We start from the raw sequence: 57,671 nt of genomic DNA, 5'->3' as shown, positions 1-57,671 counted from the left end.
TATACTTTCACAGTGGGAGTCTACGTCGCGGCCACCGCGACGCCGGACTCCATTTCCAACGCGGCGCTGGCGATCGTCGACGAAGATAATTCGCAGCTTTCGCAGCGCATTGCCGACGCTTTTTTCCCGCCGCGTTTTCTGCGGCCGATTCCGATTTCACGCCCTGAAATCGACCCGGGCATGGACCGCGGCGACTACACGTTCGTACTGGTGATCCCATACGATTTCCAGAAGGACGTGCTGGCCGGAAACCGTCCGGAACTTCAGTTGAACGTCGATGCGACGCGCATGTCGCAGGCGTTCACCGGGAGCGGCTATATCCAGCAGATCGTGACGGATGAAATCAACACGTTTGTAAACCGCGGCGAGGGTTCTTCCTCACTGCCCGCCGAAATCGTAACCCGGAACCGGTTCAACCCGAATCTGACCCAGGCCTGGTTCGGTTCGGTGATGGAGCTGATCAACAATATCACGATGCTCGCGATCATCCTGACCGGCGCGGCGCTGATCCGGGAGCGCGAACACGGCACGCTGGAACATCTGCTGGTGATGCCGGTGACCTCGTTTGAAATCATGGCCTCCAAGGTTTGGTCGATGGCGCTGGTGGTGATGGCGGCGGCGGGGCTGTCGCTGCTGTTCGTGATCCGGGGGATGCTCGGAGTTCCGGCGGAAGGGTCGTTTGCGCTGTTCATGCTGGGAATGGCGCTGCATTTGTTTGCGGTCACTTCGCTGGGGATTTTCCTGGCCTGTACCGCGCAGAATATGCCCCAGCTCGGAATGCTGCTGATTCTGGTATTGATGCCGATGCAGATGCTGTCGGGCGGCATGACGCCGCAGGAGAGCATGCCGGAAGGTGTCCGTCTGGTGATGCAGCTGGCGCCCACCACCCATTTCGTGGAATTCAGCCAGGCGATCCTGTACCGCGGAGCGGGGCTGGATGTGGTCTGGAAACCGTTCCTGTGGCTGACGGTGATCGGTACGGTGCTGTTCGTGATCTCCTGGATCCGTTTCCGCCGCACGATGACCTGATGTCAGGAACCGTTTTCAGGAAGATAGCCGGCGTACTTCTGAAGAATCGGCCCAAGCTGCCGGATCAGGGCCGCGATCGTTTCACGGAGCGAGGCGCTGGCGATGTTCCGCTTCGGATCGGCGCCGTGGATGGCGAAAAATACCCGGTCCTTTCCCGGTATTTCAACAAAACCGACATACCATGACTCCAGAAAATTGGTGTTGTGGTTGCGCCCGGTCCCGGTTTTGCCGTACATCTTGAAATCACCGACGGTTCCGGCGTCCATGCAGTCCCGGAGAATCGCGACGTGCTCCGGCCTGAACCCGGCGCCGCCGGAAAAGATGTCGGCCAAGACCGCTACCTGTTCCTCCGGGGAGATCAGCAGGCTCGACTCGATCCAGAACACATTGTGCCCGTTGCGGTTCCAGACGCTGATGTCGGCGTTGCCGTAATGAAGGCGGTCGAGGGTGCGCTGCACATAGGATTTGTCGAGTTTTCCAACCAGCTTTTTATAATACCAGACACAGGAGGCCTGAAAGGCTTCCTGCAGGGTGACGTCCCTGTTCCACGCTTCATATTCATGTTTTTGTCCGTCATAGCCGAGCCGGGCGGATTTGCCGGAAACCGCGCCGGAATCCAACCCCATCAGGGTTGATACGATTTTGAAAGTGGAACACGGGATAAAGCGTTCCCGAGCCAACGCGCAATCGCCGAACACCAGCAACTCCGAAGCTCCCGGAGTGTAGAACACCGCCACCGTTTCCGGCGGCGTCTCAATTGATTCCGGAAATTGATCGCATCTGTATTCCGGCACCGACCGGCATCCGGCAACGGCGAAGACCAGCACCAGACATGCCGCCAATACAACTACTTTTCGTAAAACTAAGTTCATGTCGTTCGACTGGAGACGTAAACACTTCTAAAATAAAACCGGTTTCAGTCATACATCCCTGCTTTCCTCCTGCAAGAAAGAGTCGAGTGGAATCCCGGAACGGTAAAGAGAGCGAAGGAAACGCTCCACAATCTGCTATTCAGAATCGACCAATCGCGGTGCACAACCGAATACATATTTATTTGGTCGGGAGTATTTCAAGCCAGTAGTCGTCGGGATCCTGAATGAAGTAGATGCCCATCTCCTTATTCTCAAAGGCGACGCAGCCCATGGCCTTGTGTTTGGCGAGGGCTCCGGCGTAGTCGTCGGTCTCGAAGGCGAGGTGGAACTCCTCATCGCCGAGGTCGTACGGCTCGGTACGGTCGCGCATCCAGGTCAGCTCCAGCAGGTGTTTGCTGCTGCCGTCGGAGAGGTAGACGATGATGAATTCACCACTCGCCGGAGCGATCCGCCGCACCTCCTTAAGTTTCAGCGCCTCCGCGTAAAACTTCAGGCTTCTTTCGAGATCAAGAACGTTGAAATTGTTGTGAACGAATTTGAATTCCATGATCCCTCCGTTATTTTTGAGCAGCTTCGATGAACGGCACGATGCACTGCTGCCAGAATCCCTTCGGGGCGATTTTCTGCAGGTCGGGAGTATATTCCCGGCTCATCATCCGGAAATAGAATTCCGAATTGCTGATTTTCAGCCAACGGTCAAGGCGGCTGAAAAGCATCTGGCGAATCCGGGCGTCCTTCAGGTCAAGGTTGTGGATGGTGCCGTTGGACAGCCGGTACTGCACCACTCCCGGAGCGACTTTCACAATGTCGAGGATATTGTTGCCCGGCTGGATGCTGAAGAAGTTCTTCGTAGTGATCTTTCCGAAATCAGCGATGATCCTGCGCAGTTTTTCCGCCTCCTTCGGCAGCTCCCGGCGGAAACTTTCCATCTGGGCGATCAGCCGTTTCTCTTCCGCGGAATCCGATACCGAAGGAATCAGCGCCTCACGGCTGACCTGAATCGCCCGCTTCAGCGCTTCCGGGTCGTTGTCGAACACCTGACGGTTGAAGCCGGCCACCATCGCCGGGTAGTAACCGGCCAGATTCGCCTTCAGCCTCGCGGTGCGTTCCTGCACCATGCGCCGATTCTCTTCGGCTTGTTGCCGGAGTCGGGCTTCCTGCTCGCGGGCGGCTCTTTCCGCTTCTTCGCGCTGCCTTCTGGCTTCCGCTTCCGCTTCCGCGCTGGCGTTGCGCGCTTCCGCATCGGCCTGGCGGCGCGCTTCGATCTGCGCCTCGTGTTTTGCCCGGGCGGCGTCACGGGCGGGCTGGACGCGGCAGACCTCGTCAAAACGCCCGTACATCGGCAACAGGGTATCGTAAGCCTTGCGTTCCGCATCATTGCGGGGAGCCGGATAGCGGTCGAACAACTCCTCCGCCAGTTTTACGAAGTTTTCCGGCTGATCCGGATTGCTGCGCAATGCGGAGAAGGCCGCCTCCACGCCGTCCAGATAAGCCTGCCGGGGCTTGGCGGCTTCGGCCGCCGCGAGCCGTTCTTTTTCCGCCGCTTCCTCCTGCTCCTTCTTTCTGGCGTTTTCCGCCATTTCCTCTTTGGCGGCATCCACCTTGCCGTCGATGAACGCCCGGAATTTCTCCCCGGTCGGCTTCAGCGATTCCGGCAGTTTGCCCGCGCCCGCCATCCAGTAAAGGGTGATGCTCAGAGCGATCGCCAGAATCAGCAGAACTCCGACGGCAATTCCGGCGATCTTGAGTTTCTTGCCGATCTTCTTCTCTTCCCAGCGCTGGCGGCGGGCTTCCCGTTTCCGGATCTTTTCCGCCTGTTTGGCGATTTTGGCCAATTCAGCGGCGTCCTTCTGCATAAACGGCGGTTTTTGCACGTCGTCCTGAGGCGCTTCTTCCGCTTTCGGTTCCGCTGGTTTTTCTTCCGGCTTATTGAGTCCCAAGCTCAAAGTGGCGGAATTTTCCGTCATTTGCGGCGCTGCCGGGACAGCGGGAGCCGCCGGTTTATCCTCCTTGAGCCCAAAGCTCAGGGAAGGAGCGGGAGCGGAGGAAAGTGACGGAATCACCGGGGCCGACGAAGCTGCCGGGGCGGCCGGCGCAGCAGGAGCCGCCGGTTTCTCATTGCCGAAGCCGAGCGGTTTCATCTGTCCAAAATCGAACGGCTTCGGGGCCGCCATTTGTGGAGCAGAGACGCCATCCGTCACTTTTCCGTTATTTGGAGCCGTCTGTGTGGAAACCGGCCGGGAAGCGGTTTTCTGCCCGAAATTCAGATTGAGCGACGGCACTTTGCTTTTGCCGGACTGATAGTTGCGCAGGAATATGTCGAGCGCTTTCATCAGAGGCTGCGGGGTCTGGTAGCGGTCTTCCGGGTAACGGGCCATCATTTTCATGATGATATCATTGAGTTCATCCGGAATTTCCGGATTGATCTCCTTCGGCGGCGTCAGGTTGCCGGCGACGTGCATCTTGGCGATCTCCTCCGCCGTATCGGCGACATAGGGAAACCGGCCGGTCACGAACTGATAGAACGTGGCGCCGAGGCTGTAGATATCGCTGCGCACATCGGTCGGAATTCCGGTCAGCTGCTCGGGACTGATATATTGCGGAGTTCCCATGACCTCGTCGCCGACTTCCTCATCCTGGTCGGTGCTGGCGACCCGGGCGAGGCCGAGGTCCGCCAGTTTGGCGAAGCCGTTGCCGTCGAGCATGATGTTGTCCGGCTTGATGTCCTGATGGACGAGCTTCTGTTCGCGCCATGCGGCATCAAGCGCTCCGGCTATTTCGCGGATGATACGGGCGGCCATGGTGAATTCAAGCTTCTTTTCGCGCTTCAGAATCTGCTTGAGTGTTTCACCGCGAATGAACTCCATCGCGAAATAGAAGATGCCGTCCTCTTCGCCGACCGCATAGGCCTGCACGATATTCGGGTGGCTGATCTTGCCGGCGGCACGGGCTTCGCGGAACAGGCTGTCGACATACTCCTTGTCATCCAGAAACTTATCCTGCAGCACCTTCAGCGCCACCGGGCGGTCCAGAGAAATCTGTTTGGCCAGAAAAACCTCGCCCATGCCGCCCTTGCTCAAGGCGCGCTCAATCACGAAGTCACCGATTACAGTGCCGGGACCAAGTTTGTTTTCCGGAAATTTAACCGGAGCACCGCATTTCGGGCAGGGGACGGAATCCCCATCCGCCGGAACTTCCGCGCTGAATACATGATTACACTTGGCGCAGTAAATTTTCATCGTCAGTCTCGTATTTGGTCAAAGGTTCACGATTGCTCGTCGTCATCATAACGTAAAAAACAACAGATTTAAGAATATAATGTCCGGGAGGGGATTTATCAACCCCATCCCGGCCAATTAAAAGAAATAACGGATGATTGCATTCTGACGCAACTGCTTCACATACTCATCTCTGATTTTTTCCCGCTTGTCCTGTTCGATGCGGCGGCGGATTTCCGGCGTCAGCTTCCGGAATTCCCGACGCTCCGCCGGATTGTGATTCAATACCTTCAGAAAGGAAACGCCGTCTCCGGTTCTGATCGGGCCGCAGACCTTCCCTTTTTCCGGCGAGGGGATGGCCGCTGCAAATTCGGGCCGCAGGCGGCGACGTTCGATCAGCCCCAGATTGCCGCCGTTTTCCGCATCCGGTCCGGAAGAGTACTGCCGGGCCAATGCCGCAAAGTTTTCCGGATCGGCGGCCAGCTTTTTGCTGATTTCCGCAGTCACCGCTTCCAGATCCTTGCGGTCGGGGGAGAGCAGCAAAAGGCCCAGCTCAATGGTTTCCGGCTTCACAAACTCTTCGGAATGGGCTTTGTAATATTCGTAGATTTCCTTTGGAGTCACGTTTTCCGCCACATGAATCCGGCGGAAAATCATCAGTTGTACAATCAGGCTTTCCTCCACATTTTTACGGATCTTTTCCAGAGAGCTGCCCGCTTCACGCGCTTCGCGGATGAATTCGCTGCGGGCCCGGTATCCCATCCGTTCCGCGATATTGTCGAGTTCGGCCTCGATTTCCTGATTGGAGATCTCGAAAGGCTTGTCGCGGTAATCCGCGATCAGGAGCTTCCGGTCGATCAGGTCGTCGACCGTCTTGCGCCGGATCTGCCGGATCGCTTCGTAAAGCCGGTCGCCTGAATAAGCCGCATAAGCCTGATATTCCTGCTGCCGGGTTGCGGGCAGGACATCCCACAGGCTGATCGGTTCGCCGTTGACGGAAGCCAGCACTGAGTTGACTTCCAGCTGATTGTCGGGTTTGAGTTCGTACGGCTGTTCAGCTCCGCAGAGCGTCGCTGCCGCCATGACCGCCGTCCCCGCAACAATTGCCCGAAATCTGTTCATAGTACCTTATGCCGACTGAATATATTGATAACCTTACCGTTGTAATATAGTGCCTCTTTTCCCGTATGGCAAGAGTGCCGGAACTTTTGTCCATTTTTTTTGGAAAACTCCCGGAGGTGTCGGAGGGGGCAGCCCCGGAGGCGAGGGAGGTCATGCCGTTGCCGTGATTGTCTCCGACGGCCAACGGTTTTGCCGTTGGATCACGACCGGCAACGTGCCGGTGCGGAGTTCCGCCGATAGAGCGAATAAACTGATAGAGAATAACCCCGATGCCGGCATCTTGCCGGTCAGGGGGGGCGAAACGCCACCGGCCGTTGGTGGCGAGTTGCGGGGGAGGCCATGCCGCTTTCGCGGCAGGCGGCAGACCTTGTGCGCTACGCGGCCTGATTTACAATCAGGCTCCGGTAGCTGGGCGCTGTAGCGCACAGGCGTCTCCGATGGCCAACGGTTTCGCCGTTGGATCACGATCGGGTAGCACCCGGAGGCGAGTTCCGCCGATAGAGCAAATAAACAGTATAGATACTGATTCCGGCACCGGCACTTTGCCGGTCGGGAGTCTCGGGGGCGCCCCGAGCCGCCGGAGGCATCTCCCGAGTCAGTCGAAGATCAGTTGGCCGAAGCAGTCGGGCAAATGGAAGTTCAGGCGGCTGACCGGCCGCCAGCTCAGCCAGTGAGGATGGCTGGTCTGGTCGCCGCACTTGTAGGCGTTGGCGTGCCAGACGGTTCCCTTGACCGGAACCGGTGCATGATTGGTCCGGCGGAACAGGGAGAACGGCAGGAAGAATCCGACCCGGTACTCGACCGGCCCCGGCAACTCTTCGGGAAGGGAGTCAGGCATGGTATGGAAGACCCGGATGCCTTCGCGTTCCTGTTCGGTCAGAAAGCGGGCCTGGGCGAGTCCCCGCTGGTCGCGGCGCGAATTGTCCACGTGCATTGCCAGCATGGTTCCGCAGGCGTTGATTTCAAAATTGTTGTAACCGGTGCCGCCGGCAGGCTGCACGAAAAACTCGACGCAGGAGTCGCAGCAGACCGGGTCGTTCCATTTGGTTGCGACACATCTCACATAGCGGTCGCGAACCTGAAAAAGACCGTAGATTCCGGTCGCGTCATACTGAAGTTTCAGGGCGGCTTCGGGGACATGATCGCTGCCTTCCGGGCGGACGCAGGCGATGGGCATTGCCGGAGCGGCGCTCCAGCCGGGTGAATCGAATCCGCCGGCGAGATCGGGCGGTTGCGCCGCACGATTGACGATATAACACATGGGAACGGCTCCTGTCAGTTGTTGTAAGTGGCAAGTTTGGAGTACGGGAACGACCGGCTGTTGGTTCCGTGCGGCAGCGGGTTGTTCCTGCCGGCGGGGCGGATGGTGTTGATGTACATGGTCCGGTCCAGCTCCGCCGTGGGCGGCAGGAAGGTATAGGAGGCCGCCGCGCCCGGATAACCGCGCACTGTCAGCAAATTGCGGGTGAATTCCTCAATGCTGCGGGCATTGCCGAGGCCGATGGCGAGCAGCTTCAGCGAGTCATACCCCTGCGCTTCACAACTGCCCGGCTCGTGGGAATATTTTTCTCGGAAGCTGTCGTGGAACAACTGGTATTCGCGGGTTTTGTTCTTTTCATTGTAAAAGGCGATATAGGCGCAATCCCCCGGCCGGTCGCCGCAGTTGCGCATGAAGCTCTCTTCATCCCAGCTGTCGGGGCCCAGCAGCAGCCCCTGATAGCCGAGCGCGCGCAGCTCTTTTACAATGGCTGCGGCCATCGCCGTTTCCGTCGGGACGACGATCGCCTGAGGCCCGGCGGTGAGCAGCGAACGCAGCGTCGGCACGAGATCCTTGCTTTCCCCGGAAAATTCGACGGTGCGGACCACCGTGCCGCCGAGGTCCTTGAACGCCTGTGCGGTTTCGCGGGCGACGCTGCGGGAATACTCGTCGTCGGGTTCCATATTCATGATCACGCCGAGGCGGAGCAGCTTGCGCCAATACCAGGCATAGGCGGCAAGTGCATGGCCCTGCTGGGAATCGGTGAACGAGCTGCGGAACAGGAACGGATTCTGTTCCGTCAGTCCGTCGATTGTGGCCATCGGGGTGATGGCGGGCAGGCGGCGGCGGCGAAGGACCCCATCCATCGCGTCCAGTTCAGTGGAGTTGTAGCCGGCGACCGCTGCAACGGCGCCGTCGCGGACCGCCTCCCGGACCCGTTCCGCCGCGGTATCCGGATTGCTCTGCGTATCATAGGTCAGCAGTTCGACGGTGCGGCCATCGATACCGGGCCCGTTGTTCAATTCGTCGGCCGCAAGCGCCACACCGTCGAGAATCCGCCTGCCGTAGGCCTGATTCGAGCCGGAGAGCGGCAGGATCACGGCGATCTTCACCGCATCCTGCCCCGCCGGGTCGTAGTGGAGGCGCGAAGTCGGGGCGATGCAGCCGGCAGCCAGACAAAGCGCCGCCGCCAGTATGGCCATCGGAAAAAATACACGGGTTTTCATGGTTTCGAATCCTGTTCTTCGGTTGGTTCTTCGGCATCCGCGTGATGCTTGCCGAGGGCGGCCAGCTCGGGATCGCCGGGCATGATGCCGCGCTCGGTGGTACGGATGAAGTGCACGAAATGCTCCAGCTCCGGCATTTTCTCCGGCATCGCTTCGATTTCGGCCAGTGCATTGGCGGCGTTGAGGCCGTGGAAGAAAAAGCTCTTGATCGCCTTGCGGATCGCCATGCGCTGCGCGCTTTCATAGCCGGCGCGCCGCAGGCCGATGGTGTTGGGGCCGCAGATGCATTCGTTTTCGGCCAGCATGCAGAAAGGAGGAATATCCTGCCGCACGATCGTACGGCCGCCGACCATCGCCAGCGCACCGATCCGGCAGAACTGGTGGATCAGGATGTAGCCGGAGAGCACCGCGCCGTCCTCGATGATCACATGTCCGGAGATCGCGGTCTGGTTCGCCACCGTGACCCGGCTGCCGATCCGGGCGTCGTGCCCGACATGCACGAAAGCCATCAGCAGCGTGCGGTCGCCGACCGATGTCGTGCCGCCTTCGAACGGAGAGCGGTGGATGGTCACATATTCGCGCAGCGTGGTTTCCGCGCCGATCACCGTGCTCGCCCTGGTGCCGGGGCGGAAGCGGTGATCCTGCGGCTCTTCGCCGATCAGCGCGCCGAAGTAGACCCGGCAGCGGGGGCCGAGGGTGGTCTGGTCGGAGATTTTCACATGCGCGTCGATCCAGCAGTCGTCGCCGATCACGGTATCTTCGCCGATCACCGAATAGGGGCCGATATGCACATCGCGGCCGATACGGGCCGACGGCGCGATTACTGCGGTGGGATGGATCGCCATAAAACCTCCGGCGTTGTTTCTGCTAACTGACTATGGTTCCGGCGGAGGTGTCTCCGGCCAGGATGCGTTCGAAGCTGCCTTCTTCGCCGAAATTGAACACGATGATCGGCAGGTCGTTGTCGCGGCACATCGAGAATGCGGTCGAATCCATCACCTTGAGCTGGCGGGCCAGCGCCTCGTCGAAGGAAAGCTCCGCAAACCGCTGGGCCGACGGGTCCTTGACCGGGTCGGCGGTGTAGACGCCGTCCACCTTGGTCGCCTTGAGCACCGCGTCGCAATCGGTTTCGAGCGCGCGCAGCACGGCGGTGGTGTCGGTGGTGAAGAAGGGACTGCCGGTGCCGCCGGCGAAGATCACCAGCTGGCCGGATTCCAGCGCCTTGACCGCCGCGTCGCGGTTGATGCCGGAGGCGATCGGCTCCATCTTGATCGCGCTCTGCACGACGGCGGGGATTCCGGCGGCGGTGAAAAAGTCGCGCAGGCAGAGGGCGTTCATCACGGTCGCGAGCATGCCCATATAGTCGGCGTTGACCCGGTCCATGCCGCCGGAGCGGCCCATCACGCCGCGCCAGATGTTGCCGGCGCCGACTACGAGCGCGACTTCGACGCCCTGGTCCATGATTTTCTTGACCTGCCGGACCACCTTGCGGACGGCTTCGGCATCGTAGCCGTGATCCTGCGCGCCCTTGAGCGCTTCGCCGCTGATCTTGAGCAACACCCGGTTGAAGCGGAATTTCTGATTCATGCCGTGACCCTTTCTGCGAAATTGAACTGTACACGCTTTGAATATACCATGAAAAGCCCGATTTCGCCAAGAAAAACAGCGATTGCGGCGTGTTTTTATCGAAAAAACGTGTATATTACCCCATGATGAACGTGGAATCACTTTTCAAGGATCTTTTTCAACATGGAAATTGACAGCAAGCTGAAGGTCGGAGTCATCGGAGTAGGCGCGCTCGGCCGCCACCATGCCAGATTGTACGCGCAGAGCCCGAATGCCGAAATGGTCGGCATTTTCGACGTGCAGAGCGAAACCGCGAAGCGGGTCGGTGAGGAATTCAACCTGAAGATTTTTTCCGATTGGCGCGAGCTGGCGGAACAGTGCGATGCCTTGAGCGTCGCAGTTCCGGCGAATTATCATGCGACCACCACGATCCCGCTTCTGGAAATGGGCAAACATGTGCTGGTCGAAAAGCCGATCGCCGCCAGCGTCCCTGAAGCCGAGGCGATGGTCGAAGCCGCGAAAAAGAACAACGTGGTGCTCGGCGTCGGCCATGTGGAACGCTTCAACCCGGCGATGGATTTCCTGGAAAAATATGCGGCGAACACCCGCTTTATCGAAGCGCACCGCCTGGCGCAGTATCCGCCGCCGCGTCCGGGCCTGCCCCGCCGCGGCACCGAGGTCAGCGTGGTGGTGGACCTGATGATCCACGATATCGACCTGGTGCTGACGATGGTGGATTCGGAGGTCGAGCACTTCGACGTGGTCGGTATTCCGGTGCTGAGCAAGACCGAGGATATCGTGAACGCCCGCATCAAGTTCAGGAACGGCAGCTGCGCAAGCCTGACCGCGAGCCGGGTCAGCCAGGAACCGCTGCGCCGGTTCCGGGTGTTTCAGGAGGACTGCTACATTTCGATGGACTACGGCAAGCATTTCGGCATGGTGCTCAAGCGCAACCGGATCGGCCTTGCCCGCAAGGACGTGAACCTCGACGAAAAGAACGCGCTGGCCGCCGAGCTGGAGGATTTCATCCTCGCGGTGAACCGGAGCAGGATGACCGGCACGCTGTGCCAGCCGAAAGTGCCGGGCGAACAGGGCCTGCGCGCGCTGAAGCTCGCGGTCGCGATCGAAACCGAAGCGCGCCGCTACAACGACCAGTACGGTTTCAAGTTTGCGCCGTGTACTCCGGACGAACTGAACTGAAGCGGGAAGCGGCGGAAGGAATGGAAAGATGATCGAGCGTGAATTCTCTCAATCGAAGCTCAATCTGTTCCTGAAAGTTACCGCCCGCCGTCCCGACGGTTATCACGAACTGGAAACCTTGTTCCTGCCGCTGCCGTATCCGGCGGATGTGATCACCGTCGATTATGACGGTGCGCCGGGAATCCGGGTCACAAGTTCGCTGCCGGGATTGCCGGAAAATCTGGAAAACCTGGCCGGACGGGCCGCGCTGGCCTATGCTGAAGCCGCCGGAATTCTGCCCTCCTGGACGATTCATATTGAAAAAGTGATTCCGGTGGCCGCCGGAATGGGCGGCGGCAGTTCCGATGCCGGGGCGGTGCTGCGGCGGCTGAACGGGCACTTCAAGGCGCTGCCGGAAAACGAACTGGCGCGGCTGGCGCTGACGCTCGGGGCAGACGTGCCGTTTTTCCTATATCCGCACGTGTCGGTCGCGACGGGAGTGGGGGAGGTGTTCCGGCCGGTGGAGGGGATGGTTTCGCCGCCGCCGCTGCTGGTGGTGAACCCGAATTTCCCGGTCAGCGCCAAGTGGGCGTATACTCACCTTGACCCGGCGCGGATCGGGAACGGCGATCGGGAGAAGCTGGAAAAACTGCTCCGGGGCCTGCGGGAAGGCGACGCGGCGATGGTCGCCGGAAATCTGCATAACGATCTGGCGTTTGCGCTGTACGAAAAGTTTCCGCTGCTGCGGATGCTGCGCGACACGATGAAGGAGGCGGGGGCGCTGAATGCGGAGATCACCGGGTCGGGGCCGACGCTGTACGCCGTATGCGAAACGGTGGAGATCAGGCGGCAGGTGGCGCAGAGGGTGCGGGAGCGGTTCGCGAAAGAAACCGCGACGGTGTTTGAAAACATCCCGCTCTCTCCCATAAAATAGAACCGCAATGCGGCAGTACCGCCCGGCGGAGCGGCGGCAGGAGATTGTAATTGCAGATGCGGCCTTGAGGAGGCGGGAGCTTTCCGGGACGCAAAGCGTCTTTGGAGTGCGGAACTTCAGTTCCGCTTTCAAGTCGGACGCCGTCTTGCAGATTGACCGATTGGGAATATGTGTCTAAATAGAGCCGGAAAGCGATTCGCACTCCAAGAGGCGACAGGGTAATTTCGACGGCGGAGGCAGTTTTAAGTGCGGGAGGCGGAACGCCTGCCGTTTTGAAAGCAGGCGGGTCTGTCCATCCCGACGGCCGGCGACGTGCCGGTGCGGAATATTTTTGATACGGGCTACTTTTGAGCGAGTGATTCTATGAACAAAGCATTTTTCCTCGACCGCGACGGCGTGGTCAACGTTGAAGTGGACTACCTCTCCGATCCCGGTCAGGTCGTCATTATCCCCGGAGTTCCCGAAGCGTTGAAGCTGCTCAAACAACACGGATTCAAAACCATCGTCGTCACCAACCAGTCCGGCGTCGCCCGCGGCATGTACTCCGAAGCGGATGTCCTCGCCGTTCACCGGCGCATCCGCGAACTGCTTGCCGGCGACGGCGCGGAGATCGACGATTTTTTCTACTGCCTGCACCATGAGAAGTATTCCGGCCCGTGCAACTGCCGGAAGCCCGCCCCCGGCATGCTGCTCGAAGCCGCGAAGAAATATGAGATCGACTGTCCGCACTCCGTGATGGTCGGCGACCGGCTCAGCGATATCGCCGCCGGGCGTGCCGCCGGGTGCGGCAAAGTCTATCTGGTGAAAACCGGCTACGGCTGCGAAGTGATCCGCAACTCCGACGTGAGCGGCATTCCGGTGGCGGAGGACCTGCTGGATGCGGTCCGGCAATACCTGGGGAGTCCCGAACCGTGAACATGGCGTATTTCCGCAATCTCGCACTGTTCGGCGCGTTCATCGTCGGCTACTTCTGCCCGTGGGCGTCGCACCTGAACTGGATGATCCGATGGCTGATCGTCGGTATGATGTTCATGGTGATGCTGCAGGTGCGTTTTTCCATGCGGTCGATCAAATGGAACCACCTTTATATCCTGCTGGCCAATGTCGCGGTCGGCATGGGCGGCTGGGGGATTTTCATGCTGTTCGGCCAGAGGGAACTGGCGGAGGTCGCGTTCTTCACCGGAATCACTCCGACGGCAACCGCCGCGCCGGTGATCGTCGGATTGCTCGGCGAACGGATCGATTTCGCGGTCAGCGCGTTTCTGGCCACGAACTTCGGGATGGCCTGCCTGTTTCCGTTCCTGATTCCGGTCGCAATCGGCGACCCGGCGCCGACGGTGTTTTTCGACGTGATCAAAAGTTTGCTGATCGTGGTCGGCATCCCGCTGCTGCTGGCGATACCGGTGCGTAAATTCTATAAGAATTACCGGGAACTGCCCAAAAAATTGAAGAACGTCTCCTTTTTCGCATGGGTGATCGCGATCTTCCTGATCATCGCGAATGCGTCGCAATTCCTGCGCGGCCAGCAAGGGTCGATCGACACGCATCTGTTGTGGAAGATTGCGCTGCTGTCGGCGGCGATCTGTTTCGTGAACTTCTACTTCGGCCGGTTCATCGGCGGCAGGCGCTACCGCCGCGAAGCCAGCCAGGTGCTCGGGCAGAAAAACACCACATTGACCATTTTTCTGGCGCTCACCTATGCGAATCCGCTGGTCGCGCTGGGACCGACTTTCTACGTGATCTGGCACAACGCCTGGAACGCCTGCCAGCTTCAGATGCGGGCCGTCCGGGAAAAACGCAAGCGGCTCCGGGCGGAACTCCTGTTACGGCCGCACGGAGGACGACACTGATGGAGTATCTGCACGCGCTGTTGCTCACCTTTCTGGAGCTCACATTCATCTTCGTCGGACTGGCATTGCTTTACAGCCAGCGGCGCGCGATCGGCAAGGCTCCGTTTTTCATGTCGCTGGGCCTGCTGCTGCTCTTTTCACATTTCATCGGGGCGGCGGATCTGCGGGTCACGCTGATCGGCACTCTGGATTTCCAGGTCGGCAACACGATCATCTTCCTGCCGATTCTGGCGGCGCTGCTGATGGTCTACATCACGGAGGGAACGCTGGCGGCGCAGCGGACCATCATCGGCATTGTGGTATTGTACGGGCTTTATCTCTACATCGGGGAGATCACCAGACTGGAGTGCAACTGGCTCGGATTTTCCATCACTTCGGGACTGCCGGCCGCCGCGCTGGACCACCTGCTCGGCGAAAGCCGCAATTCGATGAATCTGGTGGCGTTGTCCCATCTGCTCGACCTGTTCGTGCTGCCGATCGCCTACACCCGGCTGAAAAACTTCGGGTTGAACCGTTTTTTCTGCGTCTGCGGAGGGTTTCTGGTTACCCAGCTGATCGGGACTGCGCTTTTTCTGGGAATCGCGACCGCCATCGGTCTGGAGCGCACCGTCCTTGACGGCAATTTCATCGCGCGGCTGATCGCCTCCGTCTGGCTGGCTGTGATGACCACGATCTATCTGGAAAAACTGGAAGTCGATATCCGCTCCGGCGAAAAGAGTCCGCTGGACATCCTGTTCGCGTTCATCGGCAGCTACGGCCGCTCCAAGGAACTGGAGGCCAACCTGCGCGAATGGGAGGACCGCTACCGGATGGTGCTGGAGAATGCCGGCGAGCTGATCATCATGCTGAATCCCGCCGGCCGGATCATCGACGCCAACATCGCGGCGGGAAAGCTGCTCGGCGTGGAGAATCCGGCCCAGTTGATCAACCAGCTGCTCTATCCGCGCATCCGGCTTCTCGACAGCGGGATCGTGCATCTCGGCAGTGTGCCGGAGCAGCCGGTGCAGTTCCGGTGTGTGCTGGATGAAAAATCCCCCCGTCGCATTGTGCTCTCCTGCACCCTTTCCCCGATCCGGATGCGCGGGCAGATTCTGCTGGTGCTGATCGGCCGCGACATCACCGAAGAGACCCGGCTCGCGGAAGAGAAGGCCCGCCTCAGCGAACAGCTCGCCCACTCCCAGCGGATCGAAGCGCTCGGTATGCTGGCCGGAGGCATCGCCCACGACTTCAACAACTACATTCATGCGATCCTCGGCCATATCGACGTAATCACGCTGCTGCATCCGCCGGAGGACCCCGAGGTGACCCGCCATCTGGAAAAAGTGACCACCATCGCCGAACAGGCCGGACACCTGACCAGCCAGCTGCTCGGTTTCGCCCGGAAGGGCAAGTATCAGGTGGTTGATCTGGATATCCAGCCGGTGATCGAAAACAGTCTCGCGCTGCTCGGCCCGCGGAAACGGCAGGATCTGGAGATTTCCCTGCATGTCCTGCCGCAGGTCGGCAAAGTGCGGGCGGATACGCTGCAGCTCCAGCAGGTGCTGCTGAACCTGATGATCAACGCCATCGACGCGATGGAGAACAACACCGGCGAAAAACGCCTGACGCTCTTCGCCGGCCCCGCTTCCGAGGCCCCGCTGCCTTTCACTCCGCCGCCGGAACACGCGGATGCAAAGCCCTCCGACTACGTGTTCATCCAGGTGGCGGACAACGGCTGCGGCATGTCCGAAGCAATCCGCCGGAAACTGTTCGAGCCGTTTTTCACCACCAAACCTGTCGGGCGCGGCACCGGTATGGGGCTCGCGATGGTCTACGGTACCGTGACCAACCATCAGGGCTGGATTCAGTTGGAAACCGCTCCGGGCAAAGGCTCGAATTTCTGCCTCTTCCTGCCGCGCGCCAGATACGGCAGGAAGAAAAGTGAATGATGCGAATCGAAACCGTCGACCTCCATCATCAGGTGCTGACAGCCTGGGCCTCGTACCGAAGCACCCTTGCCGAAGCCCCGGCAGTGGTCACTTTCGACCACCACACCGACACGCTGCCCGCTTTCGGCCGGGCCGCCGCCGATGAAGCGGAGCGCCGGAAATGGATCGCGGCGGTCGACTTCCGCGAACCGGCGGCGGTGAAAGCCGCGATCAGCCGGTTGTGCCACGACGAGCACCTCGACCTTGCGGTCAAGGCCGGAATCGCATCACGTTCGATTGTGGTTGCGCACGCCGACCATCCCGGCTGCGCCGACAGCCGGATTCAGGTAACGGCGGACGCTTCATGGCCGGACCTGAACCTTCTGCTGAACGATCCGGACCGTTTCCGGCCGCTGGCGGACCGGGTGTTCGAGGAGGAATGGCTCGCCGCGCGGCTGGCCGCCGCCGGATTCATTCCGGAAGAGCATCCCGGCTTTATTTTCGATCTTGATCTCGATTACGTACTGACGGAAAAAGCCCTCCGGCCCGACCGTCCCGGCCTGCTTCGCCGGCTGCTGGCGAATGCCGGGCTGATCACGCTCTCCCGGGAGGATGACTGGCTCCGGCTGCTCCGCATCGACCCGGTCACTCCGGACTCTCTGATCCGGCAGCTTATGCAGACCGTCTCTGGTGAAATCACGGAGCCGGTAAGGCGCACTTGCAACGGTTTTTGATTCTCACCGATATAAAAATTTGCTTTTCGTAAAACTCCATTTATATTATGCTTTGTCGCAATAAAAATGTTTTAGTTATCTTTGTTTTTACAGTCTGGATGAGGTGACGAATGAGTAACTGGCAGCCGGTGATTGAACGTTATGAACGGGAACTGACGCAAAGCGTGATACCCTTTTGGGAAAAGCACTGTGTGGATCGGGAATGTGGCGGTTATTTCACCTGCCTCGACCGGGACGGGTCGGTTTATGATCCTGCGAAATATATGTGGATGCAGTGGCGGATCGTGTATGTATTCGCCGAACTGCACCTGTCGCGCTTCAGTCGGTCCGGCTATCTGGAGATCGCGGAAAAAGGATTTGATTTCCTGTACAGGAACGGGCGTGATCCGAATGGCTGGTACTATTTCGCGCTGAACCGCAAGGGGGAGCCGTCGATGGCTCCGTACAGCGTTTTTTCGGATTGTTTTGCCGCGATGGGGGCGGCGGTGCTCTACAAAGCGACGCGGGAACCGGTTTACCGCCAGGCTGCCGAGGAGGCGATGAACTCCTACATCACGCGCATTGAATCCGGAAACCCGGCGGGGCAGTGGAATAAATCCCTTCCCGGCAAGCAGTCTTATCTGTCGCTTGGTCACTATATGATGCTGGCCAATCTCGGTTTGATTCTCGACGACGCTCTCGGCGGCGACCGTTACAGCGCCGAGCTTGACCGGGCCGTCGATCTGGTGCTGAATAAATTCTGGCAGCCGGACCGGAAGCTGGTCTTTGAAAACATCCTGCCCGACGGCTCGCTTGATCTCGAAAGCTGTCAGGGGCGGATGCTCAACCCCGGCCACGTGCTTGAAGCGATGTGGTTTCTGCTCAACGCTCTCGCCCGTCGCGGCGGCGATCCGGATAAGGAGCGGCAAATCTGCGAAATCATCTCCTCCACCCTTGAATTCGGCTGGGACAGGAGCCATGGCGGCATCTTCTACTTCATGGATGCATTGGGCAAGCCGCATATTGAGCTTCAGCACGACATGAAACTGTGGTGGGTTCATAACGAAGCGCTGATCGCCTGTCTGTATGCGTACCGTTCCAGCGGCGACGAACACTTTGCAGAGTGGTTCCACAAGGTGGATGAATGGACGTGGAAGCGTTTCCCCGATCCGGAATACGGCGAATGGTTCGCCTACCTGAACCGGCAGGGTGAGCCGACGCATATGCTCAAGGGCGGCAAATGGAAAACCTTCTTCCACCTGCCGCGCTGTCTGATGGTCTGCTCCGACCTGATGCGCCAATTCTAGGGAAAGGCCTCCGGCGGCCGGAGAAAGAGGATCGCCTCCCCTCTCCGGTCGCTGCAGGAAAGCAGGCCCCGCGATGCCGCTGATCGCGGGACCTGCTGTTTTTACGGTTCCGTCACCGCCGGCTGTCAGGCGGCTTTATCCTTGCGGCGGTTGCCGAAGTAAATCGCCAGCAGCGCGACCGCGATGATGCCGAAGATCATATAGACCGCCGAACGCCTGGCGCCGTCACTCTGTTTCGGCTGTTCAATGACCTCCTCCTTGAGTTTCTGACCGCTGACCTCCTCGGCCTTTTTCCGCTCTTCGGCGAGCTGACGCTGCCGTTCGAGAGTCTTGGCGACCTGCTTTTCATACTCCTTGCGCAATTCCGGGTCCTTGAGCTGCTCTTTGATCATTTCGCGGAGCTTCTCGTTGCGGGTCGGAGGCAGGTCGAACTTCTTCATCAGCTCGACATGGGTTTTCGCGATCTGCTGAATGGTTTCCGCATCGGCTTTCCAGTAACCTTTGCGGACGGTTTCGAGCATCACGGCGGTCATCTCCTGCAGCGCGGCCGGATTGTTCTTTTCAAAGTACTCCCGGATGTCAAGGTTGAGCTTGTCGTCGACATAGACCTCCTTGTACTCCTGCCACAGGTGGTCTTCGAGCATATCCGGCTTCATCACTTCCCACCCGAAGGTGTTGTGGAAAACCTCCACGAAGCTGCCGGTCGCGGAAGCCCCTTCCTTCATCATCTCCTTGATATATTTCGGATTCAGCACGGTGCTGCGCGCTTCGACCATCGCGGCCTCGCCCGCTTCCTGGATTCTGGCGCGTCCGGGCGTGCGCAGATCGTTGAAATAGGCGTCGGGGTCCTTGCCGGTCACATGCCGCGCCGCGAGGCTGAGGCCGCCGGTGAACTCATAGACATGGTCCAGCGACAGCGGTCCCCAGCTGTTGGAGGAACGGGACTGCACCACCGTGTCGGTGTTGGTCAATGCCGCCTTGAAAACGCCGGGCACATGTTCGCCCCAGTGCTCGTCGGTATAGAGCGCGCCCATGTTGTTGAGATAGACCTCGGCGATGCCTTTGGTATCCTCCCACTGGCCGCTGTTCTGCACCATTCCGGTCACGCCGGTGCCGAAGTTGCCGTTCACGCCGCCGAAGAGCCGGGCGTTGCCGAGCGATTTGGCCTGTTCCGGCGACATGCCGCCGGCGATCAGGGCCTTCACGATTTCGAGCGAACCCTCGCGCACGAAGTTGCCGAATTCCCCGTCCGGATCAGTCGCGGCCAGACGGACCGCCTTGTCGATCAGCCGCATCCGGCTGGTCGCCGCACCCCGGAACTGGCCGGAGGTCTGCACCACCACGTCGATGCGGGGACGCTTCAGCTCCGACATCGGAATCAGCCGCACATCCTGCACCCGGCCGCGCGAATCCCAGATCGGTTCGACGCCGAGCAGGTAGAAGATTTCACCGATGTTGGTCCCCTGCGTCCGGATGAACTCGCCGCCCCACAGCGAGAAGCCGACCTTCTTCGGATATTCGCCGGTCGATTTGAGCTTGGCCTGAATCAGCGCCTCGGCGAGCTGTCTGCCGACGGCGTAGCTCTCTTTGGTCGGAGTGCGTTCCGGGTCGATGCCGTAGAGGTTTTTGCCGGTCGGGACGGTGTCGGGATTCAGCACCGGGTCGCCGCCGGGCGACGGGTAGAGGTAGCCGCCGTTGAACGCATTCACGATGGAGGCCAGTTCCGCTTCGGTGGATTTGAGCAGGTCCGCCTTGGCCTGGAACGTGATCTCCTCCGGGGCCGGTTTCGGTTTCGGCGCCTGCTGCTGCATGCGGCCCGGCATTCCCATCCCGCGCGGCGGGCCGGCGGGACGCGACTGCTTCATCTGCCCGGCCATCTGCTGCATCGCGGCGGCCATCTCCGGCGGAATCGCGCGGCCGTCGGGCAGCTTGCCGGACTCCATCATCCTGCGCATATCGTCAGCGGAAGCGGACATCCCCTGCGGATGGCCCTGCGGACGCGCCGGAGCGGCCTGCTTCTTTTTGAACTTCTCCGGGTTGACCAGCGCCTCCTTCGCCCGGGCGTGGGCTTTGGCAAGGTAGTTTTCGGTGAAGAAATGCAGGTCCTTGCGCTGTTCCTCTCTGACCTTGCCCGCTTCGAGGTCGGCCTTGAAAAGCGCGTCGGCGATCGCGTCGACGGTCATCAGCCGGGCAGTCTCATTCGCCTCGTCCTCGGAGTAGGGGCGGCCGATCACGTACAGACCGCGGTTGACCTTGGCATCCTGAATCTCATGCAGGAAGTTGTGCAGCTTGCCGAGGTCCTCCTCGTTCAGCTTGCCCGCCGCAAAGTCAGGCGAGAGCTTGAGGTCACGGTCGTAGTGCTCTTTCGTCGCGATTTCGACGATCGTCTTGGCGTATTCGGACTTGAGCATCGGATTTTCCGCAACCTCGTAGTTTTCGAGCTTTTCATGGAGCTGCGTGACCGCGCCGTAGCCGTCGGCCTGCATGAAAGGGGCAGTCAGGTGGCTGACCATCGTCGCGTAACTGCGGCGCTTCGCGATCTGCGCCTCGCCGACATTGTTGATGATGTACAAGTAGTAGTGCGGCATCTCGCCGACCAGCACGTCCGGCCAGTCGTAGCTGGAGAGCGCCACCTGCTTCCACGGGGTGAATTCGAGGCTGCCGTGGGTGCCGAAGTGCATCATCGCGTCCGCCTTGAAGCCATGGCGCAAGTAGAGGTAGGTCGCGATATAGGTGTGCGGCGGGGCCATCTTGACGCCGTGGACGAGCTTGTTCTCGTCGCTGCCCTCGCCGGGAAGCGACTGCGGCATCAGGATCACGTTGCCGAACTGAATCCGCCCGATGGCCATATTGCCTTCGGGAGTCCGGAAGGATTTGCCGGGAAATTCGCCGTACCGCTCCGTGACGGTCTCGTAGAGGTCGGCGGGCATGCTCTTTTTGACCCACGCCAGATAGTCGGCCGGCGTGATGGTGACGGTCTGCACGCGCGGCACGGCCCGGGCCGCCGCGGCATTGCCGGCGTTGGTGCCGAAAGCGGCGTTGCTCGCCTCGATCTCATTGTTCAGCTCCTCGGCGGTTTCCGGGAGGGGGCCGGTGGTGTAGCCGGCCTGCCGCAGCCGCCTGAGCACATTCAAAATGGACTGGGACACGCCGAGCCCGCCGGTCGCGGCCTCCTTGCCGATGGAGCCGTAGTAGATGATCGCGATCTTCTTGTCGGCATTGGGCTTGCGCTTCAGGTCGGTGGTCTTTCTGACCAGTTCGGCGAAGCGTTCGAGCCGGTCGGGAATGGTGCGGAACTCAAGCAGGCCGCGCTTGTTCCGGTAGAGCGCCGAAAGCACGAAAGGAACCGCGCCGCCGTCCAGTTCCGGCATGGTCACGCTCTGGCTCAGCATGCCGCCGGTCATGCCGCGCTGGTCCTTCAGGTACTCCTCATAGGGCTGGCTGACCTTGATCGGACAGAAAAGCGGAATATTGTATTTCTGCAGCAATTCAACCGCCTTTTCGCCGAGGCGGCCGTGGGGCTGGTAGATCACAAGGTCAGGTCTGACCTGCTCGAACATCGGCAGCAGATTCCACATGCCGTTGGCGGCGACGACGTTCATTCCCTTCTGTTCCAGTGCGCCGATCAGGTCCTCCAGCGCGCCGCCGCCGTTGCCGGAGAGCACGCAGACGGTCGCGGCGTTCTCCTTGTACCGCCCGGTCTTCTTATACCAGTCGAGGTATTCCTGATAGGTCTTGAACGAATCCTCCTCGGCGATATGGAAGAAGGGCCGCCGTTCGAGTTTCTTGGGCGGCTCCGGCTTCGGCGCGTTGATGCGCTTGCCGTCGATGTCGTAGCGGATGAAGTCGAGCATCCGGCGGAAGTTCTCCTTGCCGCCGCCGAGGTACTGCTGAAGTTTGTCGAGCTGCTCGTCGGTCAGCGTATTGAGCGCGGTCTCCTTGCGGGTGGAGGCGGTGGTGTAGATGGGCTTTTTCAGCTTGGAGAGAATCTCCTGCTGCTTTTCGGTGAAGTTGAGTCCCATCCCGAAGAAGATGATGCAGTCGTAGTTCTTCAGCTCCTCGCCGTTTTTCTCGGTCCATTTGAGCGGAACCACCTCGACCGACGAATTGATCGGCTGGTCCAGCATCGGAGCGAGGATGTATTCGGGGTAGTTCACGAACGCCACCCGGGTCGGCGAGCCGTAGAACTGCCACAGGGCGGCGAGTACGGCGACCAGCACCGCGCCGAGGATGATGAACAGATACTTCCGGGGAATTTTTCGCATGATCTGATTTTCTCCTTCCGGAACGCCGCCGCTCCCGTCCGGTTGCGGCATCGGTTCCGGGTCGTTGATTGTGTTTCTTTTTTCCGGATTTCCCATAATATAATTAGTCATGTCTAATTTTGCAACTGTCTTGATCCGGAAAAAGTGATTTTTCGCGGCAGAAAGAAAGACGCCGGTGCGGCGTCAGGGGGATTCGGGCGCATGTCAACGCTTCAGCCGGATTTCATAGAGTCTGTTTCCGATCCGCCGTGCCGCGTCGATCATCGGCTGGTTGGGGGTGTCGCAGCCGTCGACGAAGCCGACCTGCATATTTTCGTCGTCCCCGGTGCGCCCGGAGACCGGCTGGTCCGCGTAGCGGAAATAGTGAACGCCGACGCAGTTGGGATTGTAGAGTGCGCTTTCGCAGTAGCGGGTGAACGCTTTGGCGCACTCCTCGCGGCCGGACGCCTCCTGCAGGCCGGGGCTGCCGGAGCCGGCAACCGTCGTGCCGAAGTGGAACTCCCCGACCAGCAGCGGCTTGTCCGCAACGCCGGTGTAGTGGGCAATCGACCGGTAGTAGAGGTTGGCGCTGACCACATCGGCGTATTCAGCTTCGGCTTCGGCGGCGTCGAGTGTCTGGAAACCCGCGAAACGGCTGCCGAGGTAGAGCTTGCGCGGCGCGGCGTTCCGGACGGCGTCCCGGCAGCTCCGGTAATACCGCTCCAGGGCCAGCCGGTTGAAGTCGCGGCAGTCGGCCTCCGGAATCCGCTTCCCGGCGGGGAGCCTGCCGAGGCCGTCCCAGCCGGGATAACCGGTCCCCCACGCCCGGTTCAGCGCGTCGATGGTGCGGTATTTTTCCTTCAGCCGGGCGGCAAGCGCGCGGCGGGCAGGCGTTTCCGCGGGCATCGCGATCACATGTTCGGCAAGCCGGGGCAGTTTGTCCCATCGGACCTCGTTGTCCACGAAAAAGCCGATGCAGTACGGATCGTCGAGCGCGGCGCGGAACTCCCGCTTCATATTCGCTTCGATCGCAGCCTGGAAGCCCGGCTCGAATACGTCGTAGAGGTTGTAGGGCGCGGTGCCGAGCAACGGCGAACCGGCGGCCTTCGCCTGCACCACATAGGGCATCCGGCAGATGCGGCGCACTTCGGCGGTATTCCAGTTGCCCACGGTATTGAAGCCCCAGGAGGGAAGGCGGCGGGCGGCGATCCGGGCAAACTGTTCCGGGCTGCAGTCGCCGTATTTGCGCAGCAGGTTTGCGAGATGGAAATCGAAGGTCCGCGGAGTTTCGATCCCTTTCTTCCGGTAGAATGCGGAGCTTCTGCGGTTCACGCCGTACAGGCCGCCGAACTTCGGGTCGTCCCGTTCGGGCAGCCATTCAAAATACTCCCGCCTGCCGTCCACGCAGGTCGGATTGGCCGGATAGAGGCAGTCGATTCCGAACGACCAGAAAAGTTTCCCGGCCGGATCGACGAAAAACCACTTCCCCCGGTATTTCTCCACCCGGAAGTGTCCGGTCGCTTTCAGCGTCGGCCCGTCGGCCCAGCCGCCGTAAACGGTGCGTCCGGCTGTTCCAAGCGGATGGGCGGCGAGATCGCTCTCCTCGCGTTCCCGCGCGGCCGTGAAGTCCGCCTCCCGCCGGATTTTACCCGGCCAGTCGGCGTGACGGTACTGGCCGAAGCGGTCGATGCAGGGATAGAAAGCGGCGGGCGAAGCCAGTGCGGCGGCAGGCCGTTCCGGCGGAGCTTCCGCGACGAAAGGCGAAACCGCGAACCGGAATTCACGCATCGGACGGCGGCACATCAGCACGATCCGGGTAATCCTCGCCGGGTCGGGACGGCGCGGATTCGGGAAACCGGGAAAAGGGTCGAAAACTCCGCCCGGCGCGAAAGACGTGTTCACCACCGGCGAAAAACGGTGGCGCAGCACGCTCTTTTCCCCCGCATTCAGCGCGATGCCGCTTTTCGAGAGCGCCTTGCGCCCGTCAGGCAGCTCCCCCTGAATTTCCAGCACAATGTCGATCGGATACGGCGACAGGTTCTCCACCTCCGCCGCCAGCACGCCCGCCTCTGAAAAATCGAAATATTTCCCGTTCCGCGGCGCGAAGCGGATATTCGGGAACAACCCCTTTTCCGCATACAGCCCGGAAGCCGCCGGCACCGTCAGCTCCAGTCTGCCGTTTCGGGGACAACTGCCGATGTTTTCCTCCACTTTGACGGCTCCGGCGGCGGTCAGGTCCAGCACCGTCGGGGATGCCCCGCACAGCGCACCGGCCAGCAGGCCCGGAAACAGAATCGCAATTCGACGGAATCTCATGGTATTTCTCCCTTACCGGCGGAATGTATAGTTGTAAACCTGTTCCTGCGCCGCTTCGGAGTACCGCTTCCCCGCCGCGTGCAGGTCGCCGTACAGCACGTTCGCCTTATCTCCGTGCCGGATCGCAAGGTTCTTGCCGGTCCCGGAATCCACCGCCACACCCCGGCCGTAGCCGATGTAGTAGATTTCATACGTGGTGTTGACCGTGGCCCGGGTCGAATCCGCGCAAAGCAGGTCGCCGCTCCCGAACCGGGTCTCCCGCCGGGCGTAAAAAAGTTCGCCCCCGCCGGTTTTCCACGTCAGGCCGCATCCCGGCAGCTCCGCCTTTCCCATCTGCATGCCGTAGCTGTTCTCGTTGCTGATCAGGTAATCGAGGTTCTTCGGGCAGTTCCCGAAGCTCCGTTTCCCCTCCTCCCACTCCGGCATGAATCCGAGTTGCCCCAGCGCCACCCGCCACGGCAAACTGATCCCCGGCCGGTCCGGCAGCGCGAACTTCGCGGCAGGCATCCAGCCGTTGTTCGCATCGGCATAAAATGCGAACACCACTCCGCACTGTTTCTGGTTGTTCAGGCACTGCACCTCCCTCGCCCGTTCCCGCGCCTGCTGCAGTGCCGGCAGCAGCATCGCCGCTAATATCGCTATGATTGCGATCACCACGAGCAGCTCAATGAGGGTAAACGGCCTTAAGCGGCGGTATGCGGGGGGCGTGTCCGCCGCCCCCCGCACCCCCTGCGTTCGGCAAGGTGCCGGTGCCGGGTACGGGACGGTCGACAGGCGGTGGCGCGTTCGGCCGGCGGGGAAGGAAGATCCGCAATAACGTGAAGTTGTCTTCCCGCTTTTCTGCGGAAAAACAACTTCACGTTTTTGCTCCGACTTGCCGCTTGCAGAGCATTGGCGGAGGCGTGAGAGCTTGCCGGAAACAAAAGAGATGTTCGGATTGGTTGGTACGGGGAGAGACGCGGCGCAAGCCGCCGCTTTCTCTCCCCCGAACCCCTCTCTTTTACGCAGAGCGGGAACAGGAGAGACAACGAGGGGCCGGGGGAGCGAAACTCCCCAGCGGGATAAGTAGGAGGAACGTAGTGACGACGCACATCCCGTTACCCGGCTGCGGCACCTTGCCGCCTCTCTTTTACGCAGAGCGGGAACAAGTGTGTGGGTATGGGGGTGAGTGTTCTGCTGTATTGCGCTCATGCCGGTACTCCTTTTGATTAATTCTCAAATCACAGTTATATTATATCTGAAAATCTGCAGAAATCCAACAGGATAAGTGTGTATAAACGTATAAAATATTATCAGAATCGTTAGGAATACTTTCATCATGCTCAGAAGAAGAAAAATGCACTTGACCGTGGGGACGTCGGAGCTTGACGGCTTCGATGTCGGGAAGTATCCCCTGCATCATTTCGTGCCGGGGCCGGGCTGCGGCGGCGAACTGCGGAACCGGCTGCCGGTCTACATCCGCTCCGCCGGACGGGACGAGTGGGTGAAAGGGTGTTTCCGCCATCGCCGCAACTCCGATATCTTCGCGGTCGAATTCGTGGTTTCCGGGGAGTTCGCGTTTACCCGGCACGGCCGCCGCCACCTGATCGGCCCCGGCGGCATATTCCTCGGCCATCCGGACGGCGGTGAAAGCTGCATGGAAGTCACCTCCGACTATGCCGAAAAACGTACCGTGATCATCCGCGGCGCGGCGCTGGAGGGCGTGACCGGCGCGCTGAATCTCGATGAAGTCGACCTGCTGCGCCCGGCGGCCCCGGAGGAGTTCAACCGCTGGCTGGACCGGGCGGATGCGTTCTGTCCCAACGGCGACCCGCACGAGGCTTCGGCCTTCACCTATGAATTTCTGCTCTATCTCTCCAAGCTGGCCGGACGGGCCGGGCTGTCGGCGGAAATCCAGCAGGCGCAGGATTACCTGCGCGCCCGTCTGGACCGTCCGCTGCGGCTGGAGGAGCTGTGCCGGGCGCTGGCGCTCAGCCCCGCCTCCGTCTACCGGCTCTTCGCCCGCGAACTCGGCACGACGCCGATCGAGTACCATGCGAAGCTCCGCACCGAACGCGCGGCGGAAATCCTCGCCTCCGGCAGCCATTCGGTCAAGGAGGTCGCGGCGATGCTCGGCTACTCCTCGCCGCAATATTTCGCGACGGAATTCAGGAAACGGCGGGGCTTTTCGCCCTCCTGCCGCCATTCGGATTGAATCCGGGTTGAAAATCGGCGCGGGAAGTGCTATTGTTATGCTTCAGCATCCATTATTTCAGGACGGAACCACGATGACCGGCAACCGAAAAAAGAACGCCGTACGGGAACGGTGCAGCATCCGCGACTTGGCGGAATACGTCGGGCTGAGCACCTGCACCGTCTCAAAGGTGCTCAACGGGCGCACCGGCACCAAAATTCCGGAGGCGACCCGCGAGCGGGTGCTCGCCGCCGCGCGGGAGCTGGATTACGTCCCCAATGTGAACGCCCAGCGGCTTTTCCGCCGCCGCGCCGGAGTGATCGGGCTTCTGGTGCCGTCTCAGCTGGACACCGAAGACCATGTGTTCACCGACCTGCATTTCGTGGACATCCTCGCCGGAATGGAGGAGATGCTGCAGGGCAGCGGCAGCAACCTGCTGCTGCTCTTCGGTGAAAAGCGCGACGCGAACTGCCGCTACTGGCCGCTCTTCCGCGCCGGAACCGTCGACGGGCTGCTGGTCTGGGGCGAACACCGCGAGGCCGGCTACCTCGGCGAACTGCTGGAAAACCGCGCTCCGGCCCTGTTTATCACCAGCGTGCCTGATTCCGCGGCCCCCGGGCGGCTCAGCTTCGTGACCGCATCCTACCGGCGGACGGCGGCGGAACTGACCGGCGTACTGTGCGCCCGGAATCCGCGCCGGCTGCTGTTCCTGTGCGGCCCCGGCGGCCATTCGGTGGTGGAGGCGATCCGCGCCGGAGTCGAAGACGCGCTGGCCGGAACCGGCGTCGAATGCACCGCGCTCGTTTCGCGGTATGCGCGCGAAAGCGCCCGCGAAACCCTGCTCGGCGCACTTCGCCGCGAGAAGTTCGACGGCCTGATCGTGATGAGCCGGAGCATGGAGAGCGGCGTGCAGGATGCGCTGCGCGAGCTGGAAATTGCGCCGGAGCAGTTGCCGATGGTGCTCCTCGACGGGGACCGCCGGACCGGGCTTGCCGCCGGAGTGCTCGGCGCCGCCCGGCTGGACGACCGCGAAATCGGCCGTCTGGCCATTCAGGGAATCCGGCAGCTGATCGACCGGGAAACGGAGTGCTTCCGCCGGGAGGTCCGACCGGAGCTGCTGATCGCCGGAAGCGGCTGATCCAGGTATGGAAAAACGGTTGATTTTCGGATTCTCCACTTGAAAAAACAGGCAAATGATAATATTTTCAACAAATGATTTTATAATTTGAAATAGAACAGGAGTGTTTTCTTGCTATGCCGCACATTGACGCTTTTCTGAACTTCATGCTGGAGCACAAGGCATCGGATATGCACCTCTCCAGCGGCTGCCCGGTCGCGTACCGCATCGACGGTGAAATGGTATTCACCAACTCGGACCCGTTCGACAGCGACTACATCGAGGCGCTGGTCTTCGAGATCATGAGCGAACGCAACCAGAATCAGTTCCGCGAATGCAACGATACCGACCTCGCGTATTCGCTGCCGACCGGCGACCGTTTCCGCGTGAACGTGTTCCGCGACCTGCACGGCGTCGGCGTGGTGGCCCGTGTGATTCCCGCGAACATCCTGACCTTCGAACAGCTGGGGCTGTCGCCCGCGATCCGCGACCTCTGCACCCTGAACAAGGGGCTGGTGCTGGTCACCGGGCCGACCGGTTCGGGTAAATCGACCACGCTGGCCGCGATGATCGACTACATCAACCGGACCCGCACCGACCACATCATCACGGTTGAAGACCCGGTGGAATTCGTGCACCCCAACAAGAAGTGCCTGATCAACCACCGCGAAGTCGGCCGCCATACCCGTTCGTTCGCCGCCGCGCTGCGCGCCGCCCTCCGTGAAGACCCGGACATCGTGCTCGTCGGCGAAATGCGCGACCTCGAAACCATGGAAATTGCGCTGGAAACGGCGGAAACCGGCCACCTGGTGTTCGGCACGCTGCACACCACCACCGCCGCCCGTACCGCGGTGCGTATCATCCAGCAGTTCCCGGCGAACCGTCAGGACCAGATCCGCATGATGCTCGCGGAATCGCTGAAGGGCATCGTGTCGCAGACCCTCTGCAAAAAGATCGGCAAGGGGCGTGTCGCCGCGCTGGAAATTCTGCTCGTCACCCACGCGATCAGCAACCTGATCCGCGAAAACAAGGTGCACATGATCGAGTCGAGCATCCAGACCGGCTACAAGCTCGGCATGCGCACGCTGAACGGCGCGCTGATGGAGCTGGTGCGGGACGAAAAAATTTCGTCGGAGGAAGCGTTCTTCCGCGCGATCGACCGCGACGACCTGCGCAAGATGATGATCGAAGCTGAAATGCCGCTTCCCGCCAACGCGCAGGACGACGCGCTCTGAGTTTCGGTTTTTCCCGAAAGGCTCCCGGAATTTCCGGGGGCTTTTTTATGCCCCGCAAATTGACTGAGTCAAATCCGGGATAAAATTTTTTTCGATTTTTTATTGGAAGCCTATTGACTTAGTCAGAAAGATGTATCATAATTAATGCGGAACCGAAAATTCAGGAGAACGGGATGTGAAAGACAAATTGTCACAGGGCAGGGAGTTCCTGCTGGACGGGATCGAATCCGGGCGCTTTCCGGCGGGAAGCAAACTGCCCGGAGCGCGGGATCTCGCCGCGGAGCTGCATATCTCGTTTCTGGTCGCGCAGCATGTGGTCTCGTCGCTGGAACAGGACGGCGTGATCGAATGTGTTTCCCGGCGCGGCGCCTATGTCCGGCACGGTTGGGAAAACCGGCTGATCCGCAACCATCTGGTGATCTTCCAGCCGTTCCGGGAGTGGATTCCGGGCATGCTGGGATTTCTGGCCGAAGAACTGCCGGAGCTGCGGTTCAGCCGGGGATTCAGGCGCGGCATGTTCGAACTGCGCACCACCTTTGAATTGCAGGAGCACCGCGACGACTACATGGACCTCTCGCGCTTCCTGCCGGAGTGCATCCATGACGAAGGGCGTTTCTTCAGCCGTCCGTTCCGCGGCTTCAGCGAACCGGACGGACGGCTGTTCGGAATTCCCTTCATCTTCTCGCCCCGGGTGATCTTCTTCAACCGCGGCATGCTGGCGGCCCACCGTCTCCCCGCCCCCCGCAAAAACTGGACCTGGGAGGAGTTCATCGGGCTGATCCGCACCCTGCGGCGGCACTACCCGGCGGAGCGGGTTTTCACCTATTTCGACCGCCCTTATTTCTGGATGAACTTCATCTTCCGGGCCGGCGGCAAGCTGATCGACCGCCTGCCGGACGGCTCCACCAGAGTCTGCATCGACTCCCCGGAAACAATCCGGGGCATGGCGCTGCTGCGCGAGCTGTGCACAACCGTCTACGGTTTCGTCAGCCGGGGCGCGGAAGTCGAGTGCCCCTTTCACAACGGCGACATCGCGCTGGCGATGGCCGACCGCGAGTTGTACAGCGTGATTCACCACAGCGGCTTCGACGACTGGGGCACGGTGCCGCTGCCGGAGATCCCGGGCGGCCGGAATGTGACCACGCAGGCGACCGACCTGATCTGCGTGCGCCGCGAGTGCGCCGACAATGCGCTGGCGGGAAAGTATATCCGCTTCCTGCTCGGAGAGCGAATGCAGCAGTACATCGGCCAACGGCGTTACGGGATTCCGATCCTGAAGCAGGCGGCGCAGGCGAGCATCGACTCCGAAGATCCGCGCGACCTGCTGTTCCTGAACGAGATGAACACGATGTCCGCCGAATACAACGTGGACTCTCCGCCGCTGACTGAAATCATTTACGGCGGGGTTTCCGACATCATCCACTCCGACCGCCCATTGGAACCGGCAGCAGCCGAGCTGGCTTCGGCGCTGCGCACCATATTGAAAGTCCGTGATGAAATCCGTCGTAAAAAGAATTGACAGGAGGCTGCCATGAAACGAAATTTCACCCTGATTGAACTGCTCGTGAATATTACTTGTAAAATATACACTCGGTTCCCGTATACCGCTCTGCGCGAAAGAGAGGGGTTCGGGGGAGAGAAAGCGGCGACTTGCGCCGCGTCTCTCCCCGTACCAAGCAATCTCAACATCTCCCTGATGTCCGGCAAGCTCTTACGCCTCTGCCAATGCTCTGCAAGCGGCAAGTCGGAGCAAAAACGTGAAGTTGTCTTTCCGCAGAAAAGCGGGAAGACAACTTCACGTTATTGCGGCTCTTTCTTCCCTGCCGAACGACCGTTGCCCCGCCTGTCCACCGCCCCGTACACGGCACCGGCACCTTGCCGGTCTGGGTGCAGGGGCGAAGCGCCCTGCTCGCCGAAGGCGAAATCCCGATATCGCAATAGTTTTACGCTGATTGAGCTGCTCGTAGTGATCGCGATCATCGCCATTCTCGCGTCGATGCTGCTCCCGGCACTGAACAAAGCGCGCGCGGCGGGGCATGCCGCCAAGTGCCTCGGCAACCTGAAGCAGATCGCGACGGCTTCCGCGCTGTATTCCGACGACAACAACGGCAGCATCATGTGGAAAGACGACGCCGGCTGGACCGCGCGCTTCCTGTTCGGGCCGGCCGCGCCCAATTTCCAGCAGTCCACGCTGGTGCCTTACCTCGGCGGCAGCCCGGTGGCTTCCGTGACGGAAGCCAATATGTTTGAGAATGATGTGATGCCCGTGGCGCTCTGCCCGGGAGGCCGGCGCGACGGCCAGAACGTCAAACCTGATCATGACCCGAAGGGCATGAACAACAGCTATGCGTTCAACACCTATTTGACCAGCACCGCGAAACAGGCGGGCAAGGAAAACTCCAATCCGCAGCGATGGCATGAATTCCGGTCGATCCGCAAGCCGTCGCTCCGGCTGCTGGCTGGCGATATCGCCTACAACTGCTACGACGGCTCCACGGACGGCTCCCGGGTGGAAATCTGGCAGCAGAAGGTGTTGTCGCGGCGGCACAGTCAGGCGGTCAATATCGCATTTGCGGACCTGCACGCGGCCAAAGTATCCCACGCGGAACTGATGGCCCGCAAGGACGGGAGTTATTCCGCCGAAAAGCACAACTATTTCTGGTTCGATCATATCTGGTAAGAGAGGATATTCACCATGCGGAAACTTCAATCGGTCATCGGCGGCGTGCTGGCGGTGCTGGCCGTTGCGGCGGAACCGCTTCCGCTCCCGCAGGAAGCGTGGCGGAATCAGAACCGCAACGAGCTTTCCCTCTCCGAAGAAAACGGTGCCTTGCAGCTCAAGGTGGAAAAGCAGAGCCGGTTCGACGGCTCCGCGATCAGGACGCTGCGAAAACTTCCGGAAGTGCCGCTGGTATTCTGCGGGACCGTCAGCGGCAGCAAACCGGGCATGGCCTATTTGCAGGTGAAACTGTACCGGGACGGCAAAGAGCTGAACCGGCTCGACTCCCGGCGCAGCCGGGTCCGCCCCGGAGAGCTTTGCGTCGAATTCGATCCGAAAGGAGCCGACCGGATCGAACTCCTGTGCCGCACCGTTTCCGCCTCGGAATATGTCGGTGCGATGGCACGTTTCAGCAACTTCCGCCTGCTTCCGGAGGCGGAGTACCGCCGGGAGCTGCCGCCTGTAAAGCTGGTTCCCGGCTACGAAGCGTGCAGCATCGAACTCAACCACCGCCGCGCTTCGGACCTCGACGGCTTCCGCTGCGAGGTCAGCTTCCGCCCGGAAGGAACGCAAAGGTGGATTCCGGCGCTGCCGCTGGCCTACCAGCCGCCGGAAAAAAGCGCGCGCGGCAGTCTGCTGAACCTGAAGGAAGATACCCCCTATCAGTTGCGGCTCACCGTCGATGACGCCGGGAAAAAAGAGGTGATCGAGCGGAATTTCCGCACGCTTTCCAGCCGCGTCCCGGTCGGCCGGACCATCGAACTCGGCCCCGGCACCGAACTGCCGCTGATCATCCGCGACTCCGGCGCTCCCGACGGGTATGTGCGCTACACGGCCAAGCCCGGCTTCGTGCTGGACGGCGGCACGGCGGCGGACGACGTGATCCGGCTCGACCAGGCGGAATACGTGATTCTGGACGGGCTGACCATCCGCGGCGGCCGGATCAACGGCATCCGGCTGGATGACGCCGCCCATATCCGGATCCTGAACTGCGACATCTCCGGCTTCGGCCGGATCGGCGTGCGCCGCCCCGAACTTGACGGCAAATTCTACGAAGCGGGGCGCGCGCTCAACAACGACGCCGGAATCCGCATTCAGGACTGCCGGGATATCCTCGTCGAACGCAACTACATCCACGATCCGCGCGGCACCGCGAACAGCTGGTTCTATTCGCACCCGGCCGGACCCAACGGCATTTTCGTCGGAGGCACGGAACAGGCGGTATTCCGCTATAACGATTTCATCGGCAGCGACCGGCACCGCTGGAATGATGCGGTCGAGGGTATGAACAACGGTTCCGTGAACGGCAGCGTCTGTCGCGACGCCGAAATCGTCGGCAATTATTTCGCCTTCGGCAACGACGACGGCATGGAACTGGACGGCGGCCAGCAGAACTGCCGTTTCCTGTTCAACAAGAGCGAAGGCGTCCTGTGCGGCGTCAGCACTGCCCCCTGCCTGGCCGGTCCCTCCTACCTGGTCGGCAATCTTTTCTGCAAACCGGGCGATGAACTCGGCTTCACCAACACCGCGATCAAGAACAACTACAGTGTCGCGGGACGCGGGAAGCTCTATTTCCTGCACAACACCATGGTCGGCGACTGGTCGGCCCTGAGCAGCTACGGCGGGAAAAAGGAGGAGAATGAGGCGCTCAAGCGGATTTTCAAAGGGTATGGCCGCAACAACCTTGCGGCAGTCTCCGGCAGTCTGGCGGTGGTCGGAATCTTCCGCGCCATCGCGGATTTCGACTACGACCTGCTGCTCACGAATCAGAAAGGATTGATCGGCACTTTGCAGCGGCAGTACAATCAGGAGCGCCACGGCATCGCCAAGCCGCCGGTTTTCGTCGACGCGGCGCGCGGCAACTACACGCTGGCCGCCGGCTCGCCGGGCATCGGAGCGGGCGAACCGGTCCCCGGCCTGACGACCGGCGCCGGAGCGCCTTCGGTCGGTGTGCTTCACTCCGACCTGCCGTTCCGCCCGGTGCCGATCCACGTCGACGCGGCGCGGATCGAATTCGCAGCGGTTCCGGCGGAACCTGCCGAAGTCACGGTCACGGTCACCGACCCGGCTTTCCGTTCCGAATTCCGGATCGTGCGCAACGCGGCGGGCCGCTTCATCCGGGTCACTCCTGAAACCGGAACGCTGGCTTACGGCAAACCGGTCAAGCTGACCGTTTCCATAGACCGGTCGGAAATCACGTCGGCACGGCTGAATGCGGGGGCGTTCCTGATCCGGCTGCCGGACGGCTTCTCCCGCCCGGTCTCCGTCTACGCCGATTCGACCGGAGACGCGGCGCTGCTTGCGAAAGACCGGGCCAATGTGATCCGCGGCACGACTGGTCCGGCCGAAAAGGAGGGGACGAAACTTACGGCGGATGTTCCGAAAGCCGGGAATTACTATCTCTTTTTGCGTACGGCGGGGCCGGAACGCAAAATTCCGGTCAGCATCGACGGCGGAGAAACATCGGAACTGATCCTGCTCGGCCAGCCCGGCCCGCAGGAAAAATGGCGCGTTCTCGGCGCCCACACCTACACCGGCAGGCCTAACCGCCCCATTCCGTTTTCAGCCGGACGGCACACGGTGACGCTGCGCGGCTTCACCGGAAAAATCGCCGGATTCGCACTGGCGGAAAAGCCGGAAGAGCTGCTGCTCGCTCCGCTGCGCCCCTGAGAGCTCCGAATCAGAGCTTCCAAAGGGTATAGCCGGGTTTGCGGGTGAAACCGAGCTCTTCATAGAAATGCTCGGTTCCGGGTTCTCCGACCAGTCCGATCCAGTCGATGCCGCGGGCCCGCAGCGCGGCAACGATATGGCGGACGATTTCGCCGCCGATGCCCCGTTTGCGGTAATCCGGCGAAACGGCGATATCCTGAATATAGGCATCCGACACGCCGTCGGAAACCGCACGCCCCATCCCGATCAGCCGGGAGCCGTCGAAAACTCCCAGCGCAACCGTGGAACCTGCCATGGCGCGCGGAATGAATGCTCCTGATTCTTCCGGGGCCAGCCAGCCGGCCTGACGGTAGAGTTCCGTCATCTCTTCCGTCATTTCCGGAGAAATGACGGAAAGCTCGCGGTATTCGACGGAATTGCTGTTCATATCATCCCTGGCAATACAAATAGTAGCGCACGATGATATAGATGGAGGCGAGCACCATGCTGCCGAGAGTCACCGGCACTCCGTAAACCAGGAACTGCGAGAAGCTCACCTTGTATCCGTTCTTTTCGGCAATGCCGACCGTCACCAGGTTGGCCGCGGCTCCGACCAGCGAAGCATTGCCGCCGAGACAGACGGAGAGGGCGAGTCCCCACCACAGCAGATGCTGGCATTCGACGCTGTCGCGGAAGGCCGGAGTCGCCGCGATGAACGAAGCGACCACGGTGACCATCGCGGCTGTAAAGGAGACGTTGTTCATCACCGCCGCCGCCAGCGCACTGCCCCACATGATCACCAATACGATGGTCAATACCGACCAGCCGCCCATCAGCTGCAGCACATTGTCGATCTTGGCCATCAGCCCGCACTGCTCCGCGCCGCAGACCAGAATGAACAACGCCATGAAGAAAAACAGCGTGCTCCACTCGATCTTTTCGAGGGCGTGGTCCACATCCACCTTACACAGCGCCAGCGCCAGCGCCGCGCCGGCCATCGCCACTACGCAGGGCTGAAGCCCGACCGCGCCGTGGACCAGAAAACCGATGATCGTCAACAGCATCACGATGCCGCCGCGCCGCAGGTTGTGGCGGTCGGTGATCGCGGCGTTTTCATCAAGTTCCATGATCAGCGCCCGTTTTTCGACCGTCACTTTCATCCGTTTGGAGTAGTAGACCCAGAGGCAGATGCTGTACAGGATCATCACCACGACGATGAACGGCGCCAGATTGATCAGGAAGGCCGCGAAGTCGAGCTGGGCGACCGAACCGATGATCAGGTTCGGAGGATCGCCGATCAATGTGGCGGTTCCGCCGATATTGGAGGCCATCGTTTCCGCCATCAGGAACGGAATCGGCGGCACACCGAGTTCATTGGCCACCAGCAAAGTGACGGGTGCAACCAGCAGAATGGTCGTCACATTGTCCAGAAACGCCGACAGAACGGCGGTTGCGAACACCAGCAGGATCATGGTACGGATCGGCAGCCCCTTCGCGAGCTTCGCGCACTTGATCGCGACATACTGGAACAGGCCGGTTCCGGAAAGCAGGTTGACCAGCAGCATCATTCCCGCCAGTGTGAAAACCACGTCGAAATTGGAATAGCGGGCGAAAGTATCCAGCTTGTCATATCTGCCGGCTTTTTCCGCCATATTGCCGTCAGCATGGGATATCGCATCCTCAACTTTTTGAAGCGCAGACGGTTGCGAATCCGCAGGCGATTCCGTCATTTTCGCCTGTTCCGCCGTTTCCACATCGGAAACGGCCTGCTCCGTCACCACGTTTTCCCGCGACTCATGTCCTTCGCCGGAATGCGAAGGTCCCGGCAGGATGAAAAACATCATCAGCGACGCTCCGAGAAGCGCCGCCACGGTCTTATGCACTTTTTCGGAAGCGATCAGGACATAAGTGCCGACAAAAACGATCGTTCCGACCCAGAACCACAGGGTTTCCATATCAACCACGCAATACCTTTTTCACAATATCTTTCACCATGATCTCCCCGAAATACTTCTGGTCGCTGTCCACCACGAAGCAGGTGCTGACGTTGTTCTTGGTCATTTTGACCGTGAACTGGATCAGCGGAGTATCCGGTTTGACCACCAGCTCCGGCTGACGCATGTAGTCGCCGACGATATGCTCGTTCTCTTCCTTGAAAATCCGGTTGAACGGCTCGAAACTGTTCACGAAATCAAGGTTGTCCAGCCGGAAGATATATTCGGGAATAAAGCGGTGGAGCACTTCGGTGGCGGAGAGTTCGCCGACCAGCTTGCCCTGATCGTTCACCACCGGCAGCTTGTCGCGGTCGTCGCGGCTGAACATATCCAGAGCGGTGGAAAGCTTGTCGTCCGTCTTCAACGCGGTGACCTTGCGGACCAGCACATCCTCCGCGGTCAGGGTGCTCCGGATCTTCACATCCGCCAAACGCAGAATGTCGAGGAATTCCCGCGCATTCGCCGCAGAACAGAGCGTCTGCCGGTTCTTGCCGGTGCCGAGAAACCGGATCAGCGCGGAAAGCGCCTTCAAATAGAGATCGCTGGTTTCGGAGGAGATCAGCGACATGATCACCAGCTGGCACTGTTCGGGATCGATGCTCTGCAGCTGGACCGGCTTGGGCAGAAGACCGATGATGATATACAGATCATCGATCTCCTCGGTACGCATATGAGGCAGCGCAACCCCCTCATACGGAATTTCAAGGGTGTCTTCGCGCTCGATCATGCCGGAAACCAGCCGGTCGGGATCGACCGGAAGCTGGAGAGCATCTTTGGCCCGACGCAGCATATCCGTGTAAATCCCGGAACGGCTGACCCCTTTGACATTGGTGAATACGAGCTCTTCATTCAGAATGGAAACCAGCTTCATATTACTGACCTCAGTTTTAAATATTTTCCGCCGCGCCCGGCAACTCCTCATTCCCGGACTGCAAAACGGCAGTTTCTCACATCCGTTCAACCACGGCCTTCGCGAAGTCGGAGCAGCCGACTTCCGTCGCATTTTCCATCATCCGCGCGAAATCATAGGTGACCACACGGTCGGAAATCGCCTTTTCGATTCCCTGGTTGATCAGCTCGGCCGCTTCGGTCCAGCCGAGGTGACGCAGCAGCATCTCGCCGGACAGGGCCAGTGAACACGGGTTGACCTTATCCAGCCCCGCATATTTCGGCGCGGTGCCGTGGGTCGCCTCGAACAGCGCATGACCGGTCGTATAGTTGATGTTCGCTCCCGGCGCGATGCCGATGCCGCCCACGCAGGCCGCCAGCGCATCGGAGACATAATCGCCGTTGAGATTCATGGTCGCAATCACATCGTATTCTTCGGGACGGGTCAGGATCTGCTGCAGAAACGCATCGCAGATGCAGTCCTTGACCAGCAGTTTGCCGGCCGGTGGATTCCAGTCGCAGTCAGCCGCGACCGCCGCCACGTCGGCGTATTCGCGCCGCACCAGATCGTATCCCCAGTTCTTGAAGCCGCCTTCGGTGAACTTCATGATGTTGCCCTTGTGGACCAGCGTCACGCTGCGGCGGTTGTTCTTGAGCGCATATTCGATCGCGGCGCGGATCAGCCGCTCGCTGCCCTCGACGGAAACCGGCTTCACGCCGATGCTGGAGGTTTCAGGGAAGCGGATCTTCTTCACGCCCATCTCATTCTGCAGGAAGTCGATCACCTTCTTCACTTCGGGGGTGCCGGCGTTCCATTCGATTCCGGCGTAGATATCCTCGGTGTTTTCACGGAAAACCACCATATCGGTTTTTTCCGGAGATTTCACCGGAGAAGGAACACCCGCATAGTACCGGACCGGACGCAGGCAGACATAAAGGTCGAGCTGCTGGCGCAGCGCCACATTCAGCGAACGGATGCCGCCGCCGATCGGGGTGGTCAGCGGTCCCTTGATCGCCACCAGATATTCACGGATCGCATCGACGGTTTCACCGGGCAGCCACAGCGGTTCACCGTAGACCTCATTGGCCTTTTCTCCGGCGAAAAGCTCCATCCAGGCGATGGCGCGCTTGCCGCCGTAGGCTTTTTCCACTGCGCGGTTCCAGATCATCATCGAGGCTTTCGTGATATCCGGACCGATGCCGTCTCCCTCGATAAAACCGACAACGGGACGGTCGGAGACCTGAAGTTTGCCGTCTTTTCCGGCAAGAATGCGGTCCCCGGCGGGAATCTTGATTTTCTGATATGACATAGTGACTGTTTCCTGATTCAGCCGCGAAACGGCCGGATGTTATATACAAAATTCTCAGGTAATATAACACCCGAACCGCAGACGTGCAAGACGCAAGTCGGCGGTTTGGCGAAAAAACAGTCGTTTCAAGCTCCGGCGGCGAAGACCCGCCGCCGGAGCCGCTTACCACTGATGGATATAACGGAGGAACAGATAGACCATGCTGATGAAGACGCTCAATACCATGATCGGAGCGCCGTAACAGGTGAAGTCCTTGAACGAAAGTTTGTAATTGTTCTTGTGGGCGATCTGGCTGATCACCACGTTGGCGGAAGCGCCGATCAGCGTACCGTTGCCTCCGAGACAGGCGCCGAGGGCCAGCGACCAGAACAGCGGTTCGCTGATCTGCTGGCGGATCGCTTCGGTATCGGCTTCGATTCCCATCTGCCTGGCGAAAACCGGCACGATCGAGTTGATCAGCGGGATCATCGAAATCACCAGCGGGATGTTGTCGATGATCGCCGACAGGATCGCGGAACCCCACAGGATGATCATCATCGTCAGCGCGAAATTGCCCCTGGTCAGTGAAACCATGTGTTCGCCGAGCAGGGTGAAAACGCCGTCGATTTCAAGGGCGCCGACCATCATGAACAGCCCGCAGAAGAACAGGATCGTGTTCCACTCCACCTTTTCGAGCATGTGGGCCAGTTCAAGCCGGCAGACCGGCACCATCACGAAAGCTCCGCAGATCGCGATCAAACCCGGCTCCAGATGGATCAGGCGGCTGGTGAAGAAGCCGAGCAGCACCAGCGCGAAGACGATCAGCGAACGTTTCAGCCGGGCCGGATCCAGGATCGCCCGCCGGGGCTGGGTCAGCTGCACCTGGACGACTGAATCAGGGTTGCTCTGAAGTTTTTTACGCATCAGCAGCACCACGGCTCCGAGGCAGACCACCATGATCAGCAGCACCACCGGGGCCAAATTGATGATGAAGTCGTTGAAGCTCAGGTTGCAACTCGCGCCGATCAGGATGTTCGGCGGGTCGCCGACCAGCGTCGCCGTACCGCCGATGTTGGAAAACAGCGCTTCGAGAATCAGCACCGGCACCGTAGGCAGTCCGAGCAGCTGGGTGATCAGAATGGTGATCGGCGCCATCAGAATGATCGTGGTCACATTGTCCATGAATGCCGAGATAATCGCTGTCGCCAGCAGAAACTCGACGGTCACCAGCACGCCGTTGCCCCGGGTCTGCCGGGCGATCAGCACCGCCAGATATTCAAAGACGCCGGTGGTCGCCATCACGTTCACGATGATCATCATGCCGATCAGCAGCCCGAGCACGTTGAGGTCGACTTTCCCCAGCATTTCGGTGAAGTCGGCGACGTGAAACGCCACCATCAGCCCTGCGCCGATCATGGCGGCGATGGTTTTATCCACCTTTTCCGACGCGATCGCGATGTAGGCGAGGATGAAGATTGTAATTCCTGTCCACATAATAAAACGGTACCTTGGTTAAAGATTGATGATTCGCCCGAGCAGTTGCGCCTGGCTGATGACTCCCTGCAACTCCTGTTTATGATTGGTCACATAAATTACCGGCTGTTTGAGAACGCTGATCGCGAACACCACTTCGATCAGAGTGGCGTCCGGATGAAATGACGGAAGTTCGCGATTCATCACATCTTCCACGCGGGAAGCGGCTTCCACCGCGAAATATTTTTCGAACGGGTCGAAATAACGGATAAATCCGACACTTTTCAACTGGCTGAAGAAATCCGGAATGCCCAGTTTGAACAGCTCGACGCTGCTGAGTTCGCCGACCAGTTTTTTGCCGTCCAGCACGGGGATGATCTCCTGGTGGCTTTCCGCCATCAGCCGGGTTGCTTCCTTAAGCTGCATGCCGGGCGTCGCGAATACCCGGGCGGGAATCATGATATCCGCGGCTACCAGCGTGTGGGTCTGTGTGCGCTGTTCGGCCAGCACTTCCCGAAGCTCATCGGCATCTTGTGCCGCAAAAAGCCGGGTGCGCTTTGCCGGAGTGCGGATGCAGCCGCCGAGATCGGCCATGAACCGGAGGCCCTCCACTGGATTTTCTTCCGGCACCAGCAGCAGACAGGCGATATCGAGCGGTATTTCATCGGGAGTTTCACAGCCGGCGAACGGTTCGGCGAACCGGCCGAACACGACGACCAGCTGTTCGAGTCCGGCCAGCCGGATATGAGGCAGCATCAGGCCGCCGCCCACCGCGGTGGAAGACTGCTCTTCACGGGCCTTGATCAGCTCAAAGATTTTTTCCGCCGGCACGCCGCATTTGGCGGCGTGCGCATCTTTGACGGCAACTTCCGACAGCCGCTTGAGCAACTCATCGCAGCCGGAAGCGGTAAGGTCGGGCAGAATCGTAATGGAAGCGGGATATTGAACAACGGTATTCATATGATAAACATTCCTGAACGAAAACGGTGATTGAACAGTATGATTCTGGAAAATAAACTTCCCCCGCCGCAAACAGCGGGGTATCCGGGATTTCTCCTTCGGCGACCAGGGCGCTCCGGCCCTCGACCGGCAAGGTGCCGGTGCCGTATAGGGAATTGTTTTTCGCATCGTGAAAAACAATTCCGTGACTTTTAAAAGTCACCCCAAAGGCGGGGTATTGAACCTGATTGGAATAAATCAACAGGAGATTCGATGAATTCAAAACACTCTCCGACTGCGGAAGACACTGCAAAAACATTCCGGGAGCACTCACTCCGAATGTTTTTGAAATGCCTCCGCTTTTTCCGGACATGACGCGGAAACGGAGAAAGAGGAAAGCACAGAAATTCCGGGAGATTCAGCAGCAGGAAAACGGCGGAGCCCGCCCCTCGGGGAGCTGACAATAAGAGTCTGGAGGCAGTTTCTCCTCAAAAACCTCCCGGGTTCCGGAATGTTCCGGCAGGAAAAAGAAAGCGCTGCTTCGGACCTGAATCTCCACTTGTTCCGACGAGGAACCGAGCCGGCGGAGCAGATTGGTTTCCGTGACTTCTGTTTCTGAAAACAGGATGGAACTGCCGTAGAAATCGAATTGGCGCAGCCGGGCGCTCTCCATCCCTTCCTGCATGGTTTCGTCGCAGACCGTATAATTGCGCAACCGGGCACATTCCGCCTTTTCGGCTGCAACGGTTGTCCCGCCGTAGCCGATTCCGCAGATCAGAAAAAGCACTGCGGTGCAGAGAAATGTGAGCCGCCTCAGATTCATTGCCGGAAACCAATACAGAATTATTAATAAAAGGTCTTTATAAAATAGCGCATGAATCCGTATTTTGCAAGCAGTTTCATTCGGAAAGCATCACTTTACCGGCGGAAAAGTTCCCGCCCGGGGATTTGCCGAGCGGTTCGGCATTCGGATAGCCGGCGCTGTTTTTTTGAAAAATTCGATGATTTTTCCGTTTCCCTCTTGACAATCTGGCTCTCTTATGTCATACTATTAAGAGATGAAACGTTTAGTCTTTCGTTTTTCGCGGTTATATTTCAAGGAGACGGCAGACTGTCGCATTTCTTCATGGTATCAATGATGAAACGTTCGTTTTTTATCTGGTGGAACAAAATTTGGAGAAGACGGATCATGAAAGTGCTGAAGAAATTTACGCTGATCGAATTGTTGATTGTGATCGCCATCATTGCGGTTTTAGCGGCGCTGCTGCTGCCCGCCCTCAACAGGGCGCGGGCCTCGGCGCATAACTCCAACTGCCGGTCGAACCTCAAGCAGATCGGCACTTACCACTCGTTCTATCAGGGGGATTTCAACGACAGGATCGTTCAGGTTCGAAGTGTTTCCGGTTCTGCGGGGGATTACTGGTATATGACTTTGCTGAAACTCTATGTGACCCGCCAGAATCATTATGAGAACAACCAGGCCGCACTGATGAAAGGCGTATTCAGCTGCCGGCAATATGTGCAGAGAAACAGCAACGCTCCGGGCTATGCGCAGAACCGCCGGGTCGCCGATTACGCGGTTCTGGACGGGAAGGGCGAATGGAGCGACACGATCTGCGCCAGCGCCCCGGTCTCCCGGGTCAGAAAGCCCGCGCAGACCAACCTCGCGACGGACAACACCAACTGGCACTACAACGACTCCGGGTATGAAGGGATCGACTTCACCCGCCACGGCAGCCTGAGAGTCAACGTCTTGTATGTGGATTCGCACGTCGCTGCGGAGTCGAAAGCAACATTGATCCCCCTGTGGAAGATTTACCAATAAAAGAAGGCTTATTCATGAAATTCCTGATTGTCGCTCTTGGTTGTCTGTGCATTTCGCTTTCCGGTCTGGAAATCGACACCTCATTTTCCCCGGATATGAAAGGCCGGCAACTGATCCGGACCCGTTTCAATGCGGCGGAGAACCGCGTCGAATTCCGCAAAGACGGCGCCTCCTATTATCAGGCGGCCCGGACAGTTCCGGCGGAGATTCCTCCGGGAAGCGCAGTCACGGTCACGGCCGGCATCGATTTCGACGATCCGGCCGGAACGGATGCGAAACACACGCAGCTCCGCCTCGTCTTTCTTGATGCCGCGGGGAAGACTGTTTTCAGTCAGGGCGAAAACGGCAAGGGAATCCCGCTGCGTCACACGGCGGGCAAGAGCGAAAACTTTTCCTGCTCCTACCGCGCCCCGGCAAACGTCCATTCCCTCAAAGTGCTGATCAAGAGCCATGTTCCGGTCACGATGGATGTCCACAATATCCGCATTTCCGTAAAGGAACCGGCGGAAGCGGCGGGCGTTCCATTCACGATCCGCTCCATCGAGCCGGATTCCATCGCGAACCACAGTTTCCTGAACCATAAACCGGCCGGGAAATTCGGCTGGGCGGAAGTCCGGGACGGTGATTTCGTGTTTCCGAACGGTGAAACGGTCCGCTGGTTCGGGATCAATCTGGTCGCCTCGCGCGTATTTGACTGGAAGAGCCATGCGGAGGCGGACGCCCTCGCGGCAAAGCTCGCGGCCCTCGGCGTCAACATGGTTCGGCTGCATCACCTCGCTCCCGGCTGGCAGCAGTGCGAACCGCTGTTCACTGACGGCACGAAAAGCACCCTGGAATTCAGCGACAGGGCGCTGGAAAAGCTGGATTACCTGCTGGCGGCGTTGAAAAAACAGGGAATTTACGTGACCAACGAGATCGTGGACGCCTCTTTGTGCCCCGCCGAAGGCGAGATTCCGTACTGGTCCAAAGGGAAAAGCATTCATCAACTGAAACTTCTGATGATGTTCGACCCGGACGTCAAAGAGTATGTGAAGCGGTGGGTCCGCGGTTTCTACTGCCGGCCCAACCGTTACACCGGCATTCCGCTGATCCGGGACCCGCAGCTCGCCTGCCTCGGCATTGTCAACGAGATCAGCATCGGCTATCACAACGGCTCGCTGGCGCGCAACCTTCCCGACAGAGCCAGGGCAATCCTCAATCGACAGTATCAGGCCGACCGGAAACGGCGGGGGCTGCTGGAACAGGCGTTCGATTTCGAACTTCGCGAACCGGATTCCGTGCGCTATTTCCACGACATGCTTCAGGGGGCGTTCGCCGAATGGAAGCAATTCGTGCAAGGCCTCGGCTATGGGGGAGTGTTTTCCGGTTCGAATTTCGGAGAGAATTTTTACCACCATTCCGCCTCCGCCGGTTCCGGCATGGACTTCATGGATGCGCATCTGTACTGGGGTTTCGCCGGGTATATGGACGGCGTGGACGCCAAAACGCGCCTCCTCCCCGGCGACCGCTGGAACGACCTCGTGAAACCGCCGTACAACGAAAACGCCTATACCAAAGAGCTTTTCGCCCGCTTCTCGATGTCGTCCCTCTCCGATATGCCGCTGGTCTCCAGCGAGCACCGCACCTCCATCGCCGATTTTCAGCGGTCGAAGTACCGGACGGCGGGACTGCCGTTTTTCGCGACGATCCACGCTTTCCAGGAGTGGGACGGCTTCTATGTCTTCGCTTCGCAGGGCGGCAACGACAACCGGATCGGCCATCGCCTCGACGTCAGGTTCGACACCGCGTATCTGGCGACGTTCCCGCTCGCGGCCTACCTGCTGCGCGCGGGAGTGATCCGCCCCGCCGTGCAGACGGTCTATTACCGGCTTGCGGAGGAAGACATTTTCGGCAAACCGCGTTCGCCCGGCTTTTACCATGACGGAATGTTTTCCGTTCCCGAACAGCACAAACTGCGCATGCTGTATCCGCAGCGGGAAGCGGGGAAAAAATATCCCGGCGAGATTCCGTTCGCCGACGCGAAAAAGCTCCCGCGCTATACCGGGGACACCATCGGAGGGGATACCGGAGAATTCGTCCGCAACTGGAAAAAAGGCAGCTTCCTGATCCGGACCGCCCGGGTGCAGGGCGTGGAAGGCTTTTTCGACGCCGGTGAACGGTTCGAACTGCCCGACTGCGCCTTCCGCATGGAATCGCCGTTCGGAGTCTGCTTTCTTTCGGCGGGAGAGAGCGAATTCCTCGCGAAAGCGCCGCGGTTGCTGCTTACCGCCGTCAACAGCAGCATAAATTCCGGCGACATAAACGCCAGAAGAAAGGGCTGGAGCCTGCCGGGAACCGCCCCCGCGCGGATTCTTCCCGTCAGGGGCCGGCTGGAACTGAAGAACGGCCGCTACGATGTGTGGAGCCTCGATGAGAATGGAAAACGGAACAGGCGGATCGCCCGGAACGCCGCCGGATTCGACTTCGATACGGGCCGCGACAGGACCGTCTGGTATGAACTGGCCCGCTGCCCCTGACCGGACTCTCCGGTAAAAAACGAGGCGGCTCTTTTTTCCGCCGCTTCCATTGACTTTTCCTCCCCGACCGGCTATACTTAACGCGGACCGGCAAACCGGACCGAAGGCGGAGCTTATGCACAAGAAAAACAATGTTACACTGAAGACGGTGGCGGAGACGGCGGGTTGTTCGATCGCCGTCGTCTCCACCGTGCTGAACGGCGCGCGCGGTAATACGAAATTCAGTGCCTCCGTGAGGCAGAGGATTCTGGATGTCGCCGCTGAACTGGGATATCACCCGAATTTCGCGAGCCGGAGCCTGAAGACGCGCCGCTCCATGACGCTCGGAATTTACGTCCAGCCCAAACGCTGGCGCAGCCTCAGTAATGATTATGAGATGGCGATCTTCCGCGGCGCCGAACAGGCGGCGCGCGACCGCCGCTACAATCTGCTGGTATTGAACATCAGCAGCCGGGAACTGCCGGAAAGCTGCGCCGAAAAGATTGCGGAAGCCCGCATCGACGGCGTGATCCTGATCCATTCCGATTCCAATGCGGAGTGGATCGACCGGCTGCTCCAGGTCAGCACGAACATCGTGGCGATCGACCAGCCGGACGCGCAAACCGGCCTGAGCCGGGTGGTGTTCGACAACCGCGCCGCGATCGAGCTGGCCGTCAAAGAGCTGGTGAAGGCGGGACACCGCCGGATCGGCTTCGCCGGCGGCTGCCTGGCGGAACTTCCCCGCGATTCCTTTCTGCGCGAGGAGGCCTTCCGCGCCTGCCAGCGGAACGGGTTGTGCGACTCCGATCCCGCATTGCTCTTCAATGGGGAAACGTGCGTGCCGCGACCAACCGTCGATGAGCGTTACTGTGAGCTTGAAGGAGAACGCTCCTTCCGTTACTTCATGGCGCTGCCGCAACCGCCGACCGCGATCGTCGCCTACAATTCGCTGGTGGGAATTTCAATTTTGCGGGAGGCGCGCCGAAGCGGTGTCGAAATACCGCGCGACCTGAGCGTAATCGGACTGGATTACCTTGAACTCATCAACTTCACTGATCCGACGCTGAGCGTCATCGACCATGTGCTGACCGAAATGGGACGTGCCGGGACGGAAATGCTGATCGACCTGATCGAGCAAAAACTCTCCGCACCGGCCTTGCGCTGTTTTATGCCGGTCTACCGGCCGGGAAAAACCGTCGCGTCCCCCCGGACAGCCGGAGGGGAATAACACTGCCGACTTTTCGAAAGGGGAAGCCGTGTCGCTTTCACGGCAGGCGCTGTAGCAGCGGCAAGGTGCTTTACCCCCCCCCACCAGAGACGAGTCGTCGGGGAAAGCCTGCCATTTTGAAGACAGGCGGGTCTTGCGGCCTCCAGACCTTGTGCGCTACGCGGCGGCAAGGTGCCGCTGCCGTGACTGTCTCCGACGGGCAAGGCGCTTCACCCTTGCAACTCGACCGGGTAGCACCCGGTGGCAGATATCGCTTATAGACCTATCATACCCCTATATTAATAACTCCGGTTTTGAGATTTTTGCGCAGCAAAGATCTCAAAACCGTACCCGGCGCCGGCATCTTGCCGGTCGGAGGGACCGGGGGGCGAAGCGCCCCCGGCCGCCGGAGGCCCTCCCTTACGGTGTCAGGATGATGCGGTCGACGGTCTGGTTGTCGTTGCCGCGCAAATAGAGCCGGTCGAACCGTTTGAAATCCGGATCGGCGGCGGTGACCACCGGTTTGCCGTCCACCCTGACGGTCAGTTTGTCGCCATTGCGCAGGAATTCAAACCGGGCGGGCGTTTCCGATACCGCCGGATGGCCGGAATCGGCGGCGGCCAGCACTTTGCCGCTGTTGTTCCAGTCGAGCGGCGTATCGCTGTCGAGCTTCACGATCTGCACGACGCCGGAGCCTCCGGCCTGATCGGGTTTGGCCGAATCCCACGCGACGCCGTAACCGTGCTTTCCGGCGGCATCGGTGAGCCAGACGATCATCTTGCGCTGGTAGCTGCTGTGGTTCGCATCGAAAGTGAGGTGGAAGCCGCCCCGGTCCAGCGCGGGCTTGAGGTCGCGGTGAACGAGTGAGTTGGCGATCCGCAATTGTCCGGAGAGTTGCTTTTGTTCGACGGTTTCCACTTTCACGCTGCCTCCCTTCCAGTTACCGGCGCGGCTGCAGTTGTCGGCGAGGATCGCACCGGGAACCTGAAGCTCCGGCTCCTGCGGCACGGCGGCACGGGCTTCGCGGTCGAAGAACTCATAGTTCGGCACCGCGTAAAGCACCGGGCTGCCCCAGTTTCCGGCGGCGTCGCGGGCGCGCAGCCACAGGAAGTGCGCCCCCGGAGCGGCGAGGATTTCATCGGGAAGCGTGATGTGGAACTTCTTGATCTTCCCCTCGGAGTCAACCGCTTCGCCGTTGGTAAACGTGCGTTCGTCGCGCGGCGCTCCGAGCAGTGAAACCAGTCCGAGCTTCACGCCGTTGGCCTGAAGTTTCAGCGGCCGGGAGAGGTCGGCGGGGCGGGGGATCAGGGCGGCCCCGACCTGCCAGCCGTTCCAGTTCTCGGCGGGAAGCGCGCCGGAACGCGGATAGGGGGTGAAGTCCAGCGTCATTTCGTTTCGGACGCCGCCTTTGGGCTCGCGCAGCTTGACCGGGATGCGGTTCGAGAGAACCGCCTGAACCGGCTGCAGCGGCTTTTCCGGGTTGAACGCCCAGGCGACGCCGACCGCGAACTCGTCCGGCAGTTCCGCGCCGCCGGGCAGCCGGAATTCGATGCTCGGCTCCTTGACCGGCACCGCCCGTCCCGGCGTGAAGCCGAATACGTTGGCGAGCTGAACCGGCGCGGAAAATTTCGGGGCCTGCAAAGTACCCGAGGCGCTGCCGCCGGGAGTCTGCGGCGCTTTCCAGAAGAGATCCCCCTCCGGCACCGCCTCCAGAGCGGTCACTTCGCCGGCGCTGTCCCGCACCGTCACGGTCAGCGCGCCGCCGCGGACGTGGGAACGGTCGATCCGTTCGATCAGCGGCCCGGCCCCGTCGCCGTAGCCGAGCTTCTCCCAGACTGCCGGATGCACCGCCTCTTTGGGCGGCGGCGGCGGCGGTACGAATTCAACTCCTTTCAGGTGGGCGATTACCTTGCAGTAGGTGTAGGGATCGCCCGCGAAACCGTCGAAATCCCAGCCCGGCTCAAAGTTGGCCCCCTCCTCCCAGTCGTTCCAGCTGGAGAGCATGATGAAATCCGGTTTTGCCTTCAGGCTGTCGAGCAGGGTGGTTTCGAGCATCCTGCCATCCATGCCGTACTGGGCGACGCCGGTCTGCCGCCACGGCTGGCCGGTGCCGTCGAACTTCGGGTACTGCATATCGGCGATCTTCTTGCCGAATTTGCGGCCGTTGGCGAAAATCACCGCCGGGTCCTGCTCCTTAAGCCGCCACTCCCGGGTGGTGCGGTCGCGGCGGTGGATGCTGGCGCCGTCCACGATCATCGAAAGCTGCGGAACCTTGCCGAACCGGGTCACCGGGCCGAACATCGCCCAATAGACGCCGCCGGTGGCGCGGTCGACTTCGGCGCACATCCGCTCGATTTCCGGTGCGGACACCTTCCAGCCGTAGGTCTGGAAATAGTAGAACGGCTTGCCGTCGACTTTGTAGAAACCGGGATGGCTGCCGTATTTTTTGATGAAATCGGTGATCCGCTTGACCGACACATCGATCTTCTGCGCGGCGCTCCCGTGCCGGAATGCGACCTCGTCCATAAAGAAAATCGGGAAGTTCTCCTCGGCGGCAATGTCGAGCGCCGTCTGGATGATGTTGGCCTGTTCCTCCTGAATGAAGCCGATGCCGGTATTCCATTCCGGGTGAATCATCAACGCGACCGAGGTGAGTCCGGCGGCTTTCATGCACCGGATCTGCCAGCGCATGATCTCGGGATTCGCCGCGTCATACAGCCCGACCAGCGGATAGCCGTTGCGGTTCCAGTTCAGCCGCCACGGTTCGCGCTCGGCGGTCAGCGTCGAACTCATGTGCGAAAAGGGCTGCTGCCGGTCCGGGTAGGGGAAGCCCCACCAGACGTGCCACTCCTGAATATAGACCGGCATATCTTTCAGCGCCCCGAACGACTTCGGATTCATCTGCGTTCCGCCGAATACGGAGCCGGCCAGCGCCGCACATGCGGCCAATCCCAGTGTTTTCCAGTTCATAGTCATTTTCTTTTTGCACCTTCTTTATTTTTACCACTCGTTCCCGAAAGATAAATCCGGGGCGGCGCCCCAAGCCGCCGAAAGTCAAACCTTCAAAGCCTGCGGATGCTTTCGCGTTCGACCAGTTCTCCGTCAATCACGATTTCCCGCGCCGAGAGCCTGCCGCCGATCAGGTCGAGGGCGGCGGCCACCAGGTTTTCGTGCGCGATCATCACCGACGAAAGCCGGGGAACGCAGTACTCCTCAAGCCCGGCGTGGGAAAGCGCGGTGACCACGCTGACGTCTTCCGGGCAGCGGCGGCCGCATTCGTGCAGGGCCCGCAGCGCGCCGATCGCGCCGAGCATGGTGTCGACCACCAGCCCGGTGATGTCCGGCGATTTTTTCAGCACCTCATGGGTCAGCACATAGCCGCCGTGCATCGGGTCTTCCCAGAAGCGGATGCTGCTTTCGGAGATGATCAGGTCGTGCCACCGCAATTTATAGCTGTGGACGGCCTCCTTCATGCCCCGCATCGTCTCCTGAATCGTCGGCGAAGGGGGTTCGTTCAGCACCACGCCGATCCGGCGGTGCCCGTTGCGGAGCAGCGCTTCCACCTTGAGGTAGCCGGACTGGACATGGTTGCTGTGGACACAGTGGATATTGCGGTAAATGCCGCCGTTCTCCAGCTTTCCGAGCAGTACGACCGGCACGCCGAGTTTGTCGAGTTCCCGCAGCAGCGGCCGTCCGAGCGGCGTGCCTCCGAGCAGCACGATGCCGGTCAGCCGCCGGCAGTTTTCGGCAAGATTGAGCACCGTCTCCGAATCCGACTCCGGGTGGAGCCGCAGGTTGACCAGATGCAAATTGGCGTGCATCGCGGCGATTTCGAGTTCGTGGACCGTGTGCCAGAACTCGTAGGAAAAAAAGTCGGGATAGGCGACCAGCAGTTCGCCGCTGTTCTGCGACGGCAGGCGCGACGGCAGCACTTCGGTGTTCCGGGGCGAAACATAGGTGCCGCTGCCGACCTTGCGGGCCAGATATCCCTCGTTGACCAGTTCGGTCAGGATTTTGCTCATTGTGGAGCGGCTGACCTGATACTCTTCGGCCAGCCGGCGCTCCGGCGTCAGCCGGGAACCGACCGGAAGAGTGCGGAGCCGGTCGAGCAGTCCCGCTTTCACTTTGTGTCCGATGGTGCTTGGCAAGGTTCTTTTCATGGGTGCGATCAATCCGGCATCTGGATGGTGAGTTGGGGAGCGGAAAGCAGCCGTCCGTAATTCAGTACGTGGTATTTGCGGCGGTCGGCTTTGGCGTGGCCGTCGTGGAACAGGATCGAACCGCGCCCGTTATGGAGCAGTCCGAAACAGTCGAACGCCGCGTAAACCAGTTGGCGGTAGTTGCCGTTGTCGTTCTGGCAGCTGTCGAACGTGGTCACGAATTCCGACGGCGGAGTATTGCGCACCGTTTCTTCGGCGGTGTCATCCCGTTCCTTCATTGTGGAATCCGGAACGCCGCCATTCATGCCGATGTAGCGAAATTTGCCGGAAAATGTCCAGAAACAATCCTTGTTCTGATTATATCCCGTTTGCAGCCCGCGCTTGGCATATCCCATATTTTCATGTTCGAACGTACCGAAGGGATAAATGCTCGGACAGACCGGCAGCCATCTTTTCCCTTTCCGACCGGTATGGTACATCGGCAGGTAGCCGAGATTTGCCATGGAAATGGTCCAACGGTCCATGGTCAACGCGCCGCTCACTCCGGTCGGCTGGGGAACTTTCAGATTGGGGCCGTAAAGCCAGCCTGCGTAATCAAGTCCGTATTGAGCGTCCGCCAGTCCGATCTGCTTCATATTATTCAGGCAGGTTGTCGCCTTGGCTTTTTCCCGCGCCTGATTCAGAGCCGGCAGGAGCATGCTTGCCAGAATGGCGATGATCGCAATTACGACCAGCAGCTCAATCAAAGTGAAGAATCTGGTTGTCTTGCTCTGTTGTTTGATATGCAACTCTTTATTGCTCATTGAGTTAACCTCCGTTATAAATGGGTTGCGGTTATTTTTCAGGCCGTTACCGGCAACAACTCAAATGTCATGTCTGCTTACTTGTCGGGCTACGCCCGCCAACTCCTCACCGTTCGCTGCGCTCACTATGCCGGAGGGGCTTCGTTCACTACGTTCGGCTTCGTCACTATCGTTCCTCGTTATTTTGCGGCCGCAAAATAATTCCCTCACATTCGTTCGCGGCGCTGACCGCGCTTGTTGTGCGCCACGTAAATGGCAATGTAGCTTTACTTGTGCGCCACGTAGATGGTTTTGTCGACCAACCACGGCTCGCCTGTACCAGCCGTCGCACGCCCCCCGTAGGGGCATTGGCGTGCGCACCCGGCCGCGGCACCTTGCCGTCCGTTTTATGGCATTTGCTGTTTTCAGCAAAAGGCCTACTCCAATTATACCAAAGTCGGATGCGATTGTCAATAGGTGCGACAGAATTTTTTACGATTTTTTTAAGCTGATCCGGGGCAGGCGGGGAAATTCAGCTTTTGCGGGCGGCGCGGAAAGCGGAGGGAGAGACTCCGTAACAAGCGTGAAACTGGCGGTTGAAGTTCGACAGCGACTGGTAGCCGCAACGCAGCGCGATCTCCAGAACCGGCAGTGAACCGGTTTCGAGCATCACCGCCGCGCTTTTCAGCCGCATCCGGCCGAGGTAGACCTTGGGGGCGCAGCCGAAGGAGCGGTGAAAGAGCTTGCGGAAGTTGGATTCGCTGGTGCTGCAGAGCGCCGCGAGGCGCGGGATTTCCACCGGGCGGTCGATATGGCGGGCGATATGGTGCAGCGCGGGCATCAGTCGCGAAACTCCCGGCGGGGGGGACGACTGGGTTTCAAAGTGGAAAGCCCGGTGCAGCCGCACCAGCAGCAGCCAGACCAGGGAACGGATCTCGGAGCTGAAGCCGGCCGGTTCCCGCACTCTTGTTTCGATGATCTCCCGCACAGGCTGCACCAGTTCGGGATATTCCGCTTCGCTGATCACGTTCGGGAAACGGTTGCCGCAGAAAGAGGCGGTTTCCAGCCGCTCCTCCCGTTCGGTCACATAGCCGGCGAGCAGCGCGGCCGGATCGAGATTCAGGAAGGACCAGTTGGTTTTTCCTCCCGGACTGCTCACCATCACATGCACTTCGCGGTGGTTGATGATGGCGGCGTCCCCCGCGCGAAACGGCAGGATTTTATCCTCCACCAGAAAAAGGCCTTCGCCGGAATAACAGTATCCCAGCTCAAAACAGTCGTGAATATGGGGGGGAATAGGAGGAATTTCGCCGCGTATGTTCACATCCACGCCGGAAACCGGAAAATCCGACGGCAGGCGGATCGGCGCGTACTGCGTTTCCGATATTTCTCCTGTTTTTGATTGAAAACGCATAGTATCTTTCCTGTTTTGCGGAAGAATGTTTCTTTTCGATGTAATATAATAATACCGGAACAGGAAATCAAACGGCTTGTGCGCTTTTCGGGAAGGAGGAATCCGGCATGGCATTGAAAATCGGTCTGGTCGGCGCCGGCAGCATGGCGCAGTATCATATCGCCGGTTACCGGCGGGCGGGAGCGGAGATTGCCGCCGTCGCCGACCGCTGCGGCGAACGCGGCCGCGCTCTGGCTCGGGAGCTGGGCGCGGCTTATTTTCCAGACCTGACTTCGATGCTGGCTTCCGGGAAGGCTGATGCGGTCGCGATTCTGGCGCCGAACCGGTTTCATGCCCCGATGACTCTGGAGGCATTGGCCGCCGGTGTGCATGTGTTCTGCGAAAAGCCGCCCGCGGTTACCGCCGCGGAGGCGGTGGCGATGCGCGATGCCGCCCGGCGTTCCGGCAGGATTCTGATGTTCAACCTGAACAACCGGGCCCGCGCCGATGTGCGCGCGATTGTCGACTTCCTGAAGCAGGGCAAAGCGGGGCGGGTCAACTCCGCGCAGGCGGTCTGGATGCGGCGGACCGGCATTCCCGGCTTCGGCGGCTGGTTCACCAACCGGGAACTGGCCGGCGGGGGGCCGCTGATCGACCTGCTCCACATGATCGATCTGGCGCTCTGCTTCCTCGGGGAGCCGGAGCCGGATTGCGTGCTGGCGCAGACCTTCGACGATTTTATCTCGAACCCGGATTTCAAGGGGCCGTGGGGAGTCGCGCAGCCCGGCGGCGTCACCGATGTGGAAAACGCCTGCCACGGATTCGTGCGGTTCAGGACGGGGCAGGTACTGACGCTGCGCTGTTCCTGGGCTGAAATGATCCGCTCCGAGGAGGTCTCGGTCGCGTTTCAGGGGACGAAGGCGGGCGGGATGCTGCGCCGCACTTTCGAGGTGGACGGCGACGAAAGCACCACCGAGGACCTCTGCGAGTTGTACTGGCAGCGCGGGGCGGAGCCGGTCAACCGGGAGATCGAGTTCGTAAAGGATGAATCGATGGGGCGGGTCGAATCTGCCGAGAATTTCATCCGGGTCCTGAAAGGGGAGGACGAACCGCTGAACACGCCGGACGACGCGGTCTGGCTGATGAAGATCATCGATGCCGCCTACCGTTCCGCCGCCGCCGGCGCTCCGGTATTCGTGGAGAGAACATAAATTCAACAGGGAGATTGCGATGAAACAGGTTGTAATGGTCGGGCCGCGGAAAAGTGAAGTGGTCGATGTGCCGATTCCGGAAATCACCGACGACCAGCTGCTGGTGAAGGTCACCTACACCGGCATGTGCCATTCGGAGTGGTATCCGTGGACCGTCGCGCAGCCGGGCGAACTCTTCGGCCACGAATCGGTCGGCGTGGTCGCCCGCTGCGGCCGGAATGTGACCGGCTTCAAAGAGGGCGACCGGGTCACCGGCCTCGGCGGCGGCGGCCTCCGGGAATTTATCGTGATGGAGCCGGAAAAGGTCGTCCATGTGCCGGACAACCTGAAGGACGAGGACGCGATCGTCGAACCTCTCGCCTGTCTGCTGAGCGCCGCGGTGAAGATGCCGCTGACCACGCTCGGAGATTCCGTCGCGGTGGTCGGTTGCGGCTATATGGGACTGGGGATGATTTCGCTGTTCAAGGCGATGGGATACGGCGACATCGTCGCGGTGGATATCCGTAAGGAGGCGCTCGACAACGCCCGGAGGTTCGGCGCGACCGAGACCTATCTGCCGGAGGAGCTGCCGCAGGAGTACATCCTCGACTGGAAGGCGATCGGCGCTCCCGACCTGAAGCGCGACGGCCACAAGACCGACATTTTCGGGATCGGCTTCCCGAATGTGATGGAGTTCACCGGCACCGAAAGCGGCCTGCAGCTCGCCGGCGAGATGGTCTGCGCCCACGGCCGCATGGGAATCGGCGGCTACCACAACGATTCGCTGCGCACGATCGACTACAAGCTCTGGAACTTCAAGGCGATGGACACCATCAATTGTCATGAGCGCCGGATCATGTATGAGGCCGGGCTCTGCGGCCGGATCATGATGCTGCTGTCCCGCGGCATCTGGAACTTCACCGGCGTCACGAACCACATCTATTCGCTTGAGGAATTCGACAAAGGCATGGAGGAGATGGAAAAGCACGCGAACGGCTTCATCAAAGGCGCGGTCAGGTGCGATTGAACTGACGGAACGAAAATCATCAGGTTTGCTTCGGCGCGGAGTTCTCTGTCCCGGAATTCCGGAGTGCATGGAACTGGCGGTTCCCCCAATTTTTTGACCCGCTGTTCTTCCCCGGCACTTCCCCCCGGGTTCCGGGGCGGGGAACTCCGCGCCGAGGCAAACTGCGGATGGATTTTTCCGCAATTCCGGTGTATCTTATGATGAAAGAAAGGAATTGCGGGGCCATCATGGACAAAAGTGAATTTCATCCGTCGGAAATACCGGCCAAACCGGGCGTGTACGTCTATCGCGACCGGTTCGGCAAGGTGATCTACGTCGGCAAGGCGGCCAACCTGCGGCGGCGGATGAGTTCGTATTTCCAGCCCTCCCGGGTGGTGCGCGCCGACGCGAAGCTGCGGTCGCTGATCAATTCGATTTCCGACTGGTCCTACGAGGTGGTCCGCACCGAAGACGAGGCGCTGATCCTCGAATCCCGGCTGATCAAGGATTTCGCGCCGCATTACAATGTGCTGATGCGCGACGACAAGCGATATCTGCTGCTCAAGATCGACTGGCATGAGAAGTTTCCGACTCTGAAGCTGGCACGGCTGAAGAAAAACGACGGCGCGCAGTATTTCGGGCCGTTCCCGAAAGGGGGCGCGCTGAAGATGACCCTTGAATTCCTGCTCGCCCATTTCGGGCTGCGCGCCTGCCGCGATTCCGAACCCGATGAGGAGACCCGCAAACGCTGCCTGAAACGGATCGTGAAGGATTGCTGCGCCCCCTGCACCGGCGCGGTGACGCCGGAGGAATACCGGGAGCGGGTGGAGCAGGCGGTCGCGGTGTTGAACGGCGACATCGCCGAACTGACCGCCGCGATCAGGGAGAAGATGACGGCGGCGGCGATGGAGCAGCGGTTTGAAAAAGCCGCCCATCTGCGCGATGTGCTGACCAATCTGGAAGCGGTATTCGGGAAAAGGAACCGCATATTCGAGCGTCCCGAACTGCCGGGCACCGCCCCCGGCATGGCCGCCGTCCGGGCGCTCGGCGAGGCGCTCGGGCTGGAGAAGCTCCCCAGCCGGATCATCGGTTTTGACATCTCCAACATCCTCGGCAAACTGGCGGTGGCGAGCCTGGTGGCCTTCAAGGAGGGCAGGCCGGACCGGGACAACTACCGCCGCTTCAAAATCCGCACCGTCCACCAGAGCGACGATTTCGCGATGATGCACGAAGTGCTGGTCCGCCATTTCGGGCGGCTGCTGGAGGAGAAGCGGCCGCTGCCCGACCTGGTGATGGTCGACGGCGGCAAGGGGCAGCTCTCCAGTGCGATCGACGCGCTGGTGGAAATCGGCTGCCCGCCGCTGCCGGTGATCGGCCTTGCGAAGCGGAACGAGGAGATCTATCTGCCCGGCCGCAGCGAACCGGTGGTGCTGGACCGTCACAATCCGGCGCTGCGGATGCTGCAGGCGCTTCGCGATGAAGCGCACCGTTTCGCGATCACCTATCACCGCGAACTGCGGAACAAGCGGATCGAGCAGTCCCGCCTTGATGAAATTCAGGGAATCGGCGACACCCGCAAGAAGCAACTGCTGCGCGCATTCGGCTCTTTGCGCGCCCTGAAAAAGGCCACGCCGGACGAAATTGCCGAAAAAGTTCCGGGAATCGGCGAGGCGCTGGCGGAAAAGATTCTCGCCGCTCTCGGTTAGCGGCTTGGAATTTCGCAAAGTTGATGTATTGTAATAACATCGACACAATGAAAGAGGAGATTTTACCATGAACGACAGATCTTATGAACGCGCTCCCGCCGCCATCGGTCAGGAAGCGCAACTGACCCAGGCCGGTTTCGTGAACCGAGTATTCGGCTGGATGACCGGAGGTCTTGCGTTGACCGCCGGGATCAGTTACGCGATCGCCAACTCCACCATGCAGGATTTCGTGATCCAGAACCGCGGTGCGTTCCTGGGACTGCTGATCGTGGAAGTCCTGCTGGTGATCGGCCTTTCCGCCGCGATCAACAAGATTTCAAGTTTCGTCGCCGGTCTCGGATTCGCGCTGTTCGCCGCGCTCAACGGCGTGACCCTGTCATGGATTTTCATGGCCTATGAACCGGCTGCAATCTACCGCACGTTTTTCACGACCAGCCTGATGTTCGGCGGCGTCGGCGCCTTCGGTTATGTGACGAAGAAAGATCTCTCCGGAATCGGCGGCATGTGCGGCATGGCGTTGTGGGGGTTGATCGTCGCGATGCTGATCAATATGTTCTGGGCGAATTCGACGTTTTCGTTGCTGATCAGCATTTGCGGCGTGGTTCTGTTCACCGGCCTCACCGCCTGGGATATGCAGAAGATCAAACTGATGTCGCTCGCCGTCGGCGAGGGGCAGTTTGATGCCGAAAC

43 protein-coding genes (2 of these 43 cut by a window edge) are annotated in these 57,671 nt (G+C 60.2%); 21 read left to right on the top strand and 22 right to left on the bottom strand.

The genetic code is table 11. From position 1 onward, the window contains the following. Positions 1-1,029, top strand: partial view of an ABC transporter permease gene (locus tag C8D82_RS10530; protein WP_116884255.1) — the 3' portion only. Its footprint begins 87 nt before the window's first position; only the last 1,029 of its 1,116 coding nucleotides appear in the window; its start codon lies beyond the left edge, outside the window; it ends in the stop codon at positions 1,027-1,029. Between the two features lie 2 nt (positions 1,030-1,031). Here the strand turns inward: C8D82_RS10530 and C8D82_RS10525 are convergent, their stop codons facing one another. The 8 genes from C8D82_RS10525 to pyrH form a co-directional block, all read right to left on the bottom strand. After that, positions 1,032-1,871, bottom strand: a complete 840-nt coding sequence (locus C8D82_RS10525; RefSeq protein ID WP_165833004.1) for a penicillin-binding transpeptidase domain-containing protein — start codon at positions 1,869-1,871, stop codon at positions 1,032-1,034. Between the two features lie 208 nt (positions 1,872-2,079). Next, positions 2,080-2,448: a VOC family protein gene (locus C8D82_RS10520; protein WP_116884243.1), complete on the bottom strand. Its 369-nt coding sequence runs from the start codon at positions 2,446-2,448 to the stop codon at positions 2,080-2,082. A 10-nt stretch (positions 2,449-2,458) separates the two neighbouring features. Beyond that, positions 2,459-5,140 (bottom strand): serine/threonine-protein kinase, encoded by a 2,682-nt coding sequence (locus C8D82_RS10515; RefSeq protein WP_116884242.1) that lies wholly within the window; start codon positions 5,138-5,140, stop codon positions 2,459-2,461. A 117-nt stretch (positions 5,141-5,257) separates the two neighbouring features. Further along, a complete protein-coding gene (locus C8D82_RS10510; protein WP_116884241.1) occupies positions 5,258-6,241 on the bottom strand; it encodes a peptidylprolyl isomerase in 984 nt (327 codons plus the stop codon). A 595-nt stretch (positions 6,242-6,836) separates the two neighbouring features. Beyond that, positions 6,837-7,502 (bottom strand): carbohydrate-binding family 9-like protein, encoded by a 666-nt coding sequence (locus C8D82_RS10505; RefSeq protein WP_116884240.1) that lies wholly within the window; start codon positions 7,500-7,502, stop codon positions 6,837-6,839. A gap of 14 nt (positions 7,503-7,516) precedes the next feature. Continuing rightward, positions 7,517-8,725, bottom strand: a complete 1,209-nt coding sequence (locus C8D82_RS10500) for an ABC transporter substrate-binding protein (protein ID WP_116884239.1) — start codon at positions 8,723-8,725, stop codon at positions 7,517-7,519. Further along, positions 8,722-9,570, bottom strand: a complete 849-nt coding sequence (gene lpxA, locus C8D82_RS10495) for an acyl-ACP--UDP-N-acetylglucosamine O-acyltransferase (protein ID WP_116884238.1) — start codon at positions 9,568-9,570, stop codon at positions 8,722-8,724. Before lpxA ends, C8D82_RS10500 begins: the two co-directional genes overlap by 4 nt. 22 nt (positions 9,571-9,592) lie before the next feature. Then, positions 9,593-10,312 (bottom strand): UMP kinase, encoded by a 720-nt coding sequence (gene pyrH / locus C8D82_RS10490; protein WP_116884237.1) that lies wholly within the window; start codon positions 10,310-10,312, stop codon positions 9,593-9,595. Positions 10,313-10,474: 162 nt separating this feature from the next. Between pyrH and C8D82_RS10485 the strand changes: the two genes are divergently transcribed. The 7 genes from C8D82_RS10485 (at position 10,475) to C8D82_RS10455 (ending at position 18,181) form a co-directional block, all read left to right on the top strand. Beyond that, positions 10,475-11,491 (top strand): Gfo/Idh/MocA family protein, encoded by a 1,017-nt coding sequence (locus tag C8D82_RS10485; RefSeq protein ID WP_116884236.1) that lies wholly within the window; start codon positions 10,475-10,477, stop codon positions 11,489-11,491. A gap of 28 nt (positions 11,492-11,519) precedes the next feature. Next, complete coding sequence (gene ispE, locus C8D82_RS10480; protein WP_116884235.1) at positions 11,520-12,404, top strand: 4-(cytidine 5'-diphospho)-2-C-methyl-D-erythritol kinase; 885 nt, start codon at positions 11,520-11,522, stop codon at positions 12,402-12,404. 363 nt (positions 12,405-12,767) lie between these two features. Next, positions 12,768-13,319, top strand: coding sequence for a D-glycero-beta-D-manno-heptose 1,7-bisphosphate 7-phosphatase (gene gmhB / locus C8D82_RS10475; protein ID WP_116884234.1), 552 nt, complete (start codon positions 12,768-12,770; stop codon positions 13,317-13,319). After that, entirely contained in the window at positions 13,316-14,254 is a 939-nt protein-coding gene (locus tag C8D82_RS21195; protein ID WP_165833003.1) for a bile acid:sodium symporter family protein, read from the top strand. The genes gmhB and C8D82_RS21195 overlap by 4 nt, the downstream gene beginning before the upstream one ends. Beyond that, on the top strand, positions 14,254-16,182 hold the full coding sequence (locus C8D82_RS10465) for a two-component system sensor histidine kinase NtrB (RefSeq protein ID WP_165833002.1): 1,929 nt from the start codon (positions 14,254-14,256) through the stop codon (positions 16,180-16,182). The genes C8D82_RS21195 and C8D82_RS10465 overlap by 1 nt, the downstream gene beginning before the upstream one ends. Beyond that, positions 16,179-16,895, top strand: coding sequence for a peptide arginase family protein (locus C8D82_RS10460; protein ID WP_116884231.1), 717 nt, complete (start codon positions 16,179-16,181; stop codon positions 16,893-16,895). The genes C8D82_RS10465 and C8D82_RS10460 overlap by 4 nt, the downstream gene beginning before the upstream one ends. A 110-nt stretch (positions 16,896-17,005) precedes the next feature. Beyond that, complete coding sequence (locus C8D82_RS10455; protein ID WP_116884230.1) at positions 17,006-18,181, top strand: AGE family epimerase/isomerase; 1,176 nt, start codon at positions 17,006-17,008, stop codon at positions 18,179-18,181. 125 nt (positions 18,182-18,306) lie between these two features. On the opposite strand, the gene C8D82_RS10450 is transcribed toward C8D82_RS10455, so the two are convergent. The 3 genes from C8D82_RS10450 to C8D82_RS22125 all read right to left on the bottom strand — a co-directional run bounded on the left by C8D82_RS10450 (position 18,307) and on the right by C8D82_RS22125 (position 25,932). Beyond that, on the bottom strand, positions 18,307-22,446 hold the full coding sequence (locus C8D82_RS10450) for a cobaltochelatase subunit CobN (RefSeq protein WP_165833001.1): 4,140 nt from the start codon (positions 22,444-22,446) through the stop codon (positions 18,307-18,309). A gap of 204 nt (positions 22,447-22,650) precedes the next feature. Further along, on the bottom strand, positions 22,651-24,741 hold the full coding sequence (locus tag C8D82_RS10445) for a hypothetical protein (RefSeq protein ID WP_116884228.1): 2,091 nt from the start codon (positions 24,739-24,741) through the stop codon (positions 22,651-22,653). 12 nt (positions 24,742-24,753) lie between these two features. Continuing rightward, entirely contained in the window at positions 24,754-25,932 is a 1,179-nt protein-coding gene (locus C8D82_RS22125) for a prepilin-type N-terminal cleavage/methylation domain-containing protein (protein WP_116884227.1), read from the bottom strand. A gap of 127 nt (positions 25,933-26,059) precedes the next feature. On the opposite strand from C8D82_RS22125, the gene C8D82_RS10435 reads away from it, so the two are divergent. The 6 genes from C8D82_RS10435 to C8D82_RS10410 all read left to right on the top strand — a co-directional run bounded on the left by C8D82_RS10435 (position 26,060) and on the right by C8D82_RS10410 (position 34,655). After that, positions 26,060-26,935, top strand: a complete 876-nt coding sequence (locus C8D82_RS10435) for an AraC family transcriptional regulator (protein ID WP_116884226.1) — start codon at positions 26,060-26,062, stop codon at positions 26,933-26,935. Between the two features lie 37 nt (positions 26,936-26,972). Beyond that, the gene (locus tag C8D82_RS10430; protein ID WP_116884225.1) at positions 26,973-28,052 is read left to right on the top strand and encodes a LacI family DNA-binding transcriptional regulator; all 1,080 of its coding nucleotides are present in this window, start codon (positions 26,973-26,975) and stop codon (positions 28,050-28,052) included. A gap of 116 nt (positions 28,053-28,168) precedes the next feature. Continuing rightward, positions 28,169-29,266: a type IV pilus twitching motility protein PilT gene (locus C8D82_RS10425; protein ID WP_116884224.1), complete on the top strand. Its 1,098-nt coding sequence runs from the start codon at positions 28,169-28,171 to the stop codon at positions 29,264-29,266. A gap of 175 nt (positions 29,267-29,441) precedes the next feature. After that, on the top strand, positions 29,442-30,785 hold the full coding sequence (locus C8D82_RS10420; protein WP_116884223.1) for an extracellular solute-binding protein: 1,344 nt from the start codon (positions 29,442-29,444) through the stop codon (positions 30,783-30,785). Between the two features lie 12 nt (positions 30,786-30,797). Continuing rightward, a complete protein-coding gene (locus tag C8D82_RS10415) occupies positions 30,798-31,946 on the top strand; it encodes a type II secretion system protein (RefSeq protein ID WP_207776113.1) in 1,149 nt (382 codons plus the stop codon). Positions 31,947-31,961: 15 nt separating this feature from the next. Next, positions 31,962-34,655, top strand: coding sequence for a right-handed parallel beta-helix repeat-containing protein (locus C8D82_RS10410; protein ID WP_116884221.1), 2,694 nt, complete (start codon positions 31,962-31,964; stop codon positions 34,653-34,655). Positions 34,656-34,665: 10 nt separating this feature from the next. Here C8D82_RS10410 and C8D82_RS10405 read toward each other — a convergent pair whose 3' ends face one another. From C8D82_RS10405 to C8D82_RS10375, 7 genes are all read right to left on the bottom strand, one after another. Further along, positions 34,666-35,082: a GNAT family N-acetyltransferase gene (locus C8D82_RS10405; protein ID WP_165833000.1), complete on the bottom strand. Its 417-nt coding sequence runs from the start codon at positions 35,080-35,082 to the stop codon at positions 34,666-34,668. Between the two features lies 1 nt (position 35,083). After that, entirely contained in the window at positions 35,084-36,589 is a 1,506-nt protein-coding gene (locus tag C8D82_RS10400; protein WP_116884220.1) for an ArsB/NhaD family transporter, read from the bottom strand. Between the two features lies 1 nt (position 36,590). Next, positions 36,591-37,499 (bottom strand): CBS domain-containing protein, encoded by a 909-nt coding sequence (locus tag C8D82_RS10395; protein ID WP_165832999.1) that lies wholly within the window; start codon positions 37,497-37,499, stop codon positions 36,591-36,593. A gap of 76 nt (positions 37,500-37,575) precedes the next feature. Next, positions 37,576-38,826, bottom strand: a complete 1,251-nt coding sequence (gene icd / locus C8D82_RS10390) for an NADP-dependent isocitrate dehydrogenase (protein ID WP_116884218.1) — start codon at positions 38,824-38,826, stop codon at positions 37,576-37,578. Positions 38,827-38,988: 162 nt separating this feature from the next. Then, positions 38,989-40,299: an ArsB/NhaD family transporter gene (locus C8D82_RS10385; protein WP_116884217.1), complete on the bottom strand. Its 1,311-nt coding sequence runs from the start codon at positions 40,297-40,299 to the stop codon at positions 38,989-38,991. Between the two features lie 18 nt (positions 40,300-40,317). After that, positions 40,318-41,238, bottom strand: coding sequence for a PTS sugar transporter subunit IIA (locus C8D82_RS10380; RefSeq protein ID WP_165832998.1), 921 nt, complete (start codon positions 41,236-41,238; stop codon positions 40,318-40,320). A gap of 397 nt (positions 41,239-41,635) precedes the next feature. Then, complete coding sequence (locus tag C8D82_RS10375; protein WP_116884215.1) at positions 41,636-42,040, bottom strand: hypothetical protein; 405 nt, start codon at positions 42,038-42,040, stop codon at positions 41,636-41,638. Between the two features lie 366 nt (positions 42,041-42,406). Here C8D82_RS10375 and C8D82_RS10370 point away from each other — a divergent pair, with 366 nt between their 5' ends. The 3 genes from C8D82_RS10370 (at position 42,407) to C8D82_RS10360 (ending at position 46,765) form a co-directional block, all read left to right on the top strand. Next, a complete protein-coding gene (locus C8D82_RS10370; protein ID WP_187144155.1) occupies positions 42,407-43,042 on the top strand; it encodes a prepilin-type N-terminal cleavage/methylation domain-containing protein in 636 nt (211 codons plus the stop codon). A 14-nt stretch (positions 43,043-43,056) separates the two neighbouring features. Beyond that, entirely contained in the window at positions 43,057-45,558 is a 2,502-nt protein-coding gene (locus C8D82_RS10365; protein WP_116884213.1) for a hypothetical protein, read from the top strand. A 115-nt stretch (positions 45,559-45,673) separates the two neighbouring features. Next, complete coding sequence (locus C8D82_RS10360; protein ID WP_116884212.1) at positions 45,674-46,765, top strand: LacI family DNA-binding transcriptional regulator; 1,092 nt, start codon at positions 45,674-45,676, stop codon at positions 46,763-46,765. 399 nt (positions 46,766-47,164) lie between these two features. Here the strand turns inward: C8D82_RS10360 and C8D82_RS10355 are convergent, their stop codons facing one another. The 4 genes from C8D82_RS10355 to C8D82_RS10340 form a co-directional block, all read right to left on the bottom strand. Further along, positions 47,165-49,714 (bottom strand): glycoside hydrolase family 71/99 protein, encoded by a 2,550-nt coding sequence (locus C8D82_RS10355; RefSeq protein WP_165832996.1) that lies wholly within the window; start codon positions 49,712-49,714, stop codon positions 47,165-47,167. A gap of 92 nt (positions 49,715-49,806) precedes the next feature. Continuing rightward, positions 49,807-50,904 (bottom strand): GntR family transcriptional regulator, encoded by a 1,098-nt coding sequence (locus C8D82_RS10350; protein ID WP_116884210.1) that lies wholly within the window; start codon positions 50,902-50,904, stop codon positions 49,807-49,809. 8 nt (positions 50,905-50,912) lie between these two features. Next, the gene (locus C8D82_RS22120; RefSeq protein WP_207776112.1) at positions 50,913-51,707 is read right to left on the bottom strand and encodes a type II secretion system protein; all 795 of its coding nucleotides are present in this window, start codon (positions 51,705-51,707) and stop codon (positions 50,913-50,915) included. Positions 51,708-52,218: 511 nt separating this feature from the next. After that, positions 52,219-53,100, bottom strand: coding sequence for an AraC family transcriptional regulator (locus C8D82_RS10340; RefSeq protein ID WP_165832995.1), 882 nt, complete (start codon positions 53,098-53,100; stop codon positions 52,219-52,221). A 107-nt stretch (positions 53,101-53,207) separates the two neighbouring features. Between C8D82_RS10340 and C8D82_RS10335 the strand changes: the two genes are divergently transcribed. The 4 genes from C8D82_RS10335 to C8D82_RS10320 form a co-directional block, all read left to right on the top strand. Beyond that, positions 53,208-54,290, top strand: a complete 1,083-nt coding sequence (locus tag C8D82_RS10335) for a Gfo/Idh/MocA family protein (protein WP_116884208.1) — start codon at positions 53,208-53,210, stop codon at positions 54,288-54,290. Between the two features lie 19 nt (positions 54,291-54,309). Beyond that, positions 54,310-55,296 (top strand): alcohol dehydrogenase catalytic domain-containing protein, encoded by a 987-nt coding sequence (locus tag C8D82_RS10330; protein ID WP_165832994.1) that lies wholly within the window; start codon positions 54,310-54,312, stop codon positions 55,294-55,296. A gap of 227 nt (positions 55,297-55,523) precedes the next feature. Continuing rightward, positions 55,524-56,981, top strand: a complete 1,458-nt coding sequence (locus C8D82_RS10325) for an excinuclease ABC subunit UvrC (protein ID WP_116884253.1) — start codon at positions 55,524-55,526, stop codon at positions 56,979-56,981. 67 nt (positions 56,982-57,048) lie between these two features. After that, on the top strand, positions 57,049-57,671 hold the 5' portion of the coding sequence (locus tag C8D82_RS10320) for a Bax inhibitor-1/YccA family protein (RefSeq protein WP_116884206.1). The gene runs 97 nt beyond the window's last position; 623 of the gene's 720 nt are visible here — the first part of the coding sequence; its start codon is at positions 57,049-57,051; its stop codon lies off the right edge, out of view.

Source organism: Victivallis vadensis (genome assembly GCF_003096415.1).
Lineage (GTDB): Bacteria > Verrucomicrobiota > Lentisphaeria > Victivallales > Victivallaceae > Victivallis > Victivallis vadensis.
Note: the sequence above shows the minus strand (reverse complement) of the source record. Positions and strands in the feature narration are given on the sequence as shown.

What these genes read in the sequence shown, in the direction of transcription:
- C8D82_RS10520 (WP_116884243.1), bottom strand. Translation starts at nt 2,448, where the DNA reads ATGGAATTCAAATTCGTTCACAACAATTTCAACGTTCTTGATCTCGAA.
- C8D82_RS10515 (WP_116884242.1), bottom strand. Translation starts at nt 5,140, where the DNA reads ATGAAAATTTACTGCGCCAAGTGTAATCATGTATTCAGCGCGGAAGTT.
- C8D82_RS10510 (WP_116884241.1), bottom strand. Translation starts at nt 6,241, where the DNA reads ATGAACAGATTTCGGGCAATTGTTGCGGGGACGGCGGTCATGGCGGCA.
- C8D82_RS10505 (WP_116884240.1), bottom strand. Translation starts at nt 7,502, where the DNA reads ATGTGTTATATCGTCAATCGTGCGGCGCAACCGCCCGATCTCGCCGGC.
- C8D82_RS10500 (WP_116884239.1), bottom strand. Translation starts at nt 8,725, where the DNA reads ATGAAAACCCGTGTATTTTTTCCGATGGCCATACTGGCGGCGGCGCTT.
- lpxA (WP_116884238.1), bottom strand. Translation starts at nt 9,570, where the DNA reads ATGGCGATCCATCCCACCGCAGTAATCGCGCCGTCGGCCCGTATCGGC.
- pyrH (WP_116884237.1), bottom strand. Translation starts at nt 10,312, where the DNA reads ATGAATCAGAAATTCCGCTTCAACCGGGTGTTGCTCAAGATCAGCGGC.
- C8D82_RS10485 (WP_116884236.1), top strand. Translation starts at nt 10,475, where the DNA reads ATGGAAATTGACAGCAAGCTGAAGGTCGGAGTCATCGGAGTAGGCGCG.
- ispE (WP_116884235.1), top strand. Translation starts at nt 11,520, where the DNA reads ATGATCGAGCGTGAATTCTCTCAATCGAAGCTCAATCTGTTCCTGAAA.
- gmhB (WP_116884234.1), top strand. Translation starts at nt 12,768, where the DNA reads ATGAACAAAGCATTTTTCCTCGACCGCGACGGCGTGGTCAACGTTGAA.
- C8D82_RS10465 (WP_165833002.1), top strand. Translation starts at nt 14,254, where the DNA reads ATGGAGTATCTGCACGCGCTGTTGCTCACCTTTCTGGAGCTCACATTC.
- C8D82_RS10460 (WP_116884231.1), top strand. Translation starts at nt 16,179, where the DNA reads ATGATGCGAATCGAAACCGTCGACCTCCATCATCAGGTGCTGACAGCC.
- C8D82_RS10455 (WP_116884230.1), top strand. Translation starts at nt 17,006, where the DNA reads ATGAGTAACTGGCAGCCGGTGATTGAACGTTATGAACGGGAACTGACG.
- C8D82_RS10450 (WP_165833001.1), bottom strand. Translation starts at nt 22,446, where the DNA reads ATGCGAAAAATTCCCCGGAAGTATCTGTTCATCATCCTCGGCGCGGTG.
- C8D82_RS10445 (WP_116884228.1), bottom strand. Translation starts at nt 24,741, where the DNA reads ATGAGATTCCGTCGAATTGCGATTCTGTTTCCGGGCCTGCTGGCCGGT.
- C8D82_RS22125 (WP_116884227.1), bottom strand. Translation starts at nt 25,932, where the DNA reads ATGAGCGCAATACAGCAGAACACTCACCCCCATACCCACACACTTGTT.
- C8D82_RS10435 (WP_116884226.1), top strand. Translation starts at nt 26,060, where the DNA reads ATGCTCAGAAGAAGAAAAATGCACTTGACCGTGGGGACGTCGGAGCTT.
- C8D82_RS10430 (WP_116884225.1), top strand. Translation starts at nt 26,973, where the DNA reads ATGCTTCAGCATCCATTATTTCAGGACGGAACCACGATGACCGGCAAC.
- C8D82_RS10425 (WP_116884224.1), top strand. Translation starts at nt 28,169, where the DNA reads ATGCCGCACATTGACGCTTTTCTGAACTTCATGCTGGAGCACAAGGCA.
- C8D82_RS10415 (WP_207776113.1), top strand. Translation starts at nt 30,798, where the DNA reads ATGAAACGAAATTTCACCCTGATTGAACTGCTCGTGAATATTACTTGT.
- C8D82_RS10410 (WP_116884221.1), top strand. Translation starts at nt 31,962, where the DNA reads ATGCGGAAACTTCAATCGGTCATCGGCGGCGTGCTGGCGGTGCTGGCC.
- C8D82_RS10405 (WP_165833000.1), bottom strand. Translation starts at nt 35,082, where the DNA reads ATGAACAGCAATTCCGTCGAATACCGCGAGCTTTCCGTCATTTCTCCG.
- C8D82_RS10400 (WP_116884220.1), bottom strand. Translation starts at nt 36,589, where the DNA reads ATGGAAACCCTGTGGTTCTGGGTCGGAACGATCGTTTTTGTCGGCACT.
- C8D82_RS10395 (WP_165832999.1), bottom strand. Translation starts at nt 37,499, where the DNA reads ATGAAGCTGGTTTCCATTCTGAATGAAGAGCTCGTATTCACCAATGTC.
- icd (WP_116884218.1), bottom strand. Translation starts at nt 38,826, where the DNA reads ATGTCATATCAGAAAATCAAGATTCCCGCCGGGGACCGCATTCTTGCC.
- C8D82_RS10385 (WP_116884217.1), bottom strand. Translation starts at nt 40,299, where the DNA reads ATGTGGACAGGAATTACAATCTTCATCCTCGCCTACATCGCGATCGCG.
- C8D82_RS10380 (WP_165832998.1), bottom strand. Translation starts at nt 41,238, where the DNA reads ATGAATACCGTTGTTCAATATCCCGCTTCCATTACGATTCTGCCCGAC.
- C8D82_RS10375 (WP_116884215.1), bottom strand. Translation starts at nt 42,040, where the DNA reads ATGAATCTGAGGCGGCTCACATTTCTCTGCACCGCAGTGCTTTTTCTG.
- C8D82_RS10370 (WP_187144155.1), top strand. Translation starts at nt 42,407, where the DNA reads ATGAAAGTGCTGAAGAAATTTACGCTGATCGAATTGTTGATTGTGATC.
- C8D82_RS10365 (WP_116884213.1), top strand. Translation starts at nt 43,057, where the DNA reads ATGAAATTCCTGATTGTCGCTCTTGGTTGTCTGTGCATTTCGCTTTCC.
- C8D82_RS10360 (WP_116884212.1), top strand. Translation starts at nt 45,674, where the DNA reads ATGCACAAGAAAAACAATGTTACACTGAAGACGGTGGCGGAGACGGCG.
- C8D82_RS10355 (WP_165832996.1), bottom strand. Translation starts at nt 49,714, where the DNA reads ATGAACTGGAAAACACTGGGATTGGCCGCATGTGCGGCGCTGGCCGGC.
- C8D82_RS10350 (WP_116884210.1), bottom strand. Translation starts at nt 50,904, where the DNA reads ATGAAAAGAACCTTGCCAAGCACCATCGGACACAAAGTGAAAGCGGGA.
- C8D82_RS22120 (WP_207776112.1), bottom strand. Translation starts at nt 51,707, where the DNA reads ATGAGCAATAAAGAGTTGCATATCAAACAACAGAGCAAGACAACCAGA.
- C8D82_RS10340 (WP_165832995.1), bottom strand. Translation starts at nt 53,100, where the DNA reads ATGCGTTTTCAATCAAAAACAGGAGAAATATCGGAAACGCAGTACGCG.
- C8D82_RS10335 (WP_116884208.1), top strand. Translation starts at nt 53,208, where the DNA reads ATGGCATTGAAAATCGGTCTGGTCGGCGCCGGCAGCATGGCGCAGTAT.
- C8D82_RS10330 (WP_165832994.1), top strand. Translation starts at nt 54,310, where the DNA reads ATGAAACAGGTTGTAATGGTCGGGCCGCGGAAAAGTGAAGTGGTCGAT.
- C8D82_RS10325 (WP_116884253.1), top strand. Translation starts at nt 55,524, where the DNA reads ATGGACAAAAGTGAATTTCATCCGTCGGAAATACCGGCCAAACCGGGC.